Origin of the sequence: Geminocystis sp., from assembly GCF_041753295.1 — a bacterium.
In the GTDB taxonomy this organism is placed as follows: Bacteria; Cyanobacteriota; Cyanobacteriia; order Cyanobacteriales; family Cyanobacteriaceae; genus Geminocystis.
This window is the reverse complement of sequence record NZ_JBGSUU010000052.1, coordinates 1-51363: the sequence shown is the minus strand read 5'-3', so window position 1 is coordinate 51363 and position 51363 is coordinate 1. Positions and strand designations below refer to the sequence as shown.

At 32.5% G+C, this 51363-nt stretch carries 49 protein-coding genes and 1 pseudogene; 27 read left to right on the top strand and 23 right to left on the bottom strand.

The genetic code is table 11. From position 1 onward, the window contains the following. A pseudogene (locus ACEW8E_RS05535) lies at positions 1–165 on the bottom strand (IS1 family transposase); the annotation flags it as partial. 21 nt (positions 166–186) lie between these two features. Between ACEW8E_RS05535 and ACEW8E_RS05530 the strand changes: the two are divergent. Further along, a complete protein-coding gene (locus ACEW8E_RS05530) occupies positions 187–1047 on the top strand; it encodes an MFS transporter (RefSeq protein ID WP_373479344.1) in 861 nt (286 codons plus the stop codon). A gap of 101 nt (positions 1048–1148) precedes the next feature. Here ACEW8E_RS05530 and ACEW8E_RS05525 read toward each other — a convergent pair whose 3' ends face one another. Beyond that, positions 1149–2399 carry a SufS family cysteine desulfurase gene (locus ACEW8E_RS05525; protein ID WP_373479343.1) on the bottom strand — a complete coding sequence of 417 codons (1251 nt, stop codon included), beginning with the start codon at positions 2397–2399 and terminating at the stop codon, positions 1149–1151. 318 nt (positions 2400–2717) lie between these two features. Next, entirely contained in the window at positions 2718–3689 is a 972-nt protein-coding gene (locus ACEW8E_RS05520) for an SDR family oxidoreductase (RefSeq protein WP_373479342.1), read from the bottom strand. Positions 3690–3886: 197 nt separating this feature from the next. Here ACEW8E_RS05520 and ACEW8E_RS05515 point away from each other — a divergent pair, with 197 nt between their 5' ends. The 3 genes from ACEW8E_RS05515 to ACEW8E_RS05505 all read left to right on the top strand — a co-directional run bounded on the left by ACEW8E_RS05515 (position 3887) and on the right by ACEW8E_RS05505 (position 5642). After that, complete coding sequence (locus ACEW8E_RS05515) at positions 3887–4123, top strand: NifU family protein (protein ID WP_373479341.1); 237 nt, start codon at positions 3887–3889, stop codon at positions 4121–4123. A gap of 219 nt (positions 4124–4342) precedes the next feature. Beyond that, positions 4343–5125 carry a PEP-CTERM sorting domain-containing protein gene (locus ACEW8E_RS05510; RefSeq protein WP_373479340.1) on the top strand — a complete coding sequence of 261 codons (783 nt, stop codon included), beginning with the start codon at positions 4343–4345 and terminating at the stop codon, positions 5123–5125. Between the two features lie 196 nt (positions 5126–5321). Beyond that, on the top strand, positions 5322–5642 hold the full coding sequence (locus ACEW8E_RS05505; RefSeq protein ID WP_373479339.1) for a 2Fe-2S iron-sulfur cluster-binding protein: 321 nt from the start codon (positions 5322–5324) through the stop codon (positions 5640–5642). Between the two features lie 47 nt (positions 5643–5689). Here ACEW8E_RS05505 and trmFO read toward each other — a convergent pair whose 3' ends face one another. The 3 genes from trmFO to thiL all read right to left on the bottom strand — a co-directional run bounded on the left by trmFO (position 5690) and on the right by thiL (position 8547). Beyond that, positions 5690–7024: an FADH(2)-oxidizing methylenetetrahydrofolate--tRNA-(uracil(54)-C(5))-methyltransferase TrmFO gene (trmFO, locus tag ACEW8E_RS05500; protein ID WP_373479338.1), complete on the bottom strand. Its 1335-nt coding sequence runs from the start codon at positions 7022–7024 to the stop codon at positions 5690–5692. 94 nt (positions 7025–7118) lie between these two features. Further along, positions 7119–7490 carry a PleD family two-component system response regulator gene (locus tag ACEW8E_RS05495; protein WP_373479337.1) on the bottom strand — a complete coding sequence of 124 codons (372 nt, stop codon included), beginning with the start codon at positions 7488–7490 and terminating at the stop codon, positions 7119–7121. Between the two features lie 67 nt (positions 7491–7557). Next, on the bottom strand, positions 7558–8547 hold the full coding sequence (gene thiL, locus ACEW8E_RS05490) for a thiamine-phosphate kinase (RefSeq protein ID WP_373479336.1): 990 nt from the start codon (positions 8545–8547) through the stop codon (positions 7558–7560). 20 nt (positions 8548–8567) lie between these two features. Between thiL and ACEW8E_RS05485 the strand changes: the two genes are divergently transcribed. The 3 genes from ACEW8E_RS05485 (at position 8568) to ACEW8E_RS05475 (ending at position 11139) form a co-directional block, all read left to right on the top strand. Continuing rightward, positions 8568–9329, top strand: coding sequence for a 4'-phosphopantetheinyl transferase superfamily protein (locus ACEW8E_RS05485; protein WP_373479335.1), 762 nt, complete (start codon positions 8568–8570; stop codon positions 9327–9329). 140 nt (positions 9330–9469) lie between these two features. Continuing rightward, a complete protein-coding gene (locus ACEW8E_RS05480) occupies positions 9470–10183 on the top strand; it encodes an SIMPL domain-containing protein (protein WP_373479334.1) in 714 nt (237 codons plus the stop codon). Between the two features lie 128 nt (positions 10184–10311). Next, a complete protein-coding gene (locus tag ACEW8E_RS05475; RefSeq protein ID WP_373479333.1) occupies positions 10312–11139 on the top strand; it encodes a pentapeptide repeat-containing protein in 828 nt (275 codons plus the stop codon). Between the two features lie 101 nt (positions 11140–11240). Here ACEW8E_RS05475 and ACEW8E_RS05470 read toward each other — a convergent pair whose 3' ends face one another. Beyond that, on the bottom strand, positions 11241–11942 hold the full coding sequence (locus ACEW8E_RS05470) for a response regulator transcription factor (protein WP_373479332.1): 702 nt from the start codon (positions 11940–11942) through the stop codon (positions 11241–11243). A 27-nt stretch (positions 11943–11969) separates the two neighbouring features. After that, entirely contained in the window at positions 11970–12266 is a 297-nt protein-coding gene (locus tag ACEW8E_RS05465) for a DUF4164 domain-containing protein (RefSeq protein WP_373479331.1), read from the bottom strand. 210 nt (positions 12267–12476) lie between these two features. Here ACEW8E_RS05465 and ACEW8E_RS05460 point away from each other — a divergent pair, with 210 nt between their 5' ends. Beyond that, a complete protein-coding gene (locus ACEW8E_RS05460) occupies positions 12477–14720 on the top strand; it encodes an IMS domain-containing protein (protein WP_373479330.1) in 2244 nt (747 codons plus the stop codon). Between the two features lie 101 nt (positions 14721–14821). Here ACEW8E_RS05460 and ACEW8E_RS05455 read toward each other — a convergent pair whose 3' ends face one another. The 3 genes from ACEW8E_RS05455 to ACEW8E_RS05445 all read right to left on the bottom strand — a co-directional run bounded on the left by ACEW8E_RS05455 (position 14822) and on the right by ACEW8E_RS05445 (position 17091). Then, positions 14822–15571: an isoprenyl transferase gene (locus tag ACEW8E_RS05455; RefSeq protein WP_373479329.1), complete on the bottom strand. Its 750-nt coding sequence runs from the start codon at positions 15569–15571 to the stop codon at positions 14822–14824. A 164-nt stretch (positions 15572–15735) separates the two neighbouring features. After that, the gene (locus ACEW8E_RS05450) at positions 15736–16320 is read right to left on the bottom strand and encodes a 5-formyltetrahydrofolate cyclo-ligase (protein WP_373479328.1); all 585 of its coding nucleotides are present in this window, start codon (positions 16318–16320) and stop codon (positions 15736–15738) included. 66 nt (positions 16321–16386) lie between these two features. After that, positions 16387–17091, bottom strand: a complete 705-nt coding sequence (locus tag ACEW8E_RS05445; RefSeq protein WP_373479327.1) for a lecithin retinol acyltransferase family protein — start codon at positions 17089–17091, stop codon at positions 16387–16389. A 110-nt stretch (positions 17092–17201) separates the two neighbouring features. On the opposite strand from ACEW8E_RS05445, the gene ACEW8E_RS05440 reads away from it, so the two are divergent. After that, entirely contained in the window at positions 17202–18500 is a 1299-nt protein-coding gene (locus ACEW8E_RS05440; protein ID WP_373479326.1) for a homoserine dehydrogenase, read from the top strand. 168 nt (positions 18501–18668) lie between these two features. On the opposite strand, the gene ACEW8E_RS05435 is transcribed toward ACEW8E_RS05440, so the two are convergent. Both ACEW8E_RS05435 and ACEW8E_RS05430 read right to left on the bottom strand, forming a co-directional pair. Further along, entirely contained in the window at positions 18669–20396 is a 1728-nt protein-coding gene (locus tag ACEW8E_RS05435; protein ID WP_373479325.1) for a diflavin flavoprotein, read from the bottom strand. A gap of 384 nt (positions 20397–20780) precedes the next feature. Next, complete coding sequence (locus ACEW8E_RS05430) at positions 20781–20993, bottom strand: hypothetical protein (RefSeq protein ID WP_373479324.1); 213 nt, start codon at positions 20991–20993, stop codon at positions 20781–20783. A 249-nt stretch (positions 20994–21242) separates the two neighbouring features. Between ACEW8E_RS05430 and ACEW8E_RS05425 the strand changes: the two genes are divergently transcribed. The 3 genes from ACEW8E_RS05425 to ACEW8E_RS05415 all read left to right on the top strand — a co-directional run bounded on the left by ACEW8E_RS05425 (position 21243) and on the right by ACEW8E_RS05415 (position 22805). Further along, positions 21243–21917 (top strand): PEP-CTERM sorting domain-containing protein, encoded by a 675-nt coding sequence (locus ACEW8E_RS05425; protein WP_373479323.1) that lies wholly within the window; start codon positions 21243–21245, stop codon positions 21915–21917. Between the two features lie 266 nt (positions 21918–22183). Beyond that, a complete protein-coding gene (locus ACEW8E_RS05420; protein ID WP_373479322.1) occupies positions 22184–22480 on the top strand; it encodes a type II toxin-antitoxin system Phd/YefM family antitoxin in 297 nt (98 codons plus the stop codon). Next, on the top strand, positions 22470–22805 hold the full coding sequence (locus ACEW8E_RS05415; RefSeq protein WP_373479321.1) for a Txe/YoeB family addiction module toxin: 336 nt from the start codon (positions 22470–22472) through the stop codon (positions 22803–22805). The genes ACEW8E_RS05420 and ACEW8E_RS05415 overlap by 11 nt, the downstream gene beginning before the upstream one ends. A 205-nt stretch (positions 22806–23010) precedes the next feature. Here ACEW8E_RS05415 and ACEW8E_RS05410 read toward each other — a convergent pair whose 3' ends face one another. Then, positions 23011–23943 carry a ribonuclease Z gene (locus ACEW8E_RS05410; protein ID WP_373479320.1) on the bottom strand — a complete coding sequence of 311 codons (933 nt, stop codon included), beginning with the start codon at positions 23941–23943 and terminating at the stop codon, positions 23011–23013. Between the two features lie 189 nt (positions 23944–24132). Here ACEW8E_RS05410 and mraY point away from each other — a divergent pair, with 189 nt between their 5' ends. Beyond that, positions 24133–25200: a phospho-N-acetylmuramoyl-pentapeptide-transferase gene (mraY, locus tag ACEW8E_RS05405; protein ID WP_373479319.1), complete on the top strand. Its 1068-nt coding sequence runs from the start codon at positions 24133–24135 to the stop codon at positions 25198–25200. 2 nt (positions 25201–25202) lie between these two features. Continuing rightward, positions 25203–26135 (top strand): 7,8-didemethyl-8-hydroxy-5-deazariboflavin synthase subunit CofG, encoded by a 933-nt coding sequence (cofG, locus tag ACEW8E_RS05400; protein WP_373479318.1) that lies wholly within the window; start codon positions 25203–25205, stop codon positions 26133–26135. Here the strand turns inward: cofG and ACEW8E_RS05395 are convergent. The 3 genes from ACEW8E_RS05395 to ACEW8E_RS05385 form a co-directional block, all read right to left on the bottom strand. Continuing rightward, positions 26129–27544 carry a GAF domain-containing SpoIIE family protein phosphatase gene (locus ACEW8E_RS05395; protein ID WP_373479317.1) on the bottom strand — a complete coding sequence of 472 codons (1416 nt, stop codon included), beginning with the start codon at positions 27542–27544 and terminating at the stop codon, positions 26129–26131. The two genes, cofG and ACEW8E_RS05395, sit on opposite strands and share 7 nt — an antisense overlap. Before the next feature lie 355 nt (positions 27545–27899). Beyond that, complete coding sequence (locus ACEW8E_RS05390) at positions 27900–28547, bottom strand: PAP/fibrillin family protein (RefSeq protein WP_373479316.1); 648 nt, start codon at positions 28545–28547, stop codon at positions 27900–27902. A gap of 69 nt (positions 28548–28616) precedes the next feature. Continuing rightward, the gene (locus ACEW8E_RS05385) at positions 28617–29051 is read right to left on the bottom strand and encodes a dTDP-4-dehydrorhamnose 3,5-epimerase (protein WP_373479315.1); all 435 of its coding nucleotides are present in this window, start codon (positions 29049–29051) and stop codon (positions 28617–28619) included. Between the two features lie 176 nt (positions 29052–29227). On the opposite strand from ACEW8E_RS05385, the gene ACEW8E_RS05380 reads away from it, so the two are divergent. Next, positions 29228–30100, top strand: a complete 873-nt coding sequence (locus tag ACEW8E_RS05380) for an energy-coupling factor transporter transmembrane protein EcfT (RefSeq protein WP_373479314.1) — start codon at positions 29228–29230, stop codon at positions 30098–30100. 3 nt (positions 30101–30103) lie between these two features. Here the strand turns inward: ACEW8E_RS05380 and ACEW8E_RS05375 are convergent, their stop codons facing one another. Continuing rightward, positions 30104–30934, bottom strand: coding sequence for a thermonuclease family protein (locus ACEW8E_RS05375; protein ID WP_373479313.1), 831 nt, complete (start codon positions 30932–30934; stop codon positions 30104–30106). A 49-nt stretch (positions 30935–30983) separates the two neighbouring features. Beyond that, entirely contained in the window at positions 30984–31595 is a 612-nt protein-coding gene (locus tag ACEW8E_RS05370) for a class I SAM-dependent methyltransferase (protein ID WP_373479312.1), read from the bottom strand. 452 nt (positions 31596–32047) lie between these two features. Here ACEW8E_RS05370 and ACEW8E_RS05365 point away from each other — a divergent pair, with 452 nt between their 5' ends. From ACEW8E_RS05365 to ispG, 4 genes are all read left to right on the top strand, one after another. After that, positions 32048–32821 (top strand): RNA polymerase sigma factor SigF, encoded by a 774-nt coding sequence (locus tag ACEW8E_RS05365; RefSeq protein WP_373479311.1) that lies wholly within the window; start codon positions 32048–32050, stop codon positions 32819–32821. Between the two features lie 275 nt (positions 32822–33096). Further along, positions 33097–33420 carry a thioredoxin gene (trxA, locus tag ACEW8E_RS05360; protein WP_373479310.1) on the top strand — a complete coding sequence of 108 codons (324 nt, stop codon included), beginning with the start codon at positions 33097–33099 and terminating at the stop codon, positions 33418–33420. Positions 33421–33572: 152 nt separating this feature from the next. Continuing rightward, positions 33573–34637 (top strand): LOG family protein, encoded by a 1065-nt coding sequence (locus ACEW8E_RS05355; protein WP_373479309.1) that lies wholly within the window; start codon positions 33573–33575, stop codon positions 34635–34637. A 101-nt stretch (positions 34638–34738) separates the two neighbouring features. Next, entirely contained in the window at positions 34739–35956 is a 1218-nt protein-coding gene (gene ispG, locus ACEW8E_RS05350; protein WP_373479308.1) for a (E)-4-hydroxy-3-methylbut-2-enyl-diphosphate synthase, read from the top strand. Here ispG and ACEW8E_RS05345 read toward each other — a convergent pair. After that, a complete protein-coding gene (locus tag ACEW8E_RS05345; RefSeq protein WP_373479307.1) occupies positions 35953–38100 on the bottom strand; it encodes a PhoX family phosphatase in 2148 nt (715 codons plus the stop codon). The genes ispG and ACEW8E_RS05345 overlap by 4 nt on opposite strands. Before the next feature lie 469 nt (positions 38101–38569). On the opposite strand from ACEW8E_RS05345, the gene ACEW8E_RS05340 reads away from it, so the two are divergent. The 3 genes from ACEW8E_RS05340 (at position 38570) to ACEW8E_RS05330 (ending at position 40641) form a co-directional block, all read left to right on the top strand. Next, the gene (locus ACEW8E_RS05340) at positions 38570–38944 is read left to right on the top strand and encodes a cyclic nucleotide-binding domain-containing protein (RefSeq protein ID WP_373479306.1); all 375 of its coding nucleotides are present in this window, start codon (positions 38570–38572) and stop codon (positions 38942–38944) included. An 86-nt stretch (positions 38945–39030) separates the two neighbouring features. Beyond that, complete coding sequence (locus tag ACEW8E_RS05335) at positions 39031–39408, top strand: cyclic nucleotide-binding domain-containing protein (protein ID WP_373479305.1); 378 nt, start codon at positions 39031–39033, stop codon at positions 39406–39408. 3 nt (positions 39409–39411) lie between these two features. Then, positions 39412–40641, top strand: a complete 1230-nt coding sequence (locus tag ACEW8E_RS05330) for an acetate kinase (protein WP_373479304.1) — start codon at positions 39412–39414, stop codon at positions 40639–40641. 176 nt (positions 40642–40817) lie between these two features. Here ACEW8E_RS05330 and ACEW8E_RS05325 read toward each other — a convergent pair whose 3' ends face one another. Further along, positions 40818–41741, bottom strand: a complete 924-nt coding sequence (locus ACEW8E_RS05325; RefSeq protein ID WP_373479303.1) for a DnaJ C-terminal domain-containing protein — start codon at positions 41739–41741, stop codon at positions 40818–40820. A gap of 43 nt (positions 41742–41784) precedes the next feature. Next, complete coding sequence (locus ACEW8E_RS05320) at positions 41785–42906, bottom strand: site-2 protease family protein (protein WP_373479302.1); 1122 nt, start codon at positions 42904–42906, stop codon at positions 41785–41787. A gap of 203 nt (positions 42907–43109) precedes the next feature. Here ACEW8E_RS05320 and prs point away from each other — a divergent pair, with 203 nt between their 5' ends. The 4 genes from prs (at position 43110) to ACEW8E_RS05300 (ending at position 48849) form a co-directional block, all read left to right on the top strand. Beyond that, the gene (gene prs / locus ACEW8E_RS05315; RefSeq protein WP_373479301.1) at positions 43110–43994 is read left to right on the top strand and encodes a ribose-phosphate diphosphokinase; all 885 of its coding nucleotides are present in this window, start codon (positions 43110–43112) and stop codon (positions 43992–43994) included. Positions 43995–44037: 43 nt separating this feature from the next. Next, positions 44038–45534 (top strand): nicotinate phosphoribosyltransferase, encoded by a 1497-nt coding sequence (locus tag ACEW8E_RS05310; RefSeq protein WP_373479300.1) that lies wholly within the window; start codon positions 44038–44040, stop codon positions 45532–45534. Between the two features lie 39 nt (positions 45535–45573). Next, positions 45574–46338, top strand: a complete 765-nt coding sequence (locus tag ACEW8E_RS05305; RefSeq protein ID WP_373479299.1) for an NUDIX domain-containing protein — start codon at positions 45574–45576, stop codon at positions 46336–46338. 303 nt (positions 46339–46641) lie between these two features. Continuing rightward, positions 46642–48849 (top strand): Calx-beta domain-containing protein, encoded by a 2208-nt coding sequence (locus ACEW8E_RS05300; RefSeq protein ID WP_373479298.1) that lies wholly within the window; start codon positions 46642–46644, stop codon positions 48847–48849. A 213-nt stretch (positions 48850–49062) separates the two neighbouring features. Here the strand turns inward: ACEW8E_RS05300 and ACEW8E_RS05295 are convergent, their stop codons facing one another. Further along, positions 49063–50064 (bottom strand): helix-turn-helix domain-containing protein, encoded by a 1002-nt coding sequence (locus ACEW8E_RS05295; protein ID WP_373479297.1) that lies wholly within the window; start codon positions 50062–50064, stop codon positions 49063–49065. A 278-nt stretch (positions 50065–50342) separates the two neighbouring features. Here ACEW8E_RS05295 and ACEW8E_RS05290 point away from each other — a divergent pair, with 278 nt between their 5' ends. Next, on the top strand, positions 50343–51224 hold the full coding sequence (locus tag ACEW8E_RS05290; protein ID WP_373479296.1) for a formylglycine-generating enzyme family protein: 882 nt from the start codon (positions 50343–50345) through the stop codon (positions 51222–51224). Positions 51225–51363: the final 139 nt, after the last annotated feature.

Here is a 51363-nt window from a genome sequence, read left to right as displayed (position 1 = left end):
ATACATTTTTAAGCATTCATTTCTTACCCCATCACTATAACCTCTGGAACTAATCTTTAGTGGATTTATAAACTGCCTACCACAATCAACACAAAGATGATTTTGCTTTCCTTTTTTAATTCCATTTTTGTGAATATGTTTAGACCCGCACTCTGGACATTGTATCATTTTTTTATTTTTGATAATTTGACCCCTTTATCTAAAAATCATACCTTAATTCAGCAACGCCCGATTCCGTTAGTGGCTAACCCAGAGGAATATTCTCAGGCGATCGCTCTTTCTAGTACTACTTATCAATTATTAGGTGTTTTAGGCCCAGGGTTAGCAGGTAGTATTGCTGCCTTCGTAGGTACAAGACAAGTTTTTTTCTTAGACGGAATTACTTTTCTCATCGCCTCTATCTTAATCATGACATTACCTAAACGATTAATCGTCAACCGAAACGAACAAAAAGCTAAAACTATTGGTAAAACCCTACAAGATATTAAGATTGGGACAATGAGCTTATTCCATGATTGTGATCTTCGTTATGCTTTAGCAATGCAGTTAGTCGCCGCTTTATCAGGTGCAGCAATTTTAGTTAATACGGTTGGTTATGTTCAAGGTACATTAGCTCTGAGTAAAATCGAATATGGTTGGGTAATGGCTTCCTTTGGAATTGGTGCTACTTTAGCATCTGTTGGCTTAGGAAATTTCAACCAAAAATATAAGCAAACACTCTTAACAAGCATTGGAGCAATTATTATTACTATAGCTATGTTACCTGTAAATTGGGGAAACTTAAATATATTATTATTGTTATGGTTAATAGCTGGAATCGGACAACCCCTAGTTAATGTGCCAACTCAAACTTTGATTGCCAATAAAATTGCCATTGAATTTCAAGGGAGAGTTTATGGGGCTCATTTTGCGTGGAGTCATTTATGGTGGGCTTTCTCTTATCCCTTAGCAGGGTGGATGGGAAGTAACTTATCTAACTCCTATTTTTTTTATAGTGGGATTATTGGTGTTGTATTTTTGATCCTAATTCATTTAATTTTCAAATAGTATTAGATTGCTTAGTTTTTAATCACATTAAAAGTAGAAAACCATTTTACAAAATTAATATGTGAGTCTATTCTGTAATTAATCAATTTTTAACTTAATCACTATTGAAAAAAAGAAATAGTATCTTTTAAAGCAATAATAAAAGCATCAATCTCCGCAAAAGTATTATAAAAATATAAACTTGCCCTAGCACTACCAGAAATATTTAAGTAACGGTGTAAAGGTTGGGTACAATGATGACCAGAACGAATAGCAATACCTTCATGATCTAAAAGTGTTGCTAAATCACTGCCATGAATACCTGTAACGTTGAATGCCGCTAAAGCAGCTCTTCCTTTACCTTCAGCCGTTGGCTGATTTCCGTAAATAGTTAAGTTAGGAATCTCATTTAATTGTTTAAATAAATATGCCGTCAATTCTTCTTCATAATCATGAATATTATCCATGCCTATTTTATTAAGATAATCTATCGCTGCACCTAGGGCGATCGCTTCCCCAATGGCAGGAGTACCAGCTTCAAATTTATGGGGCAATTCACCACAAGTAAAATGATCTAAATATACATCTGCAATCATTTCGCCACCGCCTAAAAAAGGAGGCATAGCTAATAATAACTCTTCTTTGCCGTATAAAAAGCCGATACCTGTTGTAGCACACATTTTATGCCCTGAACCTACAAGCCAATCACAATTCATCTGTTGAACATCGATGGGTAAATGAGGTAAACTCTGACAAGCATCAATTAAAACTTTTGCACCGTATTGATGAGCTAAATTGATAATATTTTCCACTGGGTTGATACAACCTAAAGTATTGGAAATATGAACAATAGAGACTAATTTAGTTTTATCAGATAATAGAGATTGATAATGACTAAAGTCAAATTCTTGAGTATCGGTTAATTCTACATACTTAATGACTGCGCCTGTTTTTTGGGCAATAATCTGCCAAGGAACGATATTACTATGATGCTCCATAACTGATAAAATAATCTCGTCACCAGTTTTAAGAGTATTTAAACCCCAAGTATAGGCAACAATGTTAATCGCTTCACTAGCATTTCGAGCATAAACAATTTCATTACGACTTTTTGCATTGATAAATTTAGCAATCTTGTCTCTAGCACCTTCATAAGCGTCTGTTGCCCTACCGCTTAAAGTATGAGCTCCTCTATGGACATTCGCATTATCATACTCATAATAGTGACGTAAAGCATCAATAACGGCATTTGGTTTTTGAGATGTTGCCGCATTATCAAGATAGATTAATGGTTTATCGTGAATTTTTTGATTAAGGATAGGAAAATCTTTTCTAACTTCATCGGCGATAGTTTTAACAGGTGTAAAAGTCATAATGGATAATGGATAATGAATAATGAATAATGAATAATGAATAATTTTAGATCTTTATTTTTAGTTTAATCATATTATAGCAGTTAGGATTTTTATTGAGTAATGTTAGAGAAAACACAAAGGTTAAAATATATTTTTTATGAAAACTTTTAGACTTTTTAAAACCTGATTTTAAGAATAAATAATGATGATAATATTAATCACTTATTCTTGGTTCATTTTTTAAGAAGTCTATATATAAATAGATTAACAACTATAAAATAATTAGAATCTACATAATTTTCTTGAGATTTATAAACAGTAGAATGATATTATAATTTACTTAAAAAAGTTGTTTTTCTTACGTTTTTTAATTTTATTTTTCTCATAATCAATCTCTTTAATTTTCTTCATAATGCGATCAAAATACTCTTGTAGATAGGCTTCTAAAGTAGTTGTATCTTTAGGATCTATATCAAAAGTTTTATATACTTCTTCCATGGGTGCATCTAAGGGTTTACCACTAGCCAACACTTCTGCAAAAGCTAGGCGATCTGATGTATTAAGAGTCCACTTAAACCAACGGGTAAAACCTCGTAAAAAACGGAGTAAACCAATGGGAATACGAGAAATTTTAGCAGTTTTTCCTGATAATCGTTCACAAATCTCAACAATCTGTTCCCCTGTCCATGGACGAGTTCCCACTACAGGATAACTACTATTAACGGTTTCAGGAATTTCTAAGGCTTTAATGGCAAATTTAGCAATATCTTGACTATTCATATAAGCAATAGGGGTATTTTCGCCACTTACCCACACTGGTTGATTATCAAGAATAGGGATACCATATTGAGCAATTAAGCCCTGCATAAATCCTGCTAACTTGAAAATAGTATAATTTACGCCAGATTCTTGTAAAAATAACTCAGTACAATGTTTTATCTCCATTAATGGTACATTTTCAAACTCTTGAGCATTAAGAATTGAGAAAAAGATATAACGTTTAATATTAAATTGTTTTGCAGCTTGAATTAAGTTAATTTTACCCTGCCAATCAACATCTTTAATTCTGAGAGAATCTGTAGCTCTCGATGTTGCTGCATCTATAATTACATCAATACCTTCTAAAGCTCGAATCAAACTCTCAGGTTTACAAATATCACCTTTAACTAATTCTGCACCCCATTCTTTCAAAAAACTAGCTTTACCGTTATTTCTCACTAAACAACGCACTTGATAATCTTTATCGATGGCATGACGTACTATTTGTCGCCCTAAAGTACCTGTTGCTCCTACTACTAATATTTTCATTGATTATTAAGTTTATTTACATATTTTTAAATTTCATTAAGATTTTATCAGAAAGGGGAGAGGGGGAATGAACAATTAACAATTAGCCGTAAACATAGGTATAAAAATCTTCCTTGTTTATCTCTTTATATTTAATTAAGGTAACTTTTGGTTATGATGGTGTTGTGAAAACTGAAATTGAGTAAATATTAGAGATTATGTCTTTAGCACTAACTAACGAAAACGTAGAACAAGTATTAGACGAATTACGTCCATATCTCATGGCCGATGGTGGTAATGTTGAGTTAGTAGAAATTGACGGACCTACGGTAAAATTAAGATTACAAGGTGCTTGTGGTTCTTGTCCTAGTTCTACTATGACTCTTAGAATGGGTATCGAACGCCGTTTAAGAGAATATATCCCTGAAATTGCCGAAGTAGAGCAAGTTTTTTAACATATTGGACAGTTGACAGTTAATTTAATTTTGTTAAATGCTTTTTTCTGCTAATTCTACATAGCTCGATGAGCTAATTTTTTCCTGTATTTAAGTATTTTTATAAAGTTTTTTTGTTGACTTTATCAAATCTTCTTCATAACTTTACAGAATCTTTTTATTATTTCTGAAGGTTTGTATTTACGATAATTATAGGAATTATTATAAACTCAAATTTTCATGAAATCTACTGACTTAGTTACGATTTTATCTACTGTAGCTCTTGGTTTAATGGTTAATACATTATCTGCTGAAGCTATTAGTTTTACCTCGTTATCAAACTTTACTGATACAGATTTTAATAACGCTAAAAGCTCCACTAATAGTAATTATTTTACTCAACCTTGGCAAGAAGATTGGGTAGCGGAAGTTAGAGGTGGAAATAACGCTACTAACGGTACTTATGAATTATCTGTTAATAATTGGACAACAAATAATGGTACTGATGTTACATACCCCTCTACTCAACAAAATATATTTACCAGCGGCCAAGCTGTTGATTTTTCGGTAAGTTATGATGGTACAAACGCAACTTTTCTTTGGGGTACAAATTTAGGGACATCTCAAAAAACTTTACAAAGCAGTAATTTAACCGAAGCATCTCGTTTCCCTAATGGACTTGATAGTATTTTTATTCGCCTTCGTTCTCGCATAACTACTCCTATAAATAGTTTTCAGCTTTCAAACTTAAATGTCAACGGTGTAGGTTATGGTGGCTCATTATTAGCGGATAATAGTGATAATTTAAACTATCTGTTAATAACAGGATTAAATGATAATTTTACTTTAACAGGTACTGCGGTGTTATCTTGGGAAGGAGCTATACCAAATAACTCTAATTTAGATATGACTATTAAAATGGGTTATGGTGCTGTACCCACAAATGTACCTGAACCTTCCACAATCATTGCTACATTAACGGCTTTAGGATTAGGTTCTTTAATGAAGAAAAAGGTACATTAAATTTAATTGCTAGGGTTTTTTAATTATATTTCTAAAATTAAAAGATTAGTTTGCCAAAAATCTCAAAATTCATTAATTAAACGGTGTTTGAAAAACTAAAAAAGCAAGAAATATATTTTTATGTTTATTTTAAGTCAAGACAAAATCTGCGTATAATGATAATTCGTGACTAAATATTGAAAATTAAAATCTTTTTATGACAAATATCTATACAGTAGAAATTATTAACCAAGGTCAAACTTATACTTTACAAGTACCTGAAGATCAAAAAATCTTAGACGTTGCTGAACAACAAAATGTAATTATACCTAATTCTTGTAATGCCGGAGTTTGCACCACTTGTGCAGCAAAAATCATTAGCGGTGAAGTAGAACAAAGTGAAGGTATGGGTTTATCTCCTGAGTTACAAGGAGAAGGTTATGCTTTACTATGTGTGTCTTATCCTCGCTCTAATTTAAAAGTAGAAACGGGTAAAGAAGATGAAGTTTACGATCGCCAATTCGGCAAAGCAAGTTAATAATTAATAGTTAATAATTAATAATTAACAATTAACAATTAATTCTCCTAGTCTCCCAGTCTTCGATATTCTGCGATCGCATCAAGGGATCTTTGAGCATAGCTTTGATAACGTTCACGTTTATTACGGATTTTCTCCGAAAATGGAGGAATTATGCCGAAATTGGGAGGCATGGGTTGAAAATGTTTAGCGTCGGCGGTGCTGATAAACTCAAATAAAGCTCCCATCATGGTGATATTCGGTAAAGTTAAAGGTGATTTATTTTGAGCGATTCTAGCGGCATTTGTACCAGCCAACCAACCTCCAGCGGCTGCTGCCGTATAACCTTCCGTGCCGATTATTTGCCCTGCGGCTAACAAAGTATCTCGATATTTAAACTGTAAAGTGTCTTTTAATAGTTGAGGTGCATTTAAAAAAGTGTTTTGGTGCATCACTCCCATACGCACAAATTCAGCATTTTCTAACCCCGGAATTAAGCGAAAAACCCTTTGTTGTTCTCCCCATTTTAAGTTTGTTTGAAATCCTACCATATTCCATAACTGCCCTGCTTTATCTTCTTGGCGCAACTGTACCACTGCATAAGGGCGTTTATCTTTATTTTCCCTAAAATCACCTAAACGAGCATCAAATAAACCAATGGGCTTCAAAGGGCCATATCTCATGGTTTCTTCTCCCCGTTGGGCTAATTCTTCAATGGGCAAACAGGCTTCAAAAAACTTAGCATTTTCTCGCTCAAAATCTTTTAATTCCGCTTGTGGTGCTTGACATAATTCTTTACGAAATTGTAAGTATTGCTCTTTATTCATAGGGCAATTCAAATATGCCGCTTCCCCTTTATCGTAACGAGACGCAAGAAAGGCAATATCTTTATTAATTGATTCTCCCACTATAATTGGACTAGCCGCATCAAAAAAGTTCAGATAATCCATACCTGTCAAATTTTGCAATTCTTGAGCTAAAGAAGAACTTGTTAAAGGACCTGTCGCTAATACTACAATTCCATCTGATGGTATTGCCTTAATTTCTTCTCGTCTAAGGGTGATTAAAGGATGATTATCAAGGGTTTGCGTTAATTCTTGACTAAAAACGCCTCTATCCACTGCTAACGCACCTCCTGCGGGTACACGATGTTTATCAGCTATTTTAATTACAATAGAGTTTAAAAGCCGTAATTCTTGATGTAATAACCCTGCCGCTCGATCAGTAGCATCAGCACCGAAGGAGTTACTACAGACCAATTCTGCCAATTCTTCGCTATGATGAGCGGGGCTTTTAACGACGGGGCGCATTTCATATAAGTCAACAGGGATACCAGCTTGAGCGATTTGCCATGCGGTTTCAGTACCAGCTAAACCACCACCGATTACAGTTATATTTTTCATGAAAATTAAGAAATTAGAGGAAACAGAGGAAGGTAAGAGAAAAAGAGGAGATTAACTATACATTATTAATTATTAATTATTCATTATTAATTGTTTAGACGTTATGTTTGAGTAAATACTTAATAGTTTTAAGTAACTCCATTGTTTTGAAAGGTTTGATAATATAAGCATCCGCACCTTGTTTTGTTGCCCAGTGAATATCGAAATCTTCCCCTTTTGTAGAGCAAATGATTACGGGGACTTTTTCTGTAGCAGGATTAGTTTTTATCCAGCGACATAATTCATAGCCATTCATTTCGGGCATAACTACGTCTGTAATAACAAGATTAAATTGTTCAGCTTCTAAGATTTTTGTTGCTTCTACCCCATTTACGGCTTCTTTTACCTGAATATTAAATTGCTTCAGTGCTTCGCAGATCACTTCTCTGGGAGTATGATTATCATCAACAACTAAAATTTTAATCATGATTTGATTAACACTTAACGATTATAGGGAGTAGATGGATTAATAACTATAGACTATATTAGTATAGCTAAAAATGCTGAAAAGTTTTTCTTTGGTTTAATAAAAGTTTGGGATAGACATTTTCAGGATCAACTAATTGTATCTCAGATGATGCACTAATTTCACCTATTATATGACAATTTTTGCCTAATCTTTTTTGTAAATATTGTGCTGTTTCTTCATTCATACATAAAACTAATTCAAAGTCTTCTCCTCCGTATAGTATCCAATTCCATGCGGTTTCATCGTTGGTTATTTTTTTGATGGCAGAAGGAATCACAATTTTTCGGCGATTAATTGTCGCTCCAACATTACTTTTTTGACAAATTTGTATAATGGCATCCGCTAATCCATCACTGCTATCCATACCCGTAACTTTAGGGTAAGGATTAATACTTTTTAAGAGCTTGATTACGTCTAAACGAGGTTCGGGGTATTGATGGGCAAAAATTACTTTTTTTCTCGTTTCATCATCAATATGAGCATATTTTTGAGGATATAGCAAGATTTCTAACCCCGCTCTTGAAAGTCCATGAAGTCCTGTTGTTAAAATTAAGTCACCTACTTTCGCCCTGTGTCGATAAATTACTTCATTTTCCTTGACTTCTCCCAAGGCGGTAATGGCGATCACATTTACTTCAGATTTTGTGATGTCTCCGCCTACAACTTCAGTAGTACATTTTTGCAAACATTGTTGAATGCCTTGATAAACAGATTTAATCCATGAAATTTCAACATCTTTTCTCAAGGATAAGCCAACGGTAAAGGCAATTGGTGTTGCACCCATAGCGGCAATATCAGACAAATTAGCAGCCGCAGCACGATAACCGATAGAATGAGGAGGAGTTGTATCATCACTAAAGTGGACATTTTCCACTAAAACATCTGTAGTAATTACTAATTTTTTATCTGTATTAACATCAAGGATAGCACCATCGTCACCAATTTTTTTCCTGTCACAATATTGACTAATTATGGCTAATAATTCATGTTCGCCGATGTCTTCTAATTTTGTCATAATTAATAAGATTTTTTGTTATGGTTTCGTTTTTTATCTATATGTGGAGTAAACCGCCTCAAAGTTTAATTTTAAAAGATAATGATGTACATATTTGGATGATTAATATAGAAAATTATAGAGAAAAGATTAAAAAATTTAGAGACATTTTATCTCTGGATGAGTTAGAAAAAGCGAATAGATTTTCATTAGATATACTTAAAGAAAGTTATCAGATTAATCGAGGATATTTAAGAATAATTTTAGGTAATTATTTAAACATAAAACCAGAAGAAATTTGTTTTTCTTATAATCAAAAAGGAAAGCCTTTATTAAAAGGAGAAATTATCAATAAAATAAACTTTAATCTTTCCCATAAAAATAATTATACCGTTTATGCTCTTAGTAAAAATAATATTGGTATTGATTTAGAACAGACTAATGATAAAGTAGCCATAGAAAACATTGCTAGACGTTTTTTTTGTCAATGTGAATTTAATTATTTGAACAATTTACCGAAGAGAGAAAAACCAGAATATTTTTTTAAATTATGGACTATAAAAGAAGCCTATTTAAAAGCCATTGGTGAAGGATTATCAGGAGGATTAGATAATATTTGTTTCACCATAAATAAAAGTAGTGAAAATACAGCATTTATTTCCCATAATCATGATAAAAAACAAGATAATAACTGGTATTTTAAAACATTAAATTTGCCAAATGACTATAGAATAGGTATAGCGATTAATTCTATTTATCAACCTAACTTTTATTATTATGATGAATTTTTATATTCTTTATAATTCAATAATAGTTATCAAAGAATAAAAAGAAAGTTTGTGATAAATTGATACAGAAAAACATTAGTTTGTTTAGCCCGTAACTTTTTTGATCTTTCATCGTCAATAATGTTATATTTTTATTAGATTAAACCTATTTACCTATGTTATCGATTCAACCTGTAGAAAAATTTTTCCTTTCCTTTACTTTTCTTAGTTTAGGTTTTATGCAACCTGTATTAGCACAAGAACAACTATTAAAAACTATAACCGTTACTGGGCAAGGAATAGAAAGAATCCCCGCTACCGTTGCGAATGTCCAATTAGGAGTAGAAATTGAAGGAAAAAATGCCCCTCAAATTCAGGAAGAAGTAGCTAAACGTAGCACCTCTTTAATAGAATTACTTAAATCTAGTAATGTACAAAAACTACAAACTAGCGGTATTCAATTACGCCCTAACTATAGTTACGAGAATAATCAAAGACAATTGATTGGTTATGTTGCGACGAATATCGTTAGTTTTGAGTCACCCATTGAAAAAGTAGGTCGTTTATTAGATGATACTGTAAAAATAGGAGCAACTCGCATCGATAATGTTAATTTAACGGCAACGGAAACCGCTATTACTACAGCTCAAAAACAAGCATTAATCAAAGCTAGTCTTGATGCGCAACAACAAGGGGATGTTGTTTTAAATGCGTTGAATTTAACTGCTAAAGAAATTATTACTATTAACGTTAATGGTGCAAATGTACCTAATCCTATTCCTAGAGAAATAATGGCAGATAAACTGGCTTCTAGTGCCCCTAGTAGTACAGCAGTTGTAGCTGGAGAGCAAACAGTTTCAGCATCGGTTACTTTGCAAATTCGTTATTAAAATTAGGTTTATAATAATATGTCTGAGGTTAGGCAATTTTCTCAATTTAGCTTTTATAGTTAGAAAAATAAGGAAAAATAGCTAAACTTCATTAAATTAATATGTGTTTTGCCTAAATAATATTCCTCGTGGAAAAACATCAACCTGAATCTTTTTTCATCAAAATTGTTAAACGTTTTCAAAAAACCTTATCTTCTTTTCTTAATGCCATCGCTGAAGCTATAACCTCATCGGTGCATATTCCTCAAGTTGCTATTGGTCCAATTGTTGGAGCTTTAATTAGTGCCACCACTACTTTAATTATTGGATTCTTAACAATTTCTAACATTTTTAGTGAGCAATTTCTGTATCGTCCGTTACAAATTCAGGATAATAATGCTAATTATACTTTAGAATTAGAGCGTTATCATCAAACAATTTTAACAGAATATTTGAGTTATACAACACAATTAACTTTAGATTATCCACTGTGGAAATTACAACAAAATCCCTATTTATTAAGAGCAAATACTCAAACAGTTTTAGATGAAATTGACTCAGAAAGAAAGCGCTATATTATCATGTTTTTACAAGATGCTAATTTATTAAATTTTAATGGACAAACAACAATTCCTTTATTAAAAAATGCTAATTTAATAGAGGCAAAATTAGACAAATTAGATTTAACTTCTGCGAACTTTATCGGTGCAGATTTAACCAAAGCGAATCTTAGTCAAGCTAATTTACATAAAAGTAATTTTTATCAAGCAAAACTAACTAATACTAATTTAACTAATACCGATTTAAGAGGAGTTAATTTAGAAAAAGCGGATTTAACAAATGCTAATTTTACAAACGCTTGTTATGATAATTTCACTAAATTTGATCCTAGTTTTGATGTGCATAAAACAAAAATGCGTTTAATTTCTTCTTTCAATAATTGCCCTTTTATTCCCCTAGAAAAAGAGACTAAATAATATTTTGCTGATAGTAATAATAATATTATAAAAATCAATTTTAAGATAGTTTGAGTCAATTTTAATCCTTTGCCCTTTGCCCCTTGCCCTTTGCCCTTTATCTAATTATCTTCAAATTTATAACCAACGCCAACAACAGTTTTAATAAAAGAAGGTTGTGCTGGATTTGGTTCAATTTTTTTGCGTAAACGGCGAATATGAGTATCAACGACTCTTTCATCTCCGAAAAAATCTGCACCCCAAAGTTTATCAATTAATTGAGTGCGAGTCCATACTTTATTAGGGTAATTAACAAAAGCTACTAATAAATTGAATTCTAAAGCTGTTAAATCTAATTTTTCTTCTTTACCATCATCTAGTTGACGAATAGCAGTATGTTCATCTAAATTTAAGGTAAAGTGTTGAGTTTCGTTGATTTGTGCCTGTCCACCATGACGCATACTACGGCGTAATAATGCCCTAACTCTAGCAACTAATTCCCTTGGGCTAAAAGGCTTGACGAGGTAATCATCAGCCCCAGTGGATAAACCAATTACTCGGTCAATTTCTTCTCCTTTTGCTGTTAACATCAATATGTAAGGATCTTTTGTCATTCCTAAGTTTCTAACTTGACTACACACTTCTAATCCGTCGAGTTTGGGTAACATGAGATCTAAAATAATTAAGTCTGGTTGTATGGTTTTGGCTTTTTCAAGGGCTGATAAGCCATCATAGGCAATATGACACTCAAATCCTTCTCTGGTTAAACAATTATTGATGAGTTGAGCAATTTCTTTTTCATCTTCTACTATTAAAATTTCCATGATCACAGACAATAAATTTATTGTTATTTAGAGATTAGGGAAAAATACGATTTTGCCAAGAAAAGTTAACAAGCCACCTGTTAAAACTCCAAAAATTCCCAAAAATCCTAAAGTTAAAGTATTAAAACGGTTATTAATGGTAGTTTCTAGCTTTTCAATTTTGGTATCGACTTTATCTTCTAAAGCATCAATTTTGCTGTCTAATTTGTCGATTTTTGATTCTAACTTTTCGATTTTGACATCGATATTTTTATCAAGATGATCTATTTTTGCCTCAATCTTATTGAGTACATCAATTAAGCTAACTTCGATTGTTTGTGCCATGTTAAAATTTCTTTAGTTTTATATCAATCATAAGGAGTAGTTGACTGCTACTCTTTTTGGTTTTATCTCTGAATATAAATGAGAACGGGAAAAATGTTAATTCTCCATTACTTAGAATTATAAGTTAAAATTTTCTTGTCTATTTGTGAGTCAATGCTAAGATCTCAAATTAGTAAAACTATCTTCCCGCAATCTTAATAAAAATAAGTCGTGCAAATTTCTTTAGATTACTACCGCATTCTCGGCATACCCATTCAAGCTGAATCAAACTTGATTGAACAAGCCTATCAAGATCGCATTCTTCAGTTACCTCATAAAGGTTATAGTGATTATGCTATAACCTCTCGAAATAATTTACTGAACCAAGCCTATGGTATTTTGATCAATGATCAATCTCGTTTAGACTATGAATCATCTTTCTTTTCATCTTCTATTAAAACTGAAACGGAAGAAGTTATCGAAGATTTATCACCCTTAGAGGAAACCTCAGATTTAGAATATCTTGATGATAATGAGATAGTTCAAAATACCATTATTAATATTGAAATTGAACCGAATTTATTTATTGGTGCGCTAATTATTCTCTTAGATTTAGGAGAATATGAGTTAATTTTGACTTTAACCGAACCTTATCTTAAAGATAAAAGTAATCTAAATGATTTAATGGAAAAAGAAGAAGAATTAACTGTTATTAGTCAAGATTTAGTTTTAACTGTAGTTTTAGCTTATTTAGAATTAGCAAGGGAGAGATGGCAAGAACAAGAGTATGAATCAGCTTCTGATGCTCTGATACAGTCATATAATTTATTATTTGAAGAAGATTTATTCCCTAGTTTAAGAAAAGAGATTAAACAAGATTTAGGAAAATTACAACCTTATCAAATTTTAGAGTTAGTTACCAGAGAAAATAGTCATGTTTCTGTGAGGCAAAAAGCAGTTACATTACTTAAAAATATGTTTAATTCCAGAGGCGGTATTGAAAGTCAAAAAATAGATGAATCTGGCTTAGATATTGATGGTTTTTTACGGTTTATTCAACAAATTAGGGTTTATTTAACTGCCGAAGAACAACAGTTACTATTTGAAGAGGAAGCGCAACGGCCTTCCCCTGCTGCGGGATATTTAGCGGCTTATGCTGGTATTGCTAGGGGTTTTACCCAAAGACGGCCAGAATTTATTATTAGGGCAAAAAATAGCCTTATTTCCCTGACGATTCATCAAGATGTTTATTTAGAGCAATCTATTTGTGCTTTATTATTAGGACAAACCGCCGAAGCTGAATTTTCTTTGAGCCAAAGTCGAGAAAAAAAAGTAATTGGTTATATTCAAGAAATGTCACAAGGATCGCCCGATCTTTTACCCGGATTATGTGTTTATACGGAAAAATGGTTACAAACGGAGGTATTTCCTCAATTTAAAAATTTAAGTGGTGAAAATCCATCTCTTCAAGAATATTTTGCTGATGATAAAGTACAAAGTTATTTAGAAACTATTACTACACCGCTATCCTCTGTTTCACAAGAAGATGAGTTATTGTCTTCTCCTGAGTTAGAGTTACCTTATCACAAGGCTATAGAATCTCATCAATCCTATTCTTTTTCTCAATTTAATGCCTTAAAAGATCAAACTGATTATGAAGATCAAGTATTTAATGATATTTCCGCACAAACTTCTAATCTAGTTTTAGAACAAGAAACAGAGATTATTGAGGAAGAAAATGAGAAAATGTCTTTATTTGTTCAAGAGGAAGAAAATGAAGATTTAATCGGTTTTGATGATTTTATGTCCACAAATATGGAAGTACCTCAACATAGTTCGGATAATTCTTCTCCTGTGGTTATTACTAAAAACCCTTCCCCTAAAGTCAAAACTAATTCTGAAGATAAAAGTTTATTGATTATTTTATCAATTTTGGGTTTATCTTTTTTAATCGTTATTGGGTTTATTGGCTCACGATTACTTTCAAAAGAGCAAGGAAATAGATTAGAAATTTCAATTTCTGAACCTGTTATTGAATTATTACCTAATAATCAAGAAACTGTTAATGATAGTTTGATGAGTACATTAGATAAAACTATGGCTTTAGAAATTATCAATCAATGGTTAAACGCTAAAGGAGAAGCCACAGGACCAAACTATAATATAAATGAATTAAATAAAATTCTAAAAGAACCGCAACTATCTTTATGGATAGGAGTTAGTCGTGATTTAAGAAATAAAAATGCTTATAAGCGTTATGAACATAAAGTAATTATACAATCAGCAGAAATCAATCCTCAAGATGTCACTCAAGGAATCATCATCGCTAAAATTACCGAAAAATCCCAGTATTATCGTAATGGTGAGTTAATCCCTAGTTTGTCATATCAAGATAATTTATTAGTTACCTATGAATTAATTAAAGAAGGTGATCAATGGTTCATTAAAAATGGTACTTCTAAAGTTATTAATTAGAATTAATTGTTTGATTTTTGCCAAACCGTTAAATCTCGATAACTTTTTACTTCAATCATTTTCATTAAACCTAAAACCTGACACCCGATACCTAAAACCTATTAATTTAATTTACCAAAACGGCGATCGCGCATTTGATAATCGAGTAAAGCCTGATGGAATTGTTCACGATTAAAATCAGGCCAAAGAGTTTGAGTAACATAGATTTCACCATAAGCCATTTGCCATAAAAGAAAATTACTTAAACGCATTTCGCCGCTAGTACGAATTAATAAATCAGGGTTAACTAATCCGTTAGTATAAAGATGATTTTCGAATAACTCCTCATTAATATCATCTAGTTGAATTTGATTGTCTTTGACTAAAGAAGCGATGGCATGACAAGCATGGAGAATTTCTTGACGAGAACCATAATTAGTGGCAATATTAAACTGAATACCCTTATTATTGGCAGTTTTTTCCATAGAATGGGATATTTGAGCTTGTAAAGAAGAAGGTAAAACCGTTAAATCACCAATAAAACGAATTTTGACATTTTCCGTCATCATTTCTTCTAACTCACGACGTAAAACTCTTTCAAATAGAGTCATTAAAAATTCTACCTCATGAGCGGGTCTTCCCCAATTTTCTGTAGAAAAAGCATAAGCAGTTAAAACCTTGATTCCCCAATCATCACAACAACGTAATAAATCTTTAAGTGCGTCAACTCCCTTTTGATGACCTATAATACGAGGAAAACCACGATTTTTTGCCCAACGTCCATTACCATCCATAATTACCGCTACATGAGCTGGAATTCGTTGTTGATCTAAATCTAAAGGTAATTCTATCAAACTTTGCTTTACACTCATCTTGAATTAATAATTAAACGTCAAAGGCTTTAAATAATAATAATCTGACTATGGGAAATATTGATATTGATACAATACATATCATTGATAATGACTTTAATTTTATCTTGATTCTTGCCTTAAAGTCTATCTTGAAATGATCACACTAGAAAATTTATCATCAATTAAACCTTGAAAAACTTTAAATCTGTGGCAATATAATTTAATGGTTTATCCCATGATTCTCTAGGTAATAAAGAAATATAAGCATCATTAAAAATAATACCAATAGTGGGAATATGGTGAAATAAAGATAATTCTAACATTCGATCATAATAACCTCCTCCATAGCCTAACCTATAACCTAAAGTATCACAAGCTACCGCAGGAACTAGAATTAAATCAACGGTAGTAACATCAATTAAAAGGGAATTAGCCATAGGTTCAGTAATGTCATAAGCTCCTATTTGTAACTTCTCTCCCCATTGCCATTGATGCCAAACTAGATTTTTTCCTTGACAGCGAGGAAAACCCCATTTTTTTTCTTGTTTTTGATGCAATAAACTTAAATCTGGTTCTTGTTTGAAGGTAAAATAACTTAAAATAACTTTGCTTTGACGAAAAAGTGAACTATTTTCTAACTGACGACAAATATGATTACTTTTGAGTTGCCATTGGGAGGAAGAAAGTTGTAAACGTTGTTGAATATATTGTTTTCTTAGGCGTTTTTTTTCCTCTGAAATAGTTAGATGATGGTCATTATGGGTCATAATGTTTGATGATACTCGGTTTAAGTGTAAGTATTTTAATCAAATTATAAAAATATTAATTTTTATTTAAGAATAATAAATTTTTTCCTCCCTACCTATTCCTTGATTTTTTAATAAATTCTCTGTCATTATCGCTAGTTTTTCTAACTCTTTCTCTAAAGAAGCGGCTTTTTTTTCATGATCTTTTTTCCGTTTAATAGCCTCCCTTGCTAAATCATCACGATTATTTATAATGGCTTTTTTTGCCACCTTTTCCCATATATCAATTTCATCTAAGTTTTGACGATATTGAGGTTGAATTTGATCCCAAACTGTTCTAATTTGATCTAAAGCTGTATTAACAATATTTTTATTATTATCAGAATCATATCCATTAAAAGCCTGTTTAAGAGGATCTAATAAACTAAAAGTATCTAATTTATTAATAGCAGGAATAAAGTCTTTTATTTGTTGACTTTCACTCACTCCAGTTTTACACCAAGTGGCAAAATGTTCACAATTATTAAACAATAAATTATATTGATTTTCCCCTAAACGACTAAAAGCACGTTTTACCGTAACATCTGGAATAAAACAAAAACCAGCAGGATATTCACGGGAATAAACTCGATTATTCTTACTAAAAGTCTCAAAAGAAGTTTGCTCAATTACTTCACTAGGTTTACGATAATGAATAACGCTACCATCCCCTATATCAATACCATGATGTTGATAAACACCACTCAAGTTAGCAAACTCACGCCAGACAAAAATTTGATCTCCGAATGCCATATAATTCACTAATAGTTAATAATCTTTAAAGGTTTCTACTGTTCTATTGTGCCTTTTGCCTTTCCTATTGTAAAATAAACATTATAAGATTTAGATAAAGGATAGATATTGTGGCTTTTAACATCGGTTTATTAGGACTCGGTACTGTAGGTATAGGCACAGCAGAAATATTACTAAATCCTGAAGGCAGACACCCCCTTATCCAAGATATAAAAATTGCACAAGTTGGGGTTAAATCTTTAGAGAAAAAACGTACCATTGACTTACCTACCGATATTATAACTACTGATTTAGACGCAATTGTTACTAATCCTGATGTAGATATTATTGTAGAATTAATCGGCGGTTTAGAACCAGCTAGAAGTCTCATTCTCAAAGCCATAGCTAACGGTAAACACATTGTAACAGCTAACAAAGCGGTTATGGCAAGATTTGGTCCAGAAATTTACGCAGCCGCCAATCAAGCGAAAGTATATGTCTTGTTAGAAGCTGCTGTAGGTGGTGGTATTCCTATTGTTGAACCTTTAAAACAGTCTTTAGGTGCAAATCGTTTTACAAATATTATTGGTATCGTTAATGGCACTACAAATTATATTCTCACTCAAATGACTAACCATGGTGCAGATTTTGCACAAGTGTTAAAAGAAGCGCAAACATTAGGTTATGCAGAAGCAGATCCCACTGCGGATGTAGGTGGTTTGGATGCTGCGGATAAGATCTCTATTTTAGCCTCCTTAGCTTTTGGTGGTAAAATTAACCGTGAAGATGTTTACTGTGAAGGTATCACCAAAATTACGAGTAGTGATATTAGTTACGCTGAAAAATTAGGTTTTGTCATCAAATTATTAGCCATTGCCCATAAAGTCGAAAAAACTGAACCTGAAAAGTTAGAGTTAAGAGTACATCCTACTTTTGTGCCTAAATCTCATCCCTTAGCTAGTATTAACGGTGTAAATAATGCCATTTTAGTGGAAGGACAACCCCTCGGACAAGTTATGTTTTATGGGCCAGGAGCTGGATCTGGTCCCACGGCTAGTGCTGTGGTTGCTGATATAATGAATATCGTGGGAGTACTTCATAGTAACAAAAAAGCGGAAATACTTGATCCTCTGTTGAGTTGTTCTCCTCAAAACTACTGTCAAATTTCTCCTATAGAAGATGTTTATAGTCGTTTTTATGCCCGTTTTCTTTGTGCAGACGTACCCGGAGTTATCGGTCATTTAGGCATGGCTTTTGGTCAATATGATGTTAGTTTAGAATCAGTGGTACAAATCGGGTTTCAAGGAGAATTTGCTGAAATTGTGGTAGTTACTCATCAAGTTAGAGAAGGTAATTTTAGAGAGGCGATCGCTGAAATTCTTAGTTTAAATGCCATTAAAGAGATTCCTAGTATTATCAGAGTATTGTAATAAATTAAGCTCCCAAATTCCTACTACTTTTGATCAAGAAAGGGAAAAATACGCCCTAAATCCCCACTACTTTTGATCAAGAAAGGAAAAAATATGCCCCTAAATCCCCAATTCTGGGGACTTTCATTGACTATAGTTACTCAAAAATGAAATATTTTACTTTATTATTTAATAGTAGTTACCGACTTTACGATGATGGACTGCGGTTAAACCATCAGGTTTTGATACTCGTCCACTGGTAACTTTACTATAGACTACCCAGTGATCACCGCAATCCATACGACTAACGGTTTGACATTCAAGGTAAGCTAAAGCATCGGTTAAAATGGGTGATCCATTAGTGGCTACTTGAGTTTTAACGCCTTCAAAACGATCTGCTGCTGGGGGGAATCGTTTGAGAAAATGCTTCATTAAAGGTTGGTAATTGCCCTCTTCTAAAATGTTTAACACAAAAGTATCATCTACTTGTAATAAAGATTCTATAGCACGATCTTTAGCAACGGCAACGGTAAAACCGGGAGGATCAAAACTTGCTTGTGTTACCCATGATGCCAACATCGCCCCTTTAGCCTCTCCTTTTTGAGCGGTGATAATATACAATCCTCCGCTAATACGCCCGATGGCTTTATCTAAATCACTATCAAGGGCTTTTCTTTGTTTGATACTGGCTTTTTTGGTCAAAATTTGCCCTAAGTCAACCCCTGATTCTTCACATAATTGATAGGTGGTTTCGTCAGGTTTATCTTTTATCCGAATTGGTGCAAAAGCAGAAGTTAAACCTAAATTTTGTAACTTATTTGCAAGAGGATCTACAGGTTCATCATCTCCGCCGTAGGATTCATATAAACCAATAGTTTGCTTATTATTAACACAAGCTAAAATTGCTCCCATTTTATTACTAATTTGGGCGTTATTTTGATCTGTTAATGGTGGCATTCCTAATACTATCCCTGCCGATTTACTCACAATTTCAGGAATTTCGTGAATATCTGTGCCATTGACATCGATCATTTCTACGGTTATGCCTGTTTTGGTAATACCTTTTGCTATGGCTTGGGATAGGCGATCGCTATAACCATAATCAGAGATATAGAATACTGCAACGCTTTTCTCTCCTTTACTTTGCTCATTACTCCAACGGTAATAACGATCTAATAATTCCTTGACATTATGCTTTAAAATTGGTCCATGACCATTAGCAACTAAGGAAATTTCTCCTAATTCTGACATTCGTTTCATAGCAGATAAAACCGATCTTGCATTAGGTCCCATCAAACATTCATAATAAAAACGGTAGTCTGGGGAAATATTGGCTAAATTTTCATCATAAAGAGCCGCACTACAGTAGTGCATCCCAAAAGCATCACAAGTAAAAAGGGTTTTTGTACCGTGATCATAGCTAAAGATGGTATCAGGCCAATGCAAATTTGGAGCATTGATAAACTCAAAAATATGACCATTACCTAAATCGAGGCGATCGCCATTTTTCACAATTTGACGTTTAAAGTCAATATGGACAAAACCTTCTAAAAATTGAATAGCCACCTTAGAAGCGACTATAGTGATATTAGGGTTAATTTCTAACAAATCTTTCACTAAACCACTGTGATCAGGCTCTGTGTGAGAGATTATAAGATAATCAATAGCTTGAGGATCAATAACTTTTCTTAAAACATCGAAATAAAGTTGTTTAAACTTGAGGTGAGAAGTATCAACTAAAGCGTTTTTCTCTCCTTGAATGACATAAGAGTTATAGGTTGTACCATTTTGTAAACCAAATTCAATATCAAATCTATCTCTATCCCAATCTAAAGAGCGAATTGCGGTAGTATCGGAGGCAATAACTTCTACTTGGGTAGTGAGACGTTGAGCAGTTTTAATGGGAGTTGCCACCATAAAATTATTTCCTTTCTATATAAATTTTATTATTAATCTATTATAGTTTTTTGAGTAAAAGTACTAATTAAATAACTTATATAAAAATTTGATAGAGTAAGTCGTGTTAGTAAACTTCATCATGAGTGCCAATAGATTCTAAAAGAATTGCAGATGTTTTGTCATATTGTTCAAACTTGAAAATAATCCGAAGATCATAACCTGCACTACAAGCATAAGAGTCCTTAAGTTCACCTTTTAATTTATGAGTTTTTAATCGAGGTTGAAAAGGATCAGCACAAAGTAATTCTCAAGTTTCTTGAATATGTTTGACTAAATCTGGTTGTTTTTTAATGATTTTTTTAGCATTTTTAACAAATACAGTAGAACGTAATAAAATAAATTTCACGAAAGAATCTCCTCCATGAGTTGTTGAGGTGTCATAGGTTTACATTCCCCTTCAGCGAATTCTTGTTGGGCAGTTTGAACATCTTTAACTAATTTTGCTCTTTTTTGTTCTCGAAGGCGATTTTGTAAAATATAAACTAGATTTTCTTGATCTTCAATAGAAAGTTGATGTGATGCTTCCAAAATATCCCCAAAGGTTGCTATAGTCATAATTACTGTAGTAATCTAATAATGATGTTATCTATTCAATTATAGTAAGTTTGCCCCTGCTTTCAATTCTGGGTTTCGCCCTCCTACCTCCCAGTCGGGGAAAAAGTGCTTTACTTAATTACTTTTAAAATACTTGTTCAAAACTTTACAAAAACTTTATAATACTTTCTTCATCAAAACTTTATAAATTTATTCCTAAATTAAAGCTATTGTTGTTATTAAAATTAATCGTTTTAACTTAAATTCACTATGAAACAAGTAAGTATTTCTACCTCCTACAAAAATAAGGCTTTCGGCTTAGGAGTTGGGCTTTTAACCTCCCTCTCAGTTTTGGGTATTGCTAATACTGCTCATGCAATTGTATTAAATGTTGGTTCTCAAACTAGCACTTTTACGGGTTTAACAAGGGGATTTTTCTTTACAGCACCCACTAACTTTACCATTACAGGTCTTGGTGTTCCCACCGATGCAAGTACCGATAATTTTGATGTTGCTTTATTAAAATTTAATGTTACACCACCACAATTTAGTGCATCAACTATTGACTTTAGCACATTATTTCTTTCTCGGGATAATGCAGGAAGTGCTTTATTAGCAACAAATATCAATATTCAAGCAGGAGACATCATTGGTGTATTCGGTTCAAGAGGTCCAAATAGTATCAATTCTTATGGAGCAAATAATTTTAATACAACTATATTAGGACAGTCTGTTACTCTTACTCGTCTAATCATGCAAAATGATTTAAGATTCTTTGATCCTTCTGCCATTGGAGTATCTACTGAATCTGGATCATCAACTCTTGGACGTGTATTTATTAACATAGAAGAAACTCAATCTGTACCTGAACCTGTAACTATTTTAGGCACATTATTAGCAGGTAGTTTGGGAGTTGCTTTCAAAAAAAAACAACAATCACTCTAAAATCTAGTAGCTTGATTTAATTAGGTTTCGCCCCCCTGCCCCCCAATTCTGGAAATATAGTCAATAAAAGTCCCCAAAGTTGGGGATTTAGGGGCTTGATTTAATTGGGTTTCGCCCCCCTACCCCCAATTCTGGGGGAGATAGATATAGTCAATACTCAAAGTTGAGGATTTAGGGGATTAATGAATAGTGAGCATTTATAGGAGATTTGAGGTAAACTAGAAATATAAAATAATGTACAGAATCAATGGACAGGTTTATTTAATATGTTTTCCATCGAAACCAGTTATACTCAAGCACGGGAAAATTTAGCTAATCTACTTAATGAGGTAGAAAATAATAGCAGTATAGCGGTTATTAAACGTCGTGGCCATAAAGATATTGCTCTGATTGGTGCTGATGATTTATCAAGTCTCTTGGAAACTATTTATTTATTGCGATCGCCATGTAATGCCAAGAGGTTATTAGAAGCCTTAGAAGATTCTAAACAATGGGAGAAACAACAACCTCCTTCTCTTCATACCGTAGATGATTTATGTCAGGAGTTAGGGATTGAAAGGTAAAAATAAAAAAACAGAGAAAGAACAAGAAAAAACGACTAAAAATCAGTCTATTGAAGTAAAATCACTGTTTCCAGTTTTTCATCCCCATTTTCGAGAAGATTTAGCATGGTGGTATCGTACTGATAAAACAAAAGCTAATAAAATTCTTGATTTAATTGAAGCGATTATGAAATCACCGTTAGAAGGTATTGGAAAACCAGAGCCACTTAAATTTTTAGATTCGGATACATGGTCTCGTAGAATTGATTTAGAGCATAGATTGATTTATCGTGTGACACGGGAGCGTATTGATTTTTTACAAGCACGTTATCACTATGAAAAGTAGTTATAGTAAGTTTGTCTCTGCTTTCAATTCTGAGGGAGATATATTCAATGGAAGTCCCCAAAGTTGGGAATTTAGGGGCTTGATTTAATTCAATTTCGCCCCCCTGCCCTCAATTCTGGGGGAGATAGATATAGTCAATAACTGATGATTTATCAAGTCTGTTGGAAAGTATTGATTGCGATCGCCATCTAAAATACTTTAATACTTAACAACGACGGGGAATTTCATAACGAAAGAAATCATAGGCTAACATTGTTTGAGGAAAAATAGATTGAGCTTCTTTGAGTAAATCACTCATTTGTATGGCGTTTCCCGGGGCGTAACGAGGGCTAAAATGAGTCATGATGAGTTGTTTTACTTGGGCTGCTAAGGCCACTTGAGCCGCCATTGTGGTAGTAGAGTGCATTTTTTCAAAAGCCATTTGTGCGTCTTGATGGGCAAAAGTTGCTTCATGAATTAAAACATCAGCATCTTGGGCTAATTCCATGGCATTTTCACAAAAAACTGTATCAGTGCAATAAACAAATTTACGTCCTATTTCTGTTGGTCCACAAAATTCAGAGCCAATCAATTTACGTCCATCTTCAAGGGTAACGGTTTCTCCAGCCTTAAGTTTGCCATAGATGGGGCCAAAAGGAATGCCCATTTTTTTCGCTTTCTCGATGTCAAATTTACCAGCTCGATCTTTTTCTGTAATACGATAACCAAAGGCTGTTACTCGGTGTTTTAGCATTTCCGTAGTAACTATAAATTCATCATCTTCATAGATTAAACCCGATTCTACTGTTTTAATTTCTACACCGTAGGGGAAATAAGTATAAGAATATTTCATACAGGCTTTTAAGTAAGGTTCTATACCCGGTGGCCCATATACTTCAATATTTTCAGCATGGGCACCTAAACCACAACTAGCTAATAAACCCATTAAACCAAAAGTATGATCTCCGTGCATATGAGTGATAAAAATTTTTTTCAGTTGAGAGGTTTTTAAATCACTACGCAACAGTTGATGTTGTGTGCCTTCGCCACAATCGAATAACCAAATTTCTCCTCTTTGATTAAGCCGTAAAGCAACACTAGAGACATTTCTTGATTTAGTTGGTACGCCTGAGCTTGTACCTAAAAAAGTTACTTCCACTATGGTTTTTAAGTGATATTATTTTGTCTTAACTATAATAACTTATTGATATTGAATAGTTCATCATCAAATATATTTTAGGTTAGTTAAAAGTAGTTAACTCAGACACTTTATCACAAAGTTAGGGAGTATTAAAAACAAGTCCTAACTCAAGGTAATATTAACAAGGGATATTTTTTCTTCGAGATTATGAATAGCAATTCTACTTCTTTAAATCGTCTTTTCAATCCTTCAGGATGGTTATTATTCGGGTTTTTAAGTTTTGTTTTAATAATTATTGTCTTAACTTTTGTTTCTACTGCTCAAATTTTGCCTTTTCTTTTCGCAACTTTGGCTAGTGGCAGTTTAGGTTATTTAGTTGTACCAATTTTACAACGGATCAAAGCTTCTCAGATTATACAAGAAGATGGCCCTCAAAGTCATTTAAAAAAAGCTGGTACTCCCACTATGGGCGGTATTTTCTTTATTCCTACGGCAGTAATAGTTGGTTTAATTTTGGGTGGTTTTACCCCTGAAGTAATAGCGGTAGCCTTAGTTACTCTCGGTTATGGTTTTATTGGTTGGGTTGATGATTGGCAGATTTTACGCAAAAAAACGAATTTGGGTTTAACTCCTAAGCAAAAGTTAGTTTTACAAATTGGTTTTGCTATTCTATTTTGTGTTTGGATGTATTTTTCTCAACCGACTTCTATCACTAATATCAATCTTCCTTTTAATCTCATTTTGCCTTTAGGGTTTTTTTTCTGGGTTGTGGCTAGTTTCGTTCTGGTAGCTGAAAGTAATGCTACTAATTTAACTGATGGTGTTGACGGTTTAGCTGGTGGCACAAGTGCCATCGCCTTTTTAGGATTAGGTATTTTAGCAGGAGAAAATCATCCCGATTTATTAGCTTTTTGTTTGGCTGTTAGTGGGGGTTGTTTAGGATTTGTGCTTCATAATCGAAATAAAGCATCTGTATTTATGGGTGATACAGGATCGTTAGCTTTAGGTGCTGGTTTAGCGGCGGTGGGTATTTTAAGTCAAAATTTATGGGGTTTATTTATCATCAGTTTATTATTTTTTGTGGAGTCTCTTTCAGTAATTGCTCAAGTTGCTTATTATAAAGCCACAAAAGACGCTGACGGTAAAGGGAAAAGACTGTTGAAAATGGCCCCAATTCACCATCATTTAGAGTTAAGCGGTTGGACTGAAACTCAAATTGTGGGAGTATTTTATGTTATTAATACTGTGTTGATTTTATGGGTTATTAACCATTAAAAATGTCGAAAATAATCACTTATAGCCCAGCTTTTACCATTGTACCGACCTATGAATGTTTTAATCGTTGTAGCTATTGTAATTTTAGAACAGATCCTCATCAAAGTCCTTGGTTAGAATTAGATAAGGCTAAAAATATCTTAAGTCGTCTTCAAAATCAGAAAATCACGGAAATTTTAATTTTAAGCGGAGAAGTTCATCCTAATTCCACAAGAAGACAACTATGGTTACAACGGATATATGATTTAGCGCAATTAGCTTTATCTATGGGATTTTTTCCTCATACCAATGTAGGGATTTTGACTTTTAAGGAAATGTCTTTATTAAAAGAAGTTAATTTTTCCATGGGCTTGATGTTAGAGCAATTAAACCCTAATCTATTAGATACAGTTCATCGTCATGCGCCGAGCAAAATCCCTGATATTAGGTTACAACAATTAGAATGGGCTGGAGAGTTGCGTATTCCTTTTACTACTGGTATTCTTTTAGGTATCGGCGAAACTTCTCAAGATCGTATTGATAGCTTACTGGCGATCGCCAAAATACAAGGAAAATGGGGAAATATTCAAGAAGTAATTTTACAACCCTATTCTCAAGGAAGTCAAGAAGAATTACAGAAAGAGTCTGTTAGTAACGCAGAAATTTTAGAAGTAATTGCCATAGCTAGAAAAATTTTACCCGAAAGTATCACCTTGCAAATACCACCAAATTTAATCAATAATGAAGAACTTTTATTAAAGAGTATTGAATTAGGAGTGAGAGATTTAGGGGGAATTGTGCCAAAAGATGAGGTAAACCCAGATTATCACCATCAAACCTTAGAAAATCTCCATCAAACGTTAAATAAAGCACTTTGGCAATTAAAACCCCGTTTACCAGTTTATCCACAATACTACTCTTGGTTATCTGAAGATTTACAATCAAAAATTCAATAGGCACAGACAATAGAATCATTAGGATTAAACTTAACCACAATTAAAGTCATATCATCGTTATTATGATGACCAAATCCGATAAATTGTTTTATTTCTCGAAAAATATAATTGAGAATTTCTTCTGCTTTTGTATAATGTTGACAAGCATAATCAAAACAAAGATGTAAATTATCTTCATCAAATCTTTGATTATTTTGGTTAACAGCATCGGTCAAACCATCGGTATAGTAAAGAATAGTATCATTTAACTGTAGCTTAATAGAACTATTTTCGTACTTTGAATGAGATTCTAAACCAATTAACATTCCTTCGGTATCTAGTCGAGTAATTTTTTTTGTTTTTTCTCTCCATAGTAAAGGAGGATTATGAGCAGCGTTGGCATAGCGTAAGATATGAGTTTGGGGATTATATTCAGAGTAAAATAAAGTAACAAAACGATGAGAATTTTCTAAATCTGCATACATTACTCGATTAAGATGCTGTAATACTCTAGCAGGAGAATGACGATTTAATACTTCTGCTCGTAACATTCCCCTCGTCATAGTCATAATTAACCCAGCAGGTACACCTTTACCCATAACATCTCCAATTACTATACTCCAAGGTTCACAAGGTGCATTAGGTATTTGTGCAGTACTTTCATCCCATTGATCATAATTCATCGGAATAAAGTCATAATAATCCCCTCCAACACGATTAGCTGTCTCACATTTAGCAGCCACTTCTAAACCCTTGATGGTAGGACATTTTCGAGGTAGTAATCTCAATTGAATTTCTGAGGCGATTTCTAATTCTCGATCTTGTCGTTCTTTTGATCTCAATTCGACGGTTAATTCATGATTAGCAATGGCTACGGCGGTTTGATCTGCTACTAATTGAGCTAATTTTTTACGAGTTTGTGTCCATAAAAATTCAGAATCATGACTAAAAATATATAATCGTCCTTTTTCAATATTTTTAATTAAAATAGGGGTACTAAAAACTTTAAAAAGAGGAGAAAGTTGTTCTTTAAACTTATTTTGAACAAAAGTAGAAAAACAATCAATATGAGGAAAAATGTGGGGATTTTTTTTATGTTTTTTAGGATAACTATTAATATCTTTAACAACAACTTGAAAAGAATGATTAATCTGCTCTCGAAATTGACTATTTTGACAATAAATTTGTTCTAAAGTGATTTGATGATCAGCATTATAGAGTATTAAAGCACCACCATCAGCATCAGTAACTCTAGCTACCATTAAGGGAGTTAACTCTAAAAACTGATTCAAATTATTAAAACTACGCAACGCAAAACTTAAAGAACTTAGTAAATTCTGAATTTTATTTTGTTCTCTTTGTAAACTAGCTACTAACTCTTTTAATGCTAAAATTGGGGCATTATTCCCTGATGGATATTTAGGTGACACAGTTTCAGAATTGAGAGAATTAAGTTTAAAAATAGACACAAAAATTTAAAAAAATTGACGATAGATAATCAAGTTTTGAGAATAAATTAATATTCTTTAAAATGACTAAATTATTTCTATTCACACAAAAAGATTATGAATTAAGTCAAAAAAGTAATGAACTTGATAGTATATGATGAAGAAAGTATATCAACTATTTATCAAATGTCAAGTTTAATGGTAAAATTCGCCATCAAGTTTACTAATATAGGAATCAGCCGTTAGCTATAATTAGTTAGATTTCAAGTATTACATTTAATATTTCCAAATAATTTAAAGATTGTTAATATAGTGATTTTATAATTAGTTATTAATTTTAATTAACCATTTTTTGTTGTTTAGAAAGAATAAATAAACTTCCATCACCACCTCTACCAATTCTTAAATTCTCATCAATATAAGTAATTTTTAAACTAGGTATTCTTCCTTGAGGATTACGAGCATTAAATACTTTAAAAGGATCTAAAATTTTTGTTTTTATTCCTGCTATTTTTTGGATAGAAAGAAATCTTTTTTCAAAATTAACGTTAATTATATCATTAGGTAATGTTTCATTTTCTGGTATTTTAGGGCTAAAACTTGCTGTTACTTTAACATATCCGTTAATTAATTTAGAAGAATGTTCCACAAAAGCAATATTAAAAAAAGAGGCTTTTTGAGTATCTATTATTTGATAAACTTGTTGTAATTTAAAACCTAAAGGTAACTTATTTAATGAGCGAATTTCTCTGGCCGTAGAATAATGTAATTGCCAAATTCCATCTAGTAAATTAACTCCATATAATAAAGGCTTATAAAAAGGATTAAAGCCCTCTAATTTTGTGGTTATTTCCTCAATTTTATTACTTTCTGAGGGGAATAACATTAAATCTGTAATGGGGTATTCAGGATTAATTTGACGATGTTGAGCGAGTTTTTTAATTTCTGATAATAATTTTTGTTTGAGACTTAAGCGATTATCCAAAATATTACTTTTACTATTTAGTATTTATTGATTAGTAGTTTACTATATCAAATAAGGTAAATTTTGATTTTAAATAGAAATAGTTAAAGAAGGAAATAGCAGTTTCACCTTATCTAAATCGTAAGGAAAAGGTTTTTTTATGGGTTGGTAATCTTTAGGATGAGTTTCCCCATGACGCAACACTGCATTTACTAACAAACAAGGTTTGCGATTAAAGTTTATGGCACTATGAGGGATTCCTGTCGGTATTGTTACTACTTGAGGATTATCTTCGGTTAAATGTAGATATTGATATTGCTTATTTTGTAAAATAACTAAAACAAAACTACCTTTTACCACTAATAATTGATCTGTTTGAAAATGATGTACAAATAAATCATCGATACTTTGAGGTGGTATTTGCACTAACATAGTTTCATGACTACATTGAGGAGTATAAAATTGAGACATTCCTCCTTGAATTGACTCTAACTTTTTGAGTTGAATTTTTTTTCTGAGTGTCATCTTATTTTCTTTCACCTCTGATGGTTTTTTCTAGTTTACAGCGACTAAATGTAAAAAAATGTTGCATAATTTACGAAAAAGTCTCAAACTATGATATAGAAACAAAATATTGACAGTTAACCATTGACAATGAATGATTGATCAGTAAGTCTTAATTCTCAATTTTCAATTAATTTATGGATTTATTACGATCACTCCCCATTGGATTATACTTAGAAAAACCTTTAACGTGGCTACATAGACTTGATCCTAGAGTAAAATTAGCATGGTTAATGAGTCTTATTCTTACTCCTTTACTATCAAATCCTTACTGGCGCATTTTTTTAGTCTTATTTTTAATTATCATCACCAGTTTAGCCTTGATTCCTTGGCGGGTACAAAAAAAACAGATGAGTTGGTTATTATTTTTATCTCTTGTGGTATTTGTCATGACATCTTTTTCCCCTGATGGATTTAATCTTACTTATCAACCACGATTACCCACCAGTGATATTATTATTACTCAACCTACGGATTATCAATATGTTTTGTACAAAATTGGTAATTTAACAGTTACAAGAAGATCTTTTGACTTAGCGATTCGAGTTAGTACTTTACTTTTTACCTTAATTTATAGTAGTAATTTATATTTATTAACCACTGCACCAGAACAAATTACAGCAGGAATAGAGGAATTATTATCACCTTTAAGGAAGTTTAAATTACCGATTACAGAGATAGTTTTAACTTTAACTTTAGCTTTAAGATTTATTCCTTTAGTATTAGAAGAAATCCAGAATTTAATTAGATCAATTAGCACTAGAGCGATAAACTGGAAAAAATTAGGTATCAAAAAAGGTTTAAAAATTTGGTTAATTGTTGCCGAAAAATTATTAGCTAATATTTTATTACGAGCAGAGCAAATTGCGATCGCTATGGAAGTAAGAGGATTTACGACACCAAATCAACATCAAGTACAATGGCATCAATTAAAATTAAGTATTTATGACTTTTTAGCTTTATTTTGTTTATTATTATTTTGGTTTAGTAGGATAACGATAGGTAATTAATAATTATAAATAAACTAAGTTTTCTGGTAACTCTGATAACTTAAAAATTGTATCTTCTTGAATAATAATATCACGAAAAATTTTCTTAGTTTGAGAAGGTAAAATTAACACTTTTTCTGATTTTACTAAAGAATTTTTAAAACCTTCTAACTCTTGATTAATTTCTAAATAACTCACAAGACGACGAAATAATTTAGGTAAAATAACCATGTTTTTTTCTTCATCAAATAAATCCCAAACATAAAAACCAGTATTCGTAGAATCAAACTCCCAAACTCCTTTATTTTCTTTTTTGGCAAAATTAACAGCATGAGTCATTTTTTTTCTTAAAGTAGGTGCTAAACCACGATAATAAGTAGGGTAAGATTCGCCATATAAAAGACTTTGATAATTAACTGAATGTAAGAATAAATCTATAGGTAAAAATAAAATATCACCATCTTTAGCATCAATTGTACCTTTAAAAACAAATGCTAAAGGGCGGCCATGTTGATCTGTTTTTTTTGCTAAAATAAAACCTTGAATATTATCTTTTGCCTTAATAATTATATTTTTATCTTCATGCCATTTTACCTCATCAATTTCTAAATATTTTAATAAAAAATCTGAGGCACTTAACGCCCATTTTATACTTTGTTTACATTGACGAAAATGAGTTTCTAAACTATCAATACCAATCAAACGAATTTGTACATGATTAAATTCATTTAATACTGGAGGAATACCGATTAATTTTGACCAATTTTCAAGATTATCAGCTTTAAAACGAATGGAATCACCATCAGGAGAATAACCCATAGCGTGAAAAGTGCCTTTGATTAAAATAAAAGACATATATCTCAATTAAACAAGAATTAATAAACTTTAATTATAAACGATGAACTTAATTAACTTTAAAAATTGTTAACACTACTCCACTAAAAAGATAATAATGATTAACGACTATTAAACCGACTTTTTCCCCTAATTTTTCTCTAGTTTCTTGATTATAAAAACGAATACCACCGGGGGTAAAAGGTAATAAATTATTATTATTATTTCCTAAATAATCAGCTAAATAAAAATAACCTTGAGGTTTTAAAACACGAGCAATTTCTTGAAATACTATTTCAGGATTAGGATAGTGTAAAAAACTAATAGTATTAAATATTGCATCAAATTGATGATTAGCAAAAGGTAATTGAGAGGCATTAGCCACCGTAAAAATAAAACGAGGATGATGACGATTTCCTTTTCTGGCTTGACGTAACATTTGAGAAGATAAATCACCGCCGATGGCTTTTATATCAGGAAATTTATCCCCGATGCGATTAAGTAGTTTTCCCGTGCCACAACCTAAGTCTAAAATTAAACTCTTTGGTGGTAAAGTGACATATTCTAATAATCGTTGATGAATAGCTTGATAAAAAATGGTGGTAAAAGTTACATCATAAAAATTAGACCAACCATCAAAAAAAATTCGTTTATAATCAAAGAAACTGTTTTTTATAGTCATACAAATTAGTTAAAAAACTTAATAAAAATCAACATAGATAAATAATATCTAAGATTAAAGACAAAGCGGATTAACGTCATAGTGAATTAAAAATACAAATCATTGATAGAGAGAAGAAGAAAAATCAATTTAAAATAAGTTTGAATCACTTATTACTAATATTTCCTGCAAACTAAGTAAGAATTATATTTTATCCTGATTACAAACATTAACAATAATCCATAGTTATCAAAAACATTAAGGAATTAAATATTAATGATAAAAAGTTTATCCGTGTAAATAATGAAAATAGAATATCCTTAAGATAAAAATACAGTAAATACCCTGTTGTTTTATGGAGACTTTATCAAATATAATGAAGTCATAACGATGATAAAAATAAATATTCAGAATTTTTTATAAAATTAATATAATTATCCGCCTTTTATCTCTCTCAAGAGTAACTTAAGACTATGGCTAATAAAACATCTTCCGAATATAAACTTGAAAATAACCAATTATTTTCTCTCTACCAACAAAATCAAAATCTGAAAATCCGTAACCAAATTTTAGAGTTAAATTTAGGATTAGTAAGAAAAGAAGTCTGTCATTGGATAAATCAGTGTCAAGAGAATTATGACGATTTATTACAAGTAGGTTGTATGGGTTTAATTCGTGCCATAGAAAGATTTGATATAGAAAAAGGTTTTGCTTTTAGTTCTTTTGCGTTACCCTATATAAGAGGGGAAATTCAACATTATCTTAGAGATAAAGGATATTCTATTCGTATTCCTCGTCGTTGTTTAGAATTAAAAAATCAGTCAAATAGTATTGTTAGAGACTTAAGAAATAAATTAAATCGTCAACCTACAGATATAGAAATTGCAAGAGAATTAGGGGTATCATTACAAGAATGGCAAGAGGTCAAATTAGCCCATCAAAATAGAGAACCTATTAGCCTAGATTCTACCACTAATGATGATGATAATAAAAATGCTTTAGTAGATTGTTTACCAGATAATCAGTATCGTAGTTTTCAATTAGCCGAAGAAGATAAAATCAGGTTAAATAATGCTTTATGTCAACTCGAAGACGGCACTCGTAAAGTGTTAGAATTTGTGTTTTTACAAGATTTAACCCAAAAAGAAACCGCAGAAAAACTGGGAGTTAGTGTTATTACCGTTTCTCGAAGAATCAAAAAAGGCATTGCTAAAATGAGAGGTTTAGTAAATGAAGAAGAATTTTAACTACTAATAGAATAATCAAACTTCTTGTCAAAGTCTCTCTATCACCATAAAAAGTAAGCTAGAATAAAAGATGACGGAGACAAAGTTTCCGTTCACTCCTCACACCATAAACCGCTTTTACATTGTAAGGGCGGATTTCTTTTTTTATCATAAAAAGGCTTTTAAGTCAAACTATGTAAACTTATAGAAATAATTGAGAGCAAGAGATCAAATATTTGCTATGGTAAAATCTGATAGTATTTTAAATGCAAATAATCTAGTAAGGAATAAGCAAAATGTCGGAAGTGACAGAAGTTAAAGAAGCGGATTTTAAAGAAGTTGTTTTAGAAAGTGAACTTCCTGTGTTGGTAGATTTTTGGGCTCCTTGGTGTGGTCCTTGTCGTATGGTTGCACCTGTAGTCGAAGAGATTGCTCAACAATATGAAGGTAAAGTCAAAGTGGTAAAACTTAACACTGACGAAAATCCTCAAATTGCTAGTCAGTATGGAATTCGTAGCATTCCTACCCTGATGGTATTTAAAGATGGAGAAAAAAAAGAAATGGTAGTAGGTGCAGTGCCTAAAACTACTTTAGCCAACACTTTAGAAAAACATCTTTAAAAGGAAGTTTCTTTGCCCCCAATTTGGGGGTTTTTTTATAGGAATTAATTGTAAATTAGATCTTTAAAAGAAGATGTAACAGTCATTAATTGATTATTATGATAATGTCATCAAATTTCGATCAACTTTTGTCTAAATAAGGAGAAATATCTTTGTTAGTATCTGATGAGAAAGGTTATTTTTATCAAGCAAAAAATATTCAGCGTTTGTTAAATAAGTTACCTAATTATGATGGTAATAAATGGTTAAAAAGATCTTTAAAAACTTTAGCAAAAATTGTTAAAAAGAATAAAATAGATACCTTAGAGTGGAAAATTTTAACTGCTACTTTAAAAGACTTAGAGAAAGGATTTCGAGTTTTTTCAAACTATACTCATTATCGAAAAATTACTATATTTGGTTCTGCTAGAACTTCCTCAGATGCTTTAGAATATAAGTTAGCCAGAGATTTTGCTCAAGAAATTACTAAGTTAGGTTTTATGGTCTTAACTGGTGCGGGTGGAGGTATTATGGCAGCGGGGAATGAAGGGGCAACGGCAGAAAAATCTTTTGGTTTAAATGTAAAATTACCCTTTGAACAATCGGCGAATTCTTTTATCGAAAATGATCCTAAATTAATTCGTTTTAAATATTTTTTCACCCGTAAATTATTCTTTTTAAAAGAAAGTGATGGTATTGTACTTTTCCCCGGAGGATTTGGCACTCAAGATGAAGCATTTGAAACCACAACTTTGTGTCAAACAGGCAGACAACCTCCTATTCCTTTGATATTAATGGATAAACCAGACGGTAATTATTGGAAAAGTTGGCATGATTATATTTGTGATCATCTTCTCGAAAATGGCTATATTCAACCTGAAGATACGGAAATTTATACTATCACCGATAATGTGGATACCGCTTGTAAAGTTATCCAAGAATTTTATCGAGTCTATCATTCCTGTCGCTATGTCAAAGATTTATTTGTGATGAGATTGAATTATGATTTAACCGCTACACAAATTGAACAATTAAACGACAAATTCAGTGATATATTAATAGCGGGAAAAATTGAGAAAATACCGACTTCAGGAAAAGAAAAAGCAGAAACTGCCCTTTTACCAAGTATTGGTTTTTATCTGCAACCGAGAAAATTTAGCCGTCTTTATCAAATGATTAACTTCATCAATACTTTACCTTGCGAAGATTCGGCTTATTGTTCGCCTCAATACCGTTAAACCATGAGAAATTTTGTCTTGTAGTTTTGTTACGGATTACTGATGATAGCCAATTACTGTAAAATTAAAGTGAAAATAATCGTAACCATTGAGGGAAGACGATGCAAACTATTGATAAACCTATAACTAATTCTGATCATAATTTATTTGACGGTAGTATTCATAGACGTAAAACTCGCCCTGTAAAAATAGGAAATGTCACCATTGGTGGGAATAATCCTGTGGTGGTGCAGTCAATGATTAATGAAGACACCCTCGACGTTGATGCTTCGGTGGCGGCTATTCGTCGTTTACATGAAATTGGTTGCGAAATTGTGAGGGTGACAGTGCCAAGTCTTGCCCATGCTAAAGCAGTAGGTGAAATTAAGGCTAAATTAGAGCAAACTTATCAACCAGTGCCTTTAGTTGCTGATGTACATCATAATGGCATGAAAATTGCCCTTGAGGTAGCCAAACACGTTGATAAAGTGCGTATTAACCCCGGTTTATATGTCTTTGAAAAACCGAAAAATGACCGTATTGAGTATTCAGACACAGAATTTAATGATATTGGGGATAAAATTAGAGAAACCCTTGAACCCTTAGTAATTTCCTTAAGAGATCAAGGTAAAGCTATGCGTATCGGTGTCAATCATGGCTCTTTAGCAGAAAGAATGCTATTTACTTACGGAGACACTCCTCAAGGTATGGTAGAATCTGCCATTGAATTTATTAAAATTTGTGAGTCTTTAGATTTCCGTAATTTAATTATCTCCATGAAAGCCTCTCGTGTAGCCGTGATGTTATCTGCTTATCGTTTAATGGTAAAACGCATGGATGAATTAGGTATGGATTACCCTTTACATTTAGGCGTTACCGAAGCAGGAGACGGAGAATATGGGCGCATAAAATCTACTGCTGGAATCGGCACACTACTTGCCGACGGCATCGGGGATACCATTCGAGTTTCTTTAACGGAAGCCCCAGAGAAAGAGATTCCTGTTTGTTATAGTATATTACAAGCTCTAGGATTGCGTAAAACTATGGTGGAGTATGTAGCTTGTCCTTCTTGCGGACGTACTTTATTTAATCTCGAAGAAGTTTTACATAAAGTCAGAGAAGCAACTAAGCATTTAACAGGTTTAGATATAGCTGTAATGGGCTGTATTGTCAACGGGCCAGGGGAAATGGCCGACGCTGATTATGGTTATGTAGGCAAACAACCGGGTTTTATCTCTTTATATCGTGGTAAGGAAGAAATAAAAAAAGTACCTGAAACCGAAGGAGTAACGGAATTAATTAATTTAATTAAAGCTGACGGTAGATGGGTTGAGCCTTAATTTTTCATGATTGCTACTACAGAAGGTTTAGGGGGTTGATTAGGTTGTAAATTAGGCCAATTTGAGCCTTGAGGAATAGTTCTTTTTTGAGCAAATTCCTCTCCTTCTGTGGTTAAAATCGATATATCTAATGTTTTCTCTTCCATACTCTTTCTTATGCCGTTTTTTTCTCCCGGATGTTGTACTGATAAAAAGAGAGTTTGCTGATCTTTGGTAAAATATATACCTGTACCTTCGGCTTCCATAGGCATAATCCCAAAAGGATAGGCTTTTCCAGCATTTTCTCCTGATAAAGGAATATACCATAAGGAGTTATTACCTAAAGGGGCGATAGAATTGCGTTTACCGTCTGAAGGTTGACTTTGTAAACCTGTCGGCATATCCGTTACCATCCATAAATCACCGTTAGCATCAAATTCGAGGTTATCAGGGTTAGCGAATCCCATACCGCCTTTTGAAGGTTCACCACCTACTGCCAAGATTTCCCATTTAAAAGTCATAGCATCAGGCTGATTATTATCTTCTCTAAGACGCATTAAACAGCCGTATTGATACATATTCCCATTTTTATCGCTGAAAATTCGTTTATCGGGACTTCCTTCGCTCCCTGCCACTCCTGCCGTGTAAGCAATTACTAGAGATTTATCTATCGGACTTAATTCTACATCTTCAGGACGAGCGCCACAAGTACCACCAACAATATTAGCGCCATAATGAGCATCGATTAAAATTGCTCCTTGTCTCTCTTCTTCACTACCTAAATATAAATCTCCTAATTTGCGATATTTTGCGGTAAAATCGTCTAATTCTCCTTGATTTTCCACTGCAATATATGATCCTTTTTTTCTATCAGGGTTAGGTATCGTTAATAAACCTCCTGCTAAATTTTCTAAGGCAATGGGATTTATCGGGGTGTCTGATTTTAAAGGTATCCATTCTCCTTTACCATCCGTTGACATCTTAGCAACGTATAGCATTCCATCTTTTAACAACTCGGAATTTTTTTTATCACTGGGATTGATAACCTTTCCTTTTGACAAGAATTTATATAAATGTCCCCCAGTGCGATCGCATCCAGAGTAAAATACGAGAGGTTGATTTTTTTCTGCCCAAATTGTCACGGCTTCATGACGAAAACGCCCTAACCATGTGTGTTTCGTGCCATAGTCATCGGGGTTACTAGGATCAATTTCTACCATCCAACCGTATTTATTTCCCGCTAACCCAAAAGGATTACCTTGCCCACTCAAACCAGATACAGGCAAAAATTCTGGAGGTAAAGAAGTACCATCTGCCATGATACCTTCAGGGACATAATTTTGGAAATTTTCTTCTGCACTAAAAACTGTACCCCAAGGGGAAGTGCCACCAGCACAATTAGCGAAAGTGCCAATAATTTTATCACCTAAGTTATCGGTATAGCCTAATACTTCCTTTTTCTTAAATATAGCAGTAGCCGCCCCTGTAGAGGATAAATAACGGTTATCTTTCCAGCCAGAAATACCAGTAATACGACGATCATTTTTACTAAAAGTGCGTTGCCATTGCCCATTATTATCTTTTTTAATAGAAATTATACCAACACCTTGATCAATTAATAATTCACTGAAAAAATCTTGAAATTTTGCTTTAAAAGGGTTATCATCTACAAGGGCAAAAATATTTAAACTTTGTTTATTTTTATTGGCTTCTGTTAAAGTATTTAAGACTTGAAAATCGAGAGTTTTATTAATCACAATTTCATAACTTTCTAACCAAGGATTAGGGCTTACATATTCAAAATTTACCACTAAAAAACCTTCATTAGGGCTAGTTTCGATGAAAGAAATATAGTCATTATTATAACCAAAACGAGAATCCCCAACTTTGTCACCCCAAGAGGCAATTATTTGATAGTCAAAACCATCGGGTAAAATTAAATTATCTTCAACTTGATAACTTTGATAAATTTGTTTTTGTTGTTGACTGTTAACATTATTAATATCTAAAGGAATCGGATATTTTATAGGCTTAAAAGTACTAAAATTAATATTATTAGAAGTAGCTGTTTTTGCTTGTAAATTAGATTTAAAAACTGAGTTACAAGCAGTAGTGGCTATACCAATTCCTAAAAAAGTTAAAAATTCTCTACGTTTGAAAGTCATTATTTTAAAGAAAAAATATAAGTTTAAATTAGTAAGTAGGCAAAATTAATTGTATGTTTACTTTATTCTCATACACTCACGGAAGAATCCAAAAAATCATTAGTTATTTTTATTAATTTTAAAATATATAATCTCTAAATACTTTAATACTTAGACTATGGCAATCTTTAAATCATCAGTGAGTAGTTGAAGATTGAGAAATACATCTTACTATATCTTAAATATAATAACTTATAGCTAACATTTTTTTTAGTCTAACTCTTTACATAGTGGGATTGCTATTAAAATATTTTAAAGTATTTTTTATTATTTATCTCGACAATTTTTGTTAATGAAATAATAATATTTTCTTAAATAAATCTTAACCCTAAATGGAATTAAAAATGAGAGAATATCTAACTAGAAATAATTAATAGTAAAAAATTAAATTAGTTATTAACCTTAAATTATAAAACTTAAACCATTGATTATGTTAGAAACAACTAAAATTATAGAATTATTTTTTAAACATTTAGAAATCAAAAATATTCCTTTAGGAGAGGTTATTTTTAAAGAAGGAGAAAAAGGCAATACTATGTTTGCTTTAATAGAAGGAGAAGTAGAGTTATTTCTTAATGATAAAGTGGTGGAAATAATTTATAAAAATGATGTCTTTGGTGAAGGTGCTTTGGTACAATTAAATCATCTTAGATTTACTACTGCTATAGCTAAAACTGATTGTCAGATAGCGGAATTAAATAAAGAAAAATTTTTATTTTTGTTACAAGAAACTCCTTTATTTGCTTTAGATATTTTGAGAAGTTTATCAAGTCGTTTATATCATTCTTTACCCTATAATAATTAACTTTAATTTCTCTCCTTAATTATTAAAATTGCTATTTGTTAATCAATCTGAGACAATAAAACATTAATACTTTATTAAAATAGATTATGTTAGAACCTAGTGACGTTATTGATTTGTTTTTTAACCACCTTAAAACCCAAGAATTTAAAGCAGGAGAAGTAATTTTTAAAGCGGCAGATAAAGGAGACAAAATGTTTGCTTTGATGAAAGGTGAAGTAGAATTATGGTTAGATAATAAAGTTGTGGAAACTATCCATGAACATGATGTCTTTGGTGAAGGTGCTTTAGTACAATTAGATCATAGTCGAATTACTACAGCGATCGCCAAAACTGATTGTCAGATAGCGGAATTAAATAAAGAAAGATTTTTATTTTTATTACAAGAAACGCCTTTATTTGCTTTAGAAATTGTTAGAAGTTTATCCAGCCGTTTACGGAAAGTAAAGCAGAAATCGTCAATTTAAGCTATGAAAATATTAGTTCTTAATGCTGGTTCAAGTAGTCAAAAAAGTTCTTTATATGATATTAATGTTCTTAAAAATATCATTTTTCCTCCCCAACCTCTTTGGGAAGCAATGATTGATTGGACAGTTAATAGTAATTATGGACTATTGAAAGTGGAAGCTAAGGGGGTAAAAATTACCCTTGAGTTACCTATGAATAATCGTCAAACTGGCATTAAGACTATGTTAAACACCATGATTGAGGGTGAAACCAAAGTTATGGAGCAATTAACAGATATAACTGTAGTAGGTCATAGAGTAGTACACGGTGGCAAAAAATATTATCAAGCAACTTTTGTCACGGAGGAAGTAAAGGCGACGATAAAAGAGTTAATACTTTTAGCGCCTAATCATAACCCATCTCATTTAGAAGGTATTGAAAGTATAGAGAAGATAGATAAAGAAATTCCTCAAATAGCGGTTTTTGATACAGCTTTTTACAGTACTATTCCTGATTATGCTAAAATTTATCCCATTCCTTACCAATATTATCAAGAAGGAATCCAACGTTATGGTTTTCATGGTATTTCCCATCAATATGTCTCTCAACGTACAGCAGAAATTCTTGATAAACCTTTAAATAGTTTGAAAATCATTACTTGTCATTTAGGTAATGGTTGCTCAATTACGGCGATTAAAGATGGAGTGAGTATCAATACCAGTATGGGTTTTACTCCTTTAGAAGGGGTGATGATGGGTAGTCGTAGCGGCTCAATTGATCCAGCTATTTTGACTTATTTTATGAGAAAATATGGTTACGATGGGGATAAAATTGACGAAATTTTGAATAAAAAATCGGGATTGTTAGGAGTTTCAGGAATTTCGGCGGATTTACGCACAATTTTGCAGAAAATAGAAGAAGGAAATACTCAAGCCAAACTTGCTTTTGATATTTATATTCATCGCCTTCAAGAGGTTATTAGTAGTTTTTTACCTTCTCTTGGTGGTTTAGATGTTTTAGTTTTTACTGCTGGGGTGGGAGAAAATTCCTCCATCGTCAGAGAAAAAGTTTGCGAAAAATTCGGCTTTTTGGCTATGAAATTAGATAAGGAAAAAAATCTTAATTTATCTATTGATACAAATATCGCTACTGATGATTCTAATGTCAAAATTTTAGTTATTCATACTCAAGAAGATTGGGCGATCGCCAAGCAATGTTATAATTTAATCAATAACGGATGTGACGTAAAGTGAAATATTTGAAGGTATCAGATTTTAGGTATCAAGTATCAGGTTTGAAATAATGAGTTTGTAAACATCAAAGTTATATAGTTTTTTTAGTTGATTTATTACTTATTACACTATTCAACATTCTTTCTATCTCCTAACTCCCCGTTTCCTTTTATCTCCTAACTCACGAAAAAATTTTTTCAGTAACCCTTAATTAGATTTTGACGAGGTTTAAATTGTTCAATTTCCCGTATTTTTTCATATAGTTTCTTTTCCTCATCACTAACTTGAGTTGGTATAACTATTTGTATTATTATTAATTGATCTCCTCTTTCCCCTCGAATATTAGGATAGCCTTTATTTGCTAATTTTAATCTTTGTCCTGATTTTACCCCTGCTGGTACATTCATTTTTACTAATCCGTCAATAGTTGGAACTTCAATCGCACCACCAACAATGGCTTCGGAGGGGGTTAAAGGTATTTCGCAGGAAATCTCATTTCCTTGTAAGCTAAAAAAGTTATGAGGTGCAATAGATATTTTTAAATATAAATCTCCTCCCCTAATTCCTTGTCTTTTAAGTCTGATTTTTTGTCCATGATACATACTCGGTGGCATATCTACTTCAAGCGATCGCCCATCTTCGAGTTTAATTCTTTCTCTACCGCCTTGATAAGCCTTTTCTAGGGGTAAAGTTAACTTAGCTTCGATGTCTTTAGGTTGAGATTTAGGAGGTACAACTGTTTTAATATTGCTGGGATTAAAATCTCTAATAGATGAAGGGGAAGAACCTGCTTTAATTCTAGTTGTAGTATTATTACTGTTAAGATTTTCCCAAAACCCTCCTAAATCGGGGGAAAAGGGAAAACCAGAATTATTTTTATTATCTCGACGAATGGAGTTTCGTTTACCAACACCAAAAATTTGAATGTCATACTGTTGACGTTTCTTGTCATCGGAGAGTACGTCATAAGCCTCGTTAATCTGCTTAAATTGCTCTTCAGAATCTTTATTTCCTGGATTTAAGTCGGGGTGATAACGTCTAGCTAAAAGGCGAAACTCTTTTTTGATTTCTTCTGGAGTAGCATTACTATTTACTCCGAGAACTTCATAATAATTGATCATTGATAATTGATAGTTGATAGTTTACAATTCTTCATTCCTATTATTAACTGATGGCGGTAGTTATTTTCGATTGTAAGAATTTAATGATACCTTGTTTTTCAATTAAGCCTACTACTACGCCATCTTCTTTGACTACGGTTAACTCTTGTTCTTGTTGTTGTTCTAATATTTTAGCAACTTCTAACAAAGAAAGGCTATCAATAACAGTTTTGACTTCGGCTTTGGATTTCATTAAATCTGAGACAAGGGTTTCATTCCATAGCATAGTTGAGACTGAACGTAAGTCATCTGTATTTAAGACACCAATTAAAATACCTAGATTATTCGTAACCAAAAATTTACGCCATTGTTGTTTACCGATAACATAATTATTAGCAAATTCTCTTAAGGTTAAATTATCTTTAATAACAGGGCTTTCAGGCAAAATTGCGTCTGCTGCGGTGTAGTGATTCAGTTTATCTTCCATTCTTGCTGATTGAGCTGCATTTCCTGCATTTTGCAATAAAAACCAACCAATAAACACTGTCCAAAAGTTACCAAAACCGATGACATTTAATGTACCTAATGCACCAATAATAATAGCAGTCCAACCGAAAAATTGTCCTACCATTCCTGCAAAAATAACGCCTTTTTGAGGATTACCCGTGATTTTCCAGACAATGGCTTTTAAGACGTTTCCACCATCTAAAGGTAAACCCGGAATCATGTTAAATACTGCCAAAATTAAGTTAATCATGGCTAGTAATGAGATTATCAAACTTAAGGCTAGAGGTAAGGTAAAATTTAAGCCGATGATCGTAAATATCCCAAATAATAACACACTTACTAAAGGACCGGCGATCGCCACTAAGAGAGCTTGTTCGGGGGTTTTGGACTCTTTTTCTAGGGCGGCTAAACCACCAAAAATAAAGAGAGTGATGGATTTTACTTCAATACCTTGAGCCATAGCGACGAAACTATGGCCTAATTCGTGGGCTAAAACAGAAGAGAATAAGAGTAAAGAAGTAATTAAACCCAATATCCAAGGTAAAATGCCGGGTAATTGCGTTTGATAAGCTAAATCTGTACCATAGGTTAAAGTCATCAACCCTAAAACTAAAAACCATGAAGGATTGACATAAAAAGGAATTCCAAATAAACTGCCGACTCTAATATTTCCATTCATAAAAAGTCATCTCCCTTTATTGATACTTGAGTGAAGTTATAACCTCTATTGTAAAGGATGTTTTAAAAGTATGATTAACAATATAATACGGTGATCCACCTTTTAAAGTTCGGTTGTTTTTATCCCCTTGACATTATTACTGTCTCTATGCCATTATATGTTTATAGGCTCAAAGCCATTTATAGAAAAAAGGAGGGTAAAAAATGTCTATATCAGTGAATGATTTTCCCGTCAAAACCTTTAATTTTCCAGCAGGAGAATGTCATGTTAATTTATTGCCTGAAATAGTTACGCCAAAAACTGTTATTAAAGCAATTCTTCATAATGCTAACGATATTATGGCTTTATTGCTTACTGTGGATGCTATTGCCCGTATTTTGCCGACGGTAAGTATTGAGTTAATTATTCCTTATTTTCCTTACGCTAGACAAGATCGAGTTTGTAATCAAGGAGAAGCTCTAAGTGTTAAAGTCATGGCAGATTTGATTAATAGTTTGAAATGCGATCGCATCATGATTATTGATCCTCATTCAGATGTCACTCCAGCGTTACTAAATAATTGTCAAGTTATCACCCAAGCAGATATTTTAGTTAAAAGTGAATTAGCAAAAACACTTCAAGAAGAAAATTGGGTTTTGATTGCGCCTGATGCAGGTGAGCAAAAAAAGACGATGGAAGTAGCGAAACGTCTAGGTTTATCGGATGTTTTTTGTGGGAGTAAAATCCGTGATACCAAAACAGGAAAAATTCTAGCTACCACTTTTCATGATGATGTTAAAGGGCGAAAAGTTTTGATAGTGGATGATATTTGTGACGGTGGTAGAACTTTTATTGAGTTAGCAAAAGTACTTCAAAAAAAAGAAGCTCAAGAAATCGCTCTTTATGTTACTCACGGTATTTTTTCTCAAGGATTATTGCCATTACGCCCTTATTTTAGTCAAATTTATTGTTATCACACTATGTTATCCCTTGAAGAACAAGATACCAATTTTTTGACGATATTACCTCGAATTTTGAGGGAAAATTTGCCTTCAACTTTGGAGGATAAATCAAAAAAAGTCTCCAGAATTGAGGATTTAGAAGCGTAAGCATCATACAACAATTATAAAATTATTACAAGAGGAAAAAACCATGAAAATAAATCCCCTTAATGCTATCGATTTTTATAAAACTGATCATCGTCGTCAATATCCTGAAGGTACAACTCAAGTTTATGCTAATTTTACTCCTCGCAGTGGTCGTTTAGCAAAAGTTTTAGATTCAGATGATATTCAAATCGTGTTTTTCGGTTTACAGTATTTCATCAAAGATTATTTAATGGATTGTTGGCAGGAAAATTTCTTCAAACTAGATAAAAATAAAGTAGTTTCTGCTTATAAAAGACGCATGGATACTTCCTTGGGATTAGATGCAATTTCTGTACAACATATCGAAGCGCTTCACGATTTAGGTTATTTACCTCTTAGAATTAAAGCCTTACCAGAAGGAAGTTTAATCCCCATTGGCATACCAGTTTTAACGGTAGTCAATACTCATCCTGATTTTTTCTGGTTAACCAATTACATTGAATCGGTGATGTCTTGCTATCTATGGAAACCCATAACTTCGGCAACCACTGCTTTTCAATATAAAAAGTTAATGAGACATTATGCTATAAAAACAGGAACACCTTTAGATTTTATTCCTTTTCAATGTCATGATTTTTCTTTTCGAGGTTTATCTGGTATTCAAGATGCCATAATTAGTGGAGCAGGTCATTTAACTTCATTTTGTGGTACTGATACGGTATTAGCCATCGATTTATTAGAAAACTATTATAATGCTAATGCAGAGCAAGAAATAATAGGTACTTCAGTACCCGCTACGGAACATTCTGTCATGGCAATGGGAATGCAAGAGGAAGAATTAGAGACATTTCGCCGACTTATTGAAGATTTATATCCTATGGGCATTATTTCTGTGGTGTCTGATACGTGGGATTTTTGGAAAGTTATCACCGAATATACTGTTACTCTCAAAGACAAAATCTTAGCACGAGATGGTAAATTAGTTATTCGTCCTGATAGCGGAGATCCTGTTAAAATTATTTGTGGAGATGCTAGTTATCCTCAAAATACTCCTGAATATAAAGGCGCGATTGAATGTTTATGGGAGATTTTTGGCGGTACTATTACCCATCAAGGCTATAAAATGTTAGATAGTCACATTGGCTTAATTTATGGTGATTCTATTACTCTTGATCGAGCTTATAATATCTTGAAACAGTTAGAAATGAAAGGCTTTGCTTCAGGTAATGTCGTTTTTGGTATTGGTTCATACACTTATCAATACGTTACCCGTGATAATTTTGGTTTTGCCATGAAAGCAACTAGCGGTGTGGTAAATGGTAAACGTCGAGATATTTTCAAAAATCCTAAAACTGATAGTGGTACAAAAAAATCAGCTAAAGGTTTACTCCGAGTTGAACAAGAAAACAATACTTATATCTTATATGAACAACAAACTCCCGAAGAAGAAAAACAAGGTGCATTACAAATTATTTTTGACAATGGTAAACTAATTAAAGATTATCGCCTTGCAGATATTCGTCAACGTATCAATGAAAAATTAATAGTGAATAATGAATAGTTAATAGTTAGTTAATAGTGAATAATGAATAGTTAACCAATGACAAATGACAAATCACCAATAATAGAAACACACTATAATTCTGAAGCTGATTTTCTCGATAATTATGATCCTACAATATTTGATCGCCCCAGTACTTCCGTTGATACAGTAATTTTCACGGTTTTTGATGGACAATTACAAGTTCTTATTGTAAAACGTACAAACTACCCTTTTAAAAATCAATGGGCGTTAGTAGGTGGTTTTATTGATTTAGAAAATGATGAAACTTTAGAAGACACTGCAAAACGCAAATTAGAGGAGAAAACAGGAGTAAAAACGCCCTATTTAGAGCAATGCTTCACTATTGGCAATAAACAACGAGATCCAAGGGGATGGTCAGTAACTACGGTTTATTTTGCTTTATTACCCCATAATAAGATTCAACTTATGAAAGGTACAAATGAGATCAAATGGTCGCCGATTATTAATAATCAAGTACAAGAATTATTAGCCTTTGATCATACCGAAATTTTGCGTCAAGCTATCGAACGTTTACGCAATAAAGTTCTTTATACTTCTTTACCAGCTTACTTGATGGCGGAAAAGTTTACTTTAGGGGACTTACAAAAAGTTTATGAGATAATTCTTCATCGCCCTTTAGAAACAAAATCTTTTCGTCGTCGTATAGCTAAAGCCGATATTTTAGAAGAAACCACAGAAATGCGTCAAGATGCAAAACGTCCTGCTAAATTATATCGCTTAAAAAAGGATATTAATACTTATTTCTTTTTAAGAACTATTGAAGGTGCGATTAATAATTAATATACTTCTTTTTTGTTTCGTCAATAATAAATTCTAGTACCAAATAACCTTCTCATACTTGATATTGGTGTTAATCAATGCTATTACAAACTTGAGGTTAACTTAAATTAAACATAAATTCATCAGGATACTGCAAAAATGTAAATTCATTACAAGATAAAAATCCTGAAGATGAAAAAAAATTTTTTCTTAAAATAAGGATATTCACCGACAAAACTCATTTTTTGACTCACTTTGTCTAGTATAATTACTCCCTGAAAAATATCAAAAATTGAGAACTAAATACAAATATAATAATAAATTATGGAAATAATAAGTGGAACATCAGGTAATGACACTCTTTCGGGAATATCTACTGACGATACTATTCAAGGCTTGAATGGTAATGATAGCTTATTAGGTCAACAAGGTAACGACTTATTAGAAGGCGGATCAGGAAATGATACCCTAATAGGTGGTGCTGGTAATGATATTTTACAAGGCGGATTAGGAAATGATAGCCTAACTGGTGGCGCTGGTAACGACTTATTTGCTTTAGAATATTTTATCAGTTCTTCATTAACTAAAGATACAGACATCGTCACAGATTTTGTCCAAAATCAAGATAAAATTGATTTAACTACCATCGGTATTAGTGACTTTGCAACCCTTCAAATATTATTAGGAGAAGATGAATTTGGTACAGCACAAATTACTACTCGTTTAGGGTTATCTGATGGAGATTATTTTTATCGCCTCAAAATAAATGGATTTCGAGCTAATCAGCTACTATCAAGTGACTTTAATTTTAGTACCACTATTACTAATTCTTTAACCGAAGGTACAAATAATAATGATGATTTATTTGGTGGTTTAGGAAATGATACCCTTCAAGGTAGAAACGGAAATGATCGTTTATTTGGTGAGCAAGGTAATGACTTATTACAGGGAGGATTAGGTAATGATACTCTTTACGGTGGCGCTGGTAATGACTTATTTGCTTTAGAATATTTTATCAGTTCTTCATTAACTAAAGATACAGACATCGTCACAGATTTTGTCCGAGGTCAAGATAAAATTAATTTAACTACCATCGGTATTAGTGACTTTACTACCCTTCAAATATTATTAGGAGAAGATGAATTTGGCACAGCACAAATTACCACTCGTTTAGGGTTATCTGATGGAGATTATTTTTATCGCCTCAAAGTAAATGGATTTCGAGCTAATCAGCTACTATCAAGTGACTTTAATTTTAGTACCACTATTACTAATTCTTTAACCGAAGGTACAAATAATAATGATGATTTATTCGGTGGTTTAGGAAATGATACCCTTCAAGGTAGAAACGGAAATGATCGTTTATTTGGTGAAAGAGGTAATGACTTATTACAAGGAGGATTAGGTAATGATAGTATTTACGGCGGTTTAGGAGATGATACTGTTACTTATACTGGCACTCGTGCGGAATATTCCTTAACCAGCAATCGAGGAGTTTTTACTATTACCGATAGCATCAATAACCGTGATGGCATAGATACTTTATATGGTATTCAAAAAATAATTTTTTCAGATCAGACTATAACCATAGCACCTATTGAGAGCAATCCCACCTTATCTATTAACGATGTCAATATCACTGAAGGTAATAACGGCACAAAAAATATCATCTTTACTGTTACTCGTTCTGGGACACCTTATAATACTATTAACGTTAATTATGCTACTGCCAACGGTACAGCAACAGCAGGAAATGACTATATAGCAAAAAATGGTACTTTAACTTTTGGGATTAATGAAACCAGTAAAACTATTACTGTCGTAATTAACGGAGATACTATTTTTGAACCTAACGAAACTTTCTTTGTTAATCTTACCAATGCTATTAATGCAACTATTAGTGATGCTCAAGGAAAAGGTACAATTACCAATGATGACACCAATACTGGACTTTTATTATTAGGTACAATCAATGGTGATAATTTAGTAGGTGATAATTTAGGAGATACTTTGAGAGGTTATAACGGTAATGATACATTAACGGGAAATGCTGGTAATGATAACATTAACGGTGGTAACGGAAATGATCGAATTACTGGCGGTAACGATAACGATATTTTACTAGGAAGTAATGGTAATGATACTATTATCGGCGGTAGCGGTAATGATACCCTTTATGGTGGTAATGGTAATGACAGTTTAACTGGAGGTACAGGAAGTGATCGATTTGTCATTAAAAATACTGATGAAATTATCGATAGAATCACGGATTTTTCTATAACTGAAGGGGATAAAATAGTTATTTCTGCTTCAGGTTTTGCCACCGATTTACCATCTAACACAATTTTAGCTTCAAATCGCTTTATTGTTGGTAGCAATGCAACTACGACTAATCATCGCTTTATTTACAATAATACTAACGGAGATTTATTCTTCGATGAAGATGGCACAGGATTAATTCAATCGGTAAAAATTACTACTCTTAACACTGGTTTAACATTAACAAATCAAAGCATTTTTGTGGAAAGTTAAATTTTTTTAAGGAATTAGTTTCACATAAAAATTGTTAGTTAATAATAAGTAATAAGTAAAAAAAAGATATTTATTAGTGAGATTCTGAAATTATCTCCAATAATTTACCAAATTTTAACCTTGTCATTTGCTATGGGTGTAAAGATTGACAAAATTCTAAATCTTCATAATGAGGCATTTTTTCTCTCATTTAAGAATAAATAATTATTCAATTTATTGATGATAACGAAAATTATGAGGATTTGTTCCTGTCCAACGTTTGAAAGCACGAGTAAAATGAGCCGGATCTTCATAACCTAATTCATAGGCAATGTCAATAATTTTTAAAGGAGAATTTTGTAGTAAATAAACGGCTTTTTCATAACGAATACGAGTTACTAATTGAGAATAGGTTAAACCATCTTTTGCTAATTTTCTTTGTAAACTACGAATGGGCATTTTGGCAATTTCTGAGGCTAAATTAATAGACGGATAACCTTCTTTTAAATGAGATTTAATCGCCTGTGTCAAAGAGTTAGTAAATTGAGAAGAAGGGATAGATTGAGATAATTTTTCATATTCTTGATGTTTTTGATCTTCACATAAATTAAACTCATGAGGAAAAGGTAAGGCTAAAAAAGAGCGAGGAAAAGCGATGGAAGTTATAGTAACATCTTTATTGATAAAAACTTCTTGCAAATAATGATCCGTAAAGCTACTAAATGGAGTTTGTAGAGTAATTTGTTGGGGATACCATGTTTTTCCTGCTACTTTACGAATTAAATCCATCATTAATAGTAAAGAAAAATGACTGGGATGAGAAGAATCAAAACTTCCTAAGTTAGTAAATTCTTGACAAAAATAAGCGGTTTCTTTATCTTCCAATAACCAGAAATGTTCTGCTGAATTAAACAAATTTCCCAAATGAATAGCCTTAAAAATAGCATCATATAAAGTAAGAGATTGACAAGCTAATTTACCTAAGATGCCCATAGATTCCACAGGAGTTTTTTCTCCGACTAAAATCCCTAAATTTTCTATTCCTTCTTGATATGCTGTTTTCTTCAAAAAATCAAAGACTTGATGGCGAGAGATTAAGAAATTTGGTTCATCGAGAGCAAAAATAGGTAATTTATATTGTCTTAATAGTTTTTCTGTAGGAGTGCCTAATTTATGCAAAAAATCGACAAAAGGAATTAAAGCAGAAACTCGTAAAAGAGGTACATAATTCGTCATAAATAATTAACAAAAATTAACAATTATTAGCAATTAAAGCAGAAAACAATCTCAGAGTATTTACGGATCTTTTAATTATAGATTGGCACGAAATGGCAAGAAAAGATTTTCCACAAATATTTATACTTTGCTGATACTTAAGTAAATATTAATTCCTTTTAGGCAAGATCAGTAATTGGGTTTATGTTCTGAAGATGAAAAATGTTCTTTTTATATTCGCAATAGTTTGTATTCTTTTTTTCGTCTTTATTCCCTCAGTTTTGGCTTGTTCAACTGGTATGAAAAAAATTCATGGAGGTACTTTTACTATCGGTGCAAATAACGAATTTCCTGAAGAAAGATCCGCTCAATCAGTTACTGTTAAAGATTTTTGTATTGATAATTATGAAGTGACTAATCAACAATTTGCGAAGTTTGTAGAGGAGACAGGTTATATTACCATTGCCGAACGCCCTTTATCTGTAACACAATTCCCTGAATTAACAGAGATAGATCGATCACCGGGTTCTGTGGTATTTCAACCCATTCTTGAAGGACAACCATTCAGTGAATTAAGTTGGTGGCATTGGGTAAAAGGGGCGAATTGGCGACATCCTCAAGGACAAAATAGCACTATTGAAGGAAAAGAAAATCATCCTGTTGTCCATGTTGCTTATGATGATGCGATCGCCTATGCAAAATGGGCAGGAAAATCTTTACCAACAGAAGCCCAATGGGAATTTGCCGCAAGGGGAGGATTAAAAGACAAAATTTTTGCGTGGGGTAATACTTATAATCCCAAAAAAGCGAACACATGGCAGGGGGAATTTCCCGTGAAAAATACCCAAGTTGATGGTTATTTTGGTACTGCTCCAGTAGGCTCTTTTTCCCCAAACGGTTATGGGTTATATGACATGACAGGGAATGTGTGGGAATGGACTCAAGACTATTATCATTATGGTCATGATAGTAAATCTCATCAAGTCAATCCCGTCGTTAGTAACGAAAAAGAAAGTTTTGATCCTCGTGATCCAAATGTAGTAAAACACGTTATCAAAGGCGGTTCTTATTTATGTGCCAAAAACTATTGTAGTCGTTTTCGTCCATCCGCAAGGGAAGCAGAATCTGCTGATACGGGTACATCTCATATCGGATTTCGTTTAGTCACATCTGCACCATAAATTAACGGTACTTAAACAAAACGATAAAAGAAATTAGGTTATAATTTTTGTATTATAACGTTTTTAGGTCAAAATGAAAGAAACAACATCTTCATCAATGCCACCATGTTTTAATCGCTGGTGTCAAAAAATAGATCCA

What these genes read in the sequence shown, in the direction of transcription:
- ACEW8E_RS05515 (WP_373479341.1), top strand. Translation starts at nt 3,887, where the DNA reads ATGTCTTTAGCACTAACTAACGAAAACGTAGAACAAGTATTAGACGAA.
- ACEW8E_RS05505 (WP_373479339.1), top strand. Translation starts at nt 5,322, where the DNA reads ATGACAAATATCTATACAGTAGAAATTATTAACCAAGGTCAAACTTAT.
- ACEW8E_RS05430 (WP_373479324.1), bottom strand. Translation starts at nt 20,993, where the DNA reads ATGACTATAGCAACCTTTGGGGATATTTTGGAAGCATCACATCAACTT.
- ACEW8E_RS05420 (WP_373479322.1), top strand. Translation starts at nt 22,184, where the DNA reads ATGTTTTCCATCGAAACCAGTTATACTCAAGCACGGGAAAATTTAGCT.
- ACEW8E_RS05325 (WP_373479303.1), bottom strand. Translation starts at nt 41,741, where the DNA reads ATGATCAATTATTATGAAGTTCTCGGAGTAAATAGTAATGCTACTCCA.
- ACEW8E_RS05330 (WP_373479304.1), top strand. Translation starts at nt 39,412, where the DNA reads ATGAAAATATTAGTTCTTAATGCTGGTTCAAGTAGTCAAAAAAGTTCT.
- ACEW8E_RS05470 (WP_373479332.1), bottom strand. Translation starts at nt 11,942, where the DNA reads ATGGAAATTTTAATAGTAGAAGATGAAAAAGAAATTGCTCAACTCATC.
- ACEW8E_RS05370 (WP_373479312.1), bottom strand. Translation starts at nt 31,595, where the DNA reads ATGACTATAAAAAACAGTTTCTTTGATTATAAACGAATTTTTTTTGAT.
- ACEW8E_RS05425 (WP_373479323.1), top strand. Translation starts at nt 21,243, where the DNA reads ATGAAACAAGTAAGTATTTCTACCTCCTACAAAAATAAGGCTTTCGGC.
- ACEW8E_RS05465 (WP_373479331.1), bottom strand. Translation starts at nt 12,266, where the DNA reads ATGGCACAAACAATCGAAGTTAGCTTAATTGATGTACTCAATAAGATT.
- trmFO (WP_373479338.1), bottom strand. Translation starts at nt 7,024, where the DNA reads ATGAAAAATATAACTGTAATCGGTGGTGGTTTAGCTGGTACTGAAACC.
- ACEW8E_RS05365 (WP_373479311.1), top strand. Translation starts at nt 32,048, where the DNA reads ATGGCTAATAAAACATCTTCCGAATATAAACTTGAAAATAACCAATTA.
- ACEW8E_RS05320 (WP_373479302.1), bottom strand. Translation starts at nt 42,906, where the DNA reads ATGAATGGAAATATTAGAGTCGGCAGTTTATTTGGAATTCCTTTTTAT.
- ACEW8E_RS05345 (WP_373479307.1), bottom strand. Translation starts at nt 38,100, where the DNA reads ATGACTTTCAAACGTAGAGAATTTTTAACTTTTTTAGGAATTGGTATA.
- ACEW8E_RS05340 (WP_373479306.1), top strand. Translation starts at nt 38,570, where the DNA reads ATGTTAGAAACAACTAAAATTATAGAATTATTTTTTAAACATTTAGAA.
- ACEW8E_RS05435 (WP_373479325.1), bottom strand. Translation starts at nt 20,396, where the DNA reads ATGGTGGCAACTCCCATTAAAACTGCTCAACGTCTCACTACCCAAGTA.
- ACEW8E_RS05480 (WP_373479334.1), top strand. Translation starts at nt 9,470, where the DNA reads ATGTTATCGATTCAACCTGTAGAAAAATTTTTCCTTTCCTTTACTTTT.
- ACEW8E_RS05380 (WP_373479314.1), top strand. Translation starts at nt 29,228, where the DNA reads ATGGATTTATTACGATCACTCCCCATTGGATTATACTTAGAAAAACCT.
- ACEW8E_RS05300 (WP_373479298.1), top strand. Translation starts at nt 46,642, where the DNA reads ATGGAAATAATAAGTGGAACATCAGGTAATGACACTCTTTCGGGAATA.
- ACEW8E_RS05290 (WP_373479296.1), top strand. Translation starts at nt 50,343, where the DNA reads ATGAAAAAAATTCATGGAGGTACTTTTACTATCGGTGCAAATAACGAA.
- ACEW8E_RS05385 (WP_373479315.1), bottom strand. Translation starts at nt 29,051, where the DNA reads ATGACACTCAGAAAAAAAATTCAACTCAAAAAGTTAGAGTCAATTCAA.
- ACEW8E_RS05510 (WP_373479340.1), top strand. Translation starts at nt 4,343, where the DNA reads ATGAAATCTACTGACTTAGTTACGATTTTATCTACTGTAGCTCTTGGT.
- ACEW8E_RS05525 (WP_373479343.1), bottom strand. Translation starts at nt 2,399, where the DNA reads ATGACTTTTACACCTGTTAAAACTATCGCCGATGAAGTTAGAAAAGAT.
- ACEW8E_RS05305 (WP_373479299.1), top strand. Translation starts at nt 45,574, where the DNA reads ATGACAAATGACAAATCACCAATAATAGAAACACACTATAATTCTGAA.
- ACEW8E_RS05295 (WP_373479297.1), bottom strand. Translation starts at nt 50,064, where the DNA reads ATGACGAATTATGTACCTCTTTTACGAGTTTCTGCTTTAATTCCTTTT.
- mraY (WP_373479319.1), top strand. Translation starts at nt 24,133, where the DNA reads ATGAATAGCAATTCTACTTCTTTAAATCGTCTTTTCAATCCTTCAGGA.
- ACEW8E_RS05445 (WP_373479327.1), bottom strand. Translation starts at nt 17,091, where the DNA reads ATGGCATTCGGAGATCAAATTTTTGTCTGGCGTGAGTTTGCTAACTTG.
- prs (WP_373479301.1), top strand. Translation starts at nt 43,110, where the DNA reads ATGTCTATATCAGTGAATGATTTTCCCGTCAAAACCTTTAATTTTCCA.
- cofG (WP_373479318.1), top strand. Translation starts at nt 25,203, where the DNA reads ATGTCGAAAATAATCACTTATAGCCCAGCTTTTACCATTGTACCGACC.
- ACEW8E_RS05310 (WP_373479300.1), top strand. Translation starts at nt 44,038, where the DNA reads ATGAAAATAAATCCCCTTAATGCTATCGATTTTTATAAAACTGATCAT.
- ACEW8E_RS05495 (WP_373479337.1), bottom strand. Translation starts at nt 7,490, where the DNA reads ATGATTAAAATTTTAGTTGTTGATGATAATCATACTCCCAGAGAAGTG.
- ACEW8E_RS05375 (WP_373479313.1), bottom strand. Translation starts at nt 30,934, where the DNA reads ATGTCTTTTATTTTAATCAAAGGCACTTTTCACGCTATGGGTTATTCT.
- ispG (WP_373479308.1), top strand. Translation starts at nt 34,739, where the DNA reads ATGCAAACTATTGATAAACCTATAACTAATTCTGATCATAATTTATTT.
- trxA (WP_373479310.1), top strand. Translation starts at nt 33,097, where the DNA reads ATGTCGGAAGTGACAGAAGTTAAAGAAGCGGATTTTAAAGAAGTTGTT.
- ACEW8E_RS05455 (WP_373479329.1), bottom strand. Translation starts at nt 15,571, where the DNA reads ATGAGTGTAAAGCAAAGTTTGATAGAATTACCTTTAGATTTAGATCAA.
- ACEW8E_RS05450 (WP_373479328.1), bottom strand. Translation starts at nt 16,320, where the DNA reads ATGACCCATAATGACCATCATCTAACTATTTCAGAGGAAAAAAAACGC.
- ACEW8E_RS05335 (WP_373479305.1), top strand. Translation starts at nt 39,031, where the DNA reads ATGTTAGAACCTAGTGACGTTATTGATTTGTTTTTTAACCACCTTAAA.
- ACEW8E_RS05520 (WP_373479342.1), bottom strand. Translation starts at nt 3,689, where the DNA reads ATGAAAATATTAGTAGTAGGAGCAACAGGTACTTTAGGGCGACAAATA.
- thiL (WP_373479336.1), bottom strand. Translation starts at nt 8,547, where the DNA reads ATGACAAAATTAGAAGACATCGGCGAACATGAATTATTAGCCATAATT.
- ACEW8E_RS05485 (WP_373479335.1), top strand. Translation starts at nt 8,568, where the DNA reads ATGGTTTCGTTTTTTATCTATATGTGGAGTAAACCGCCTCAAAGTTTA.